The sequence below is a fragment of the Cellulomonas sp. genome, assembly GCF_015234515.1.
Taxonomy (GTDB): domain Bacteria; phylum Actinomycetota; class Actinomycetes; order Actinomycetales; family Cellulomonadaceae; genus Cellulomonas.
Window position 1 is genome coordinate 1 of sequence record NZ_JADGMY010000029.1, and the last position, 56,364, is coordinate 56,364.

Annotated in this window: 53 protein-coding genes and 1 tRNA gene; 27 read left to right on the forward strand and 27 right to left on the reverse strand. The window is 73.7% G+C overall.

Annotation, left to right across the window (positions count from 1 at the left end):
• Positions 1-336, forward strand: a 336-nt coding sequence (locus IR158_RS16015; RefSeq protein WP_291814573.1) for a sigma-70 family RNA polymerase sigma factor, incomplete at its 5' end; no start/stop codon positions are given.
• A 145-nt stretch (positions 337-481) separates the two neighbouring features.
• On the opposite strand, the gene IR158_RS16020 is transcribed toward IR158_RS16015, so the two are convergent.
• The gene (locus IR158_RS16020; RefSeq protein ID WP_291814576.1) at positions 482-700 is read right to left on the reverse strand and encodes a hypothetical protein; all 219 of its coding nucleotides are present in this window, start codon (positions 698-700) and stop codon (positions 482-484) included.
• 236 nt (positions 701-936) lie between these two features.
• Here IR158_RS16020 and IR158_RS16025 point away from each other — a divergent pair, with 236 nt between their 5' ends.
• From IR158_RS16025 to IR158_RS16080, 12 genes are all read left to right on the forward strand, one after another.
• Positions 937-3,078 carry a DNA topoisomerase IV subunit B gene (locus tag IR158_RS16025; RefSeq protein WP_291814578.1) on the forward strand — a complete coding sequence of 714 codons (2,142 nt, stop codon included), beginning with the start codon at positions 937-939 and terminating at the stop codon, positions 3,076-3,078.
• 78 nt (positions 3,079-3,156) lie between these two features.
• Complete coding sequence (locus IR158_RS16030; protein WP_291814580.1) at positions 3,157-4,182, forward strand: GNAT family N-acetyltransferase; 1,026 nt, start codon at positions 3,157-3,159, stop codon at positions 4,180-4,182.
• An 88-nt stretch (positions 4,183-4,270) separates the two neighbouring features.
• Complete coding sequence (locus IR158_RS16035) at positions 4,271-5,068, forward strand: ABC transporter ATP-binding protein (RefSeq protein ID WP_291814582.1); 798 nt, start codon at positions 4,271-4,273, stop codon at positions 5,066-5,068.
• Positions 5,069-5,160: 92 nt separating this feature from the next.
• Positions 5,161-5,634, forward strand: coding sequence for an NfeD family protein (locus tag IR158_RS16040; protein ID WP_291814584.1), 474 nt, complete (start codon positions 5,161-5,163; stop codon positions 5,632-5,634).
• 82 nt (positions 5,635-5,716) lie between these two features.
• Positions 5,717-6,940 (forward strand): SPFH domain-containing protein, encoded by a 1,224-nt coding sequence (locus IR158_RS16045; protein ID WP_291814586.1) that lies wholly within the window; start codon positions 5,717-5,719, stop codon positions 6,938-6,940.
• Between the two features lie 188 nt (positions 6,941-7,128).
• The gene (locus IR158_RS16050) at positions 7,129-8,874 is read left to right on the forward strand and encodes an ABC transporter ATP-binding protein (protein WP_291814587.1); all 1,746 of its coding nucleotides are present in this window, start codon (positions 7,129-7,131) and stop codon (positions 8,872-8,874) included.
• On the forward strand, positions 8,871-10,877 hold the full coding sequence (locus tag IR158_RS16055) for an ABC transporter ATP-binding protein (protein ID WP_291814589.1): 2,007 nt from the start codon (positions 8,871-8,873) through the stop codon (positions 10,875-10,877). Before IR158_RS16050 ends, IR158_RS16055 begins: the two co-directional genes overlap by 4 nt.
• A gap of 277 nt (positions 10,878-11,154) precedes the next feature.
• Positions 11,155-12,564, forward strand: a complete 1,410-nt coding sequence (locus IR158_RS16060; protein ID WP_291814591.1) for a DASS family sodium-coupled anion symporter — start codon at positions 11,155-11,157, stop codon at positions 12,562-12,564.
• Between the two features lie 85 nt (positions 12,565-12,649).
• Entirely contained in the window at positions 12,650-13,939 is a 1,290-nt protein-coding gene (locus IR158_RS16065; protein ID WP_291814593.1) for an endo-1,4-beta-xylanase, read from the forward strand.
• Entirely contained in the window at positions 13,936-15,228 is a 1,293-nt protein-coding gene (locus IR158_RS16070; protein WP_291814595.1) for a sugar MFS transporter, read from the forward strand. The genes IR158_RS16065 and IR158_RS16070 overlap by 4 nt, the downstream gene beginning before the upstream one ends.
• A 94-nt stretch (positions 15,229-15,322) precedes the next feature.
• Entirely contained in the window at positions 15,323-16,651 is a 1,329-nt protein-coding gene (locus IR158_RS16075; RefSeq protein WP_291814597.1) for a sugar MFS transporter, read from the forward strand.
• 7 nt (positions 16,652-16,658) lie between these two features.
• The gene (locus tag IR158_RS16080) at positions 16,659-17,498 is read left to right on the forward strand and encodes an RNA methyltransferase (protein ID WP_291814599.1); all 840 of its coding nucleotides are present in this window, start codon (positions 16,659-16,661) and stop codon (positions 17,496-17,498) included.
• A 25-nt stretch (positions 17,499-17,523) separates the two neighbouring features.
• Here IR158_RS16080 and IR158_RS16085 read toward each other — a convergent pair whose 3' ends face one another.
• The 7 genes from IR158_RS16085 to IR158_RS16115 all read right to left on the reverse strand — a co-directional run bounded on the left by IR158_RS16085 (position 17,524) and on the right by IR158_RS16115 (position 23,357).
• A complete protein-coding gene (locus tag IR158_RS16085) occupies positions 17,524-18,150 on the reverse strand; it encodes a DUF1349 domain-containing protein (protein WP_291814601.1) in 627 nt (208 codons plus the stop codon).
• 147 nt (positions 18,151-18,297) lie between these two features.
• On the reverse strand, positions 18,298-18,855 hold the full coding sequence (locus IR158_RS16090) for a DinB family protein (protein WP_291814603.1): 558 nt from the start codon (positions 18,853-18,855) through the stop codon (positions 18,298-18,300).
• Positions 18,856-18,949: 94 nt separating this feature from the next.
• A complete protein-coding gene (locus tag IR158_RS16095; protein WP_291814604.1) occupies positions 18,950-20,050 on the reverse strand; it encodes a crosslink repair DNA glycosylase YcaQ family protein in 1,101 nt (366 codons plus the stop codon).
• Positions 20,051-20,090: 40 nt separating this feature from the next.
• A complete protein-coding gene (locus IR158_RS16100; RefSeq protein ID WP_291814606.1) occupies positions 20,091-20,666 on the reverse strand; it encodes a YbaK/EbsC family protein in 576 nt (191 codons plus the stop codon).
• A 46-nt stretch (positions 20,667-20,712) separates the two neighbouring features.
• Entirely contained in the window at positions 20,713-21,255 is a 543-nt protein-coding gene (locus tag IR158_RS16105) for a YbhB/YbcL family Raf kinase inhibitor-like protein (RefSeq protein ID WP_291814608.1), read from the reverse strand.
• Positions 21,256-21,295: 40 nt separating this feature from the next.
• Positions 21,296-22,996, reverse strand: a complete 1,701-nt coding sequence (locus tag IR158_RS16110) for a SulP family inorganic anion transporter (protein ID WP_291814610.1) — start codon at positions 22,994-22,996, stop codon at positions 21,296-21,298.
• Position 22,997: 1 nt separating this feature from the next.
• A complete protein-coding gene (locus IR158_RS16115; protein ID WP_291814612.1) occupies positions 22,998-23,357 on the reverse strand; it encodes a metalloregulator ArsR/SmtB family transcription factor in 360 nt (119 codons plus the stop codon).
• 252 nt (positions 23,358-23,609) lie between these two features.
• Between IR158_RS16115 and IR158_RS16120 the strand changes: the two genes are divergently transcribed.
• Genes IR158_RS16120 through IR158_RS16130 form a run of 3 tightly spaced genes read left to right on the forward strand, consistent with a single transcriptional unit; the run spans position 23,610 to position 29,567 of the window.
• A complete protein-coding gene (locus IR158_RS16120) occupies positions 23,610-24,404 on the forward strand; it encodes a hypothetical protein (protein ID WP_291814614.1) in 795 nt (264 codons plus the stop codon).
• On the forward strand, positions 24,401-26,089 hold the full coding sequence (locus tag IR158_RS16125; protein ID WP_291814616.1) for a DNA polymerase Y family protein: 1,689 nt from the start codon (positions 24,401-24,403) through the stop codon (positions 26,087-26,089). Before IR158_RS16120 ends, IR158_RS16125 begins: the two co-directional genes overlap by 4 nt.
• On the forward strand, positions 26,082-29,567 hold the full coding sequence (locus tag IR158_RS16130; RefSeq protein WP_291814618.1) for an error-prone DNA polymerase: 3,486 nt from the start codon (positions 26,082-26,084) through the stop codon (positions 29,565-29,567). Before IR158_RS16125 ends, IR158_RS16130 begins: the two co-directional genes overlap by 8 nt.
• A gap of 20 nt (positions 29,568-29,587) precedes the next feature.
• On the opposite strand, the gene IR158_RS16135 is transcribed toward IR158_RS16130, so the two are convergent.
• Positions 29,588-29,914 carry a toxin-antitoxin system HicB family antitoxin gene (locus IR158_RS16135; RefSeq protein ID WP_291814619.1) on the reverse strand — a complete coding sequence of 109 codons (327 nt, stop codon included), beginning with the start codon at positions 29,912-29,914 and terminating at the stop codon, positions 29,588-29,590.
• Positions 29,911-30,162 carry a toxin HicA gene (locus IR158_RS16140; protein ID WP_291814621.1) on the reverse strand — a complete coding sequence of 84 codons (252 nt, stop codon included), beginning with the start codon at positions 30,160-30,162 and terminating at the stop codon, positions 29,911-29,913. The genes IR158_RS16135 and IR158_RS16140 overlap by 4 nt, the downstream gene beginning before the upstream one ends.
• Before the next feature lie 163 nt (positions 30,163-30,325).
• Between IR158_RS16140 and IR158_RS16145 the strand changes: the two genes are divergently transcribed.
• Together IR158_RS16145 and IR158_RS16150 are read left to right on the forward strand one after the other, a co-directional pair.
• Positions 30,326-30,622, forward strand: coding sequence for a nucleotidyltransferase family protein (locus tag IR158_RS16145; protein WP_291814623.1), 297 nt, complete (start codon positions 30,326-30,328; stop codon positions 30,620-30,622).
• Positions 30,612-30,950, forward strand: a complete 339-nt coding sequence (locus tag IR158_RS16150) for a HepT-like ribonuclease domain-containing protein (RefSeq protein WP_291814625.1) — start codon at positions 30,612-30,614, stop codon at positions 30,948-30,950. The genes IR158_RS16145 and IR158_RS16150 overlap by 11 nt, the downstream gene beginning before the upstream one ends.
• A gap of 77 nt (positions 30,951-31,027) precedes the next feature.
• Here the strand turns inward: IR158_RS16150 and IR158_RS16155 are convergent, their stop codons facing one another.
• The 3 genes from IR158_RS16155 to IR158_RS16165 form a co-directional block, all read right to left on the reverse strand.
• On the reverse strand, positions 31,028-31,435 hold the full coding sequence (locus tag IR158_RS16155; protein WP_291814627.1) for a Fic family protein: 408 nt from the start codon (positions 31,433-31,435) through the stop codon (positions 31,028-31,030).
• 220 nt (positions 31,436-31,655) lie between these two features.
• Positions 31,656-31,814 carry a hypothetical protein gene (locus IR158_RS16160; RefSeq protein WP_291814629.1) on the reverse strand — a complete coding sequence of 53 codons (159 nt, stop codon included), beginning with the start codon at positions 31,812-31,814 and terminating at the stop codon, positions 31,656-31,658.
• 361 nt (positions 31,815-32,175) lie between these two features.
• Positions 32,176-32,529 (reverse strand): hypothetical protein, encoded by a 354-nt coding sequence (locus tag IR158_RS16165; RefSeq protein ID WP_291814631.1) that lies wholly within the window; start codon positions 32,527-32,529, stop codon positions 32,176-32,178.
• A 138-nt stretch (positions 32,530-32,667) separates the two neighbouring features.
• Between IR158_RS16165 and IR158_RS16170 the strand changes: the two genes are divergently transcribed.
• Positions 32,668-33,036 carry a nuclear transport factor 2 family protein gene (locus IR158_RS16170; protein ID WP_291814633.1) on the forward strand — a complete coding sequence of 123 codons (369 nt, stop codon included), beginning with the start codon at positions 32,668-32,670 and terminating at the stop codon, positions 33,034-33,036.
• 73 nt (positions 33,037-33,109) lie between these two features.
• Here IR158_RS16170 and IR158_RS16175 read toward each other — a convergent pair whose 3' ends face one another.
• From IR158_RS16175 to IR158_RS16215, 9 genes are all read right to left on the reverse strand, one after another.
• Positions 33,110-34,180, reverse strand: coding sequence for a Fic family protein (locus IR158_RS16175; protein WP_291814635.1), 1,071 nt, complete (start codon positions 34,178-34,180; stop codon positions 33,110-33,112).
• A gap of 145 nt (positions 34,181-34,325) precedes the next feature.
• On the reverse strand, positions 34,326-35,807 hold the full coding sequence (locus IR158_RS16180; RefSeq protein ID WP_291814637.1) for a hypothetical protein: 1,482 nt from the start codon (positions 35,805-35,807) through the stop codon (positions 34,326-34,328).
• A complete protein-coding gene (locus IR158_RS16185; protein ID WP_291814638.1) occupies positions 35,804-36,655 on the reverse strand; it encodes a hypothetical protein in 852 nt (283 codons plus the stop codon). Before IR158_RS16185 ends, IR158_RS16180 begins: the two co-directional genes overlap by 4 nt.
• Positions 36,656-36,810: 155 nt before the next feature.
• Positions 36,811-37,110 (reverse strand): Wadjet anti-phage system protein JetD domain-containing protein, encoded by a 300-nt coding sequence (locus tag IR158_RS16190; RefSeq protein ID WP_366928457.1) that lies wholly within the window; start codon positions 37,108-37,110, stop codon positions 36,811-36,813.
• A gap of 298 nt (positions 37,111-37,408) precedes the next feature.
• Positions 37,409-37,780 (reverse strand): MazG nucleotide pyrophosphohydrolase domain-containing protein, encoded by a 372-nt coding sequence (locus tag IR158_RS16195; RefSeq protein ID WP_291814642.1) that lies wholly within the window; start codon positions 37,778-37,780, stop codon positions 37,409-37,411.
• On the reverse strand, positions 37,777-41,157 hold the full coding sequence (locus tag IR158_RS16200) for an ATP-binding protein (protein WP_291814644.1): 3,381 nt from the start codon (positions 41,155-41,157) through the stop codon (positions 37,777-37,779). The genes IR158_RS16195 and IR158_RS16200 overlap by 4 nt, the downstream gene beginning before the upstream one ends.
• A complete protein-coding gene (locus IR158_RS16205) occupies positions 41,154-41,801 on the reverse strand; it encodes a DUF4194 domain-containing protein (RefSeq protein WP_291814752.1) in 648 nt (215 codons plus the stop codon). The genes IR158_RS16200 and IR158_RS16205 overlap by 4 nt, the downstream gene beginning before the upstream one ends.
• Positions 41,802-41,889: 88 nt before the next feature.
• A complete protein-coding gene (locus IR158_RS16210; RefSeq protein WP_291814646.1) occupies positions 41,890-43,362 on the reverse strand; it encodes a DUF3375 domain-containing protein in 1,473 nt (490 codons plus the stop codon).
• A gap of 196 nt (positions 43,363-43,558) precedes the next feature.
• Positions 43,559-43,641, reverse strand: a tRNA-Leu gene (locus IR158_RS16215).
• A 176-nt stretch (positions 43,642-43,817) separates the two neighbouring features.
• Here IR158_RS16215 and IR158_RS16220 point away from each other — a divergent pair.
• The 5 genes from IR158_RS16220 to IR158_RS16240 all read left to right on the forward strand — a co-directional run bounded on the left by IR158_RS16220 (position 43,818) and on the right by IR158_RS16240 (position 49,455).
• Positions 43,818-45,053: an AI-2E family transporter gene (locus IR158_RS16220; RefSeq protein WP_291814648.1), complete on the forward strand. Its 1,236-nt coding sequence runs from the start codon at positions 43,818-43,820 to the stop codon at positions 45,051-45,053.
• Between the two features lie 46 nt (positions 45,054-45,099).
• Positions 45,100-46,044, forward strand: coding sequence for a PaaX family transcriptional regulator C-terminal domain-containing protein (locus IR158_RS16225; protein WP_291814650.1), 945 nt, complete (start codon positions 45,100-45,102; stop codon positions 46,042-46,044).
• A gap of 161 nt (positions 46,045-46,205) precedes the next feature.
• Positions 46,206-47,486 carry a cellulose binding domain-containing protein gene (locus IR158_RS16230; protein ID WP_291814652.1) on the forward strand — a complete coding sequence of 427 codons (1,281 nt, stop codon included), beginning with the start codon at positions 46,206-46,208 and terminating at the stop codon, positions 47,484-47,486.
• A 195-nt stretch (positions 47,487-47,681) separates the two neighbouring features.
• Positions 47,682-48,938, forward strand: a complete 1,257-nt coding sequence (gene dinB, locus IR158_RS16235; protein WP_291814655.1) for a DNA polymerase IV — start codon at positions 47,682-47,684, stop codon at positions 48,936-48,938.
• Positions 48,939-49,083: 145 nt separating this feature from the next.
• Positions 49,084-49,455 carry a helix-turn-helix transcriptional regulator gene (locus tag IR158_RS16240; protein WP_291814656.1) on the forward strand — a complete coding sequence of 124 codons (372 nt, stop codon included), beginning with the start codon at positions 49,084-49,086 and terminating at the stop codon, positions 49,453-49,455.
• Positions 49,456-49,471: 16 nt separating this feature from the next.
• Here the strand turns inward: IR158_RS16240 and IR158_RS16245 are convergent, their stop codons facing one another.
• Together IR158_RS16245 and IR158_RS16250 are read right to left on the reverse strand one after the other, a co-directional pair.
• Entirely contained in the window at positions 49,472-50,065 is a 594-nt protein-coding gene (locus tag IR158_RS16245; protein WP_291814658.1) for a ClpP family protease, read from the reverse strand.
• On the reverse strand, positions 50,062-50,691 hold the full coding sequence (locus IR158_RS16250) for a ClpP family protease (protein WP_291814660.1): 630 nt from the start codon (positions 50,689-50,691) through the stop codon (positions 50,062-50,064). The genes IR158_RS16245 and IR158_RS16250 overlap by 4 nt, the downstream gene beginning before the upstream one ends.
• A gap of 121 nt (positions 50,692-50,812) precedes the next feature.
• On the opposite strand from IR158_RS16250, the gene IR158_RS16255 reads away from it, so the two are divergent.
• Positions 50,813-51,619 carry an alpha/beta fold hydrolase gene (locus IR158_RS16255; RefSeq protein ID WP_291814662.1) on the forward strand — a complete coding sequence of 269 codons (807 nt, stop codon included), beginning with the start codon at positions 50,813-50,815 and terminating at the stop codon, positions 51,617-51,619.
• Between the two features lie 15 nt (positions 51,620-51,634).
• Here the strand turns inward: IR158_RS16255 and IR158_RS16260 are convergent, their stop codons facing one another.
• The 3 genes from IR158_RS16260 to IR158_RS16270 form a co-directional block, all read right to left on the reverse strand.
• Positions 51,635-52,399 (reverse strand): metallophosphoesterase family protein, encoded by a 765-nt coding sequence (locus tag IR158_RS16260; protein WP_291814664.1) that lies wholly within the window; start codon positions 52,397-52,399, stop codon positions 51,635-51,637.
• A 51-nt stretch (positions 52,400-52,450) separates the two neighbouring features.
• On the reverse strand, positions 52,451-53,095 hold the full coding sequence (locus IR158_RS16265) for an alpha/beta fold hydrolase (RefSeq protein WP_291814665.1): 645 nt from the start codon (positions 53,093-53,095) through the stop codon (positions 52,451-52,453).
• Between the two features lie 189 nt (positions 53,096-53,284).
• A complete protein-coding gene (locus IR158_RS16270) occupies positions 53,285-54,094 on the reverse strand; it encodes a fructosamine kinase family protein (RefSeq protein WP_291814667.1) in 810 nt (269 codons plus the stop codon).
• Between the two features lie 103 nt (positions 54,095-54,197).
• On the opposite strand from IR158_RS16270, the gene ald reads away from it, so the two are divergent.
• Complete coding sequence (gene ald, locus IR158_RS16275; RefSeq protein WP_291814669.1) at positions 54,198-55,316, forward strand: alanine dehydrogenase; 1,119 nt, start codon at positions 54,198-54,200, stop codon at positions 55,314-55,316.
• A 56-nt stretch (positions 55,317-55,372) separates the two neighbouring features.
• The gene (locus IR158_RS16280; RefSeq protein ID WP_291814671.1) at positions 55,373-56,305 is read left to right on the forward strand and encodes an aminoglycoside phosphotransferase family protein; all 933 of its coding nucleotides are present in this window, start codon (positions 55,373-55,375) and stop codon (positions 56,303-56,305) included.
• Positions 56,306-56,364 lie beyond the last annotated feature (59 nt).

The window sequence follows — 56,364 nt, forward strand, 5'->3', positions numbered from 1 at the left end:
CGCGAGCCCATCTCGCTGCACACGCCCCTCGGTGAGGACGGCGACAGCGAGTTCGGTGACCTCATCGAGGACTCCGAGGCCGTCGTCCCCGCGGACGCCGTGAGCTTCACCCTGCTGCAGGAGCAGCTGCACCAGGTCCTCGACACGCTCTCGGAGCGCGAGGCCGGCGTGGTCTCCATGCGGTTCGGCCTCACCGACGGCCAGCCCAAGACCCTCGACGAGATCGGCAAGGTCTACGGCGTGACGCGCGAGCGCATCCGCCAGATCGAGTCGAAGACGATGTCGAAGCTGCGTCACCCGTCGCGTTCGCAGGTGCTGCGGGACTACCTCGACTGACAGTCACCGTGCACGTCCACGAGAGCCCGGCCCCACCAGGGGCCGGGCTCTCGTCGTTGCTCACGCCGCCTGCTGTGAGCGCTGACGCACGGCGAAGGCCCCGGACCGTGGTCCGGGGCCTTCGGGGTTCGTGGTGGTTCGCTCGTCAGCCCGCAGCCGCGCCGGGGCCTGCCCCGTGCTCTGCGAGCAGGCGGTCCGTCTCGTCCTGCACGTGCGTCGCGACGCTCGCGAACTTGGGTGCGTGCTCCCGTGCGTGGTGCGCGCAGAACAGCAGCTCACCGACCGGGAGCACGACGCGGACGTAGGCCTGGGCGTTGCAGCGGTCGCAGCGGTCGGCAGCTGTCAGCGGGGTCCTGGATTCCATCGTCGTCCCTGTCACATCTCCATACAACCACCCGCTCAGCGGTTCCATGCCCTCAGGAACGGGTGGTTCGCTCTCTGCGTACAAGATCGTGACGCGCCGTCACGTGTTCGTGATCCCCGCGCAACGTGACGTGGCGCACGCATCACGGTCCCGACACGCGCGCTCGAGCACCGGCCGGGCGCCCGCGCGGCATGGCGAGGCGGGTCACGCGGACGCACGCGGTTACCATCGGCGCCGTGACGACGACCTCCGCCCAGGCGGGCTACACCGCGCGGCACCTCTCGGTCCTCGAGGGCCTCGAGGCGGTGCGCAAGCGGCCCGGCATGTACATCGGTACGACCGACAGCCGCGGCCTCATGCACTGCCTCTGGGAGATCATCGACAACTCCGTCGATGAGGCCCTGGGCGGGCACGGCGACCGGATCGAGATCGTGCTGCACGCGGACTCCTCGGTCGAGGTCCGCGACAACGGGCGTGGCATCCCCGTGGACGTCGAGCCGAAGACCGGCCTGACCGGTGTCGAGGTCGTCCTGACCAAGCTGCACGCCGGCGGCAAGTTCGGCGGCGGCTCGTACGCGGCGTCGGGTGGGCTGCACGGCGTCGGCGCCTCGGTGGTGAACGCGCTGTCCGCGCGCCTCGACGTGGAGGTCGACCGTGGTGGGCGCACCTACCGCATGACGTTCCACCGTGGTGAGCCCGGGGTGTTCGACGACCGGGCGGGCGTGAGTCCCGACTCGCCGTTCGAGCCCTTCGTGCAGGGTTCCGAGCTCGCGGTCGTGGGCAAGGTCGCCAAGGGCGTCAGCGGGACGCGTGTGCGCTACTGGGCCGACCGGCAGATCTTCCCCAAGAGCGCCGTCTTCTCGTACGACGAGCTCGTCACCCGCGCGCGGCAGACCAGCTTCCTCGTGCCGGGTCTGGCCATCACGCTGCGGGACGAGCGCCGTGTGCCCGGGACGCCCGGTGAGCACGGTCCGCACGAGGAGACGTTCCTGCACACGGGCGGCGTCGTCGACTTCGTCGACCACCTCTCGCCGGACCCCGCGGTCACCGACACGTGGACCCTGCGGGGCCAGGGGACGTTCACCGAGACCGTGCCCGTGCTCGACGACCGCGGTCACATGACCCCGCAGGAGGTCTCGCGCACGTGCGAGGTCGACGTCGCGGTGCGGTGGGGCACGGGGTACGCGACCGAGGTGCGCAGCTTCGTCAACATCATCGCGACGCCCAAGGGGGGCACGCACCTCGCCGGTTTCGAGGCGGCGCTGCTCAAGACCGTGCGGGCCCAGGTGGCCGCCAACGCGCGGCGCCTGAAGATCTCGGCGAAGGACTCGTCGTCGGAGCGGGTCGAGAAGGAGGACGTGCTGGCGGGGCTCACGGCCGTCGTCACGGTGCGGCTGGCCGAGCCCCAGTTCGAGGGTCAGACGAAGGAGGTCCTGGGCACCGGGCCCGTGCGCGGCATCGTCGCGCGCGTCGTCGAGCAGGAGCTCACGGCCGTCTTCACGTCCTCCAAGCGGGACCACAAGGCACACTCGGCGCTCCTGCTCGACAAGGTCGTGGGGGAGATGCGCGCGCGGGTGTCCGCGCGCAAGCAGAAGGAGATCTCGCGCCGCAAGAACGCGCTCGAGTCGTCCTCGCTGCCCGCCAAGCTCGCGGACTGCCGCATCGACGACGTCGCGCGCAGCGAGCTGTTCATCGTCGAGGGCGACAGCGCGCTCGGTACCGCCAAGCTCGCCCGCAGCTCGGACTTCCAGGCGCTCCTGCCGATCCGCGGCAAAATCCTCAACGTCCAGAAGGCGTCCGTCGGCGACATGCTGAAGAACGCCGAGTGCGCCGCGATCATCCAGGTGGTCGGCGCCGGGTCGGGCCGCACGTTCGACCTCGAGGCCGCGCGCTACGGCAAGATCGTCCTGATGACCGACGCCGACGTCGACGGCGCCCACATCCGCACGCTGCTGCTGACGCTCTTCTTCCGGTACATGCGCCCACTCGTGGAGGACGGGCGGGTGTACGCCGCGGTGCCGCCGCTGCACCGCGTCGAGGTCATCGGTGCCGGGTCGCGCAAGAACGAGTACGTCTACACCTACTCCGAGGCCGAGCTCACGAGCACGCTGAAGAAGCTCGACCGCGCCGGCAAGCGGTACAAGGACGACATCCAGCGCTACAAGGGCCTGGGGGAGATGGACGCCGACCAGCTGGCCGAGACGACCATGGACCCGCGGCACCGCACGCTGCGGCGGGTGCGCATCGGGGAGGCCGAGGCGGCGGCCGCGCACGTCGAGAAGGTGTTCGAGCTGCTGATGGGCTCCGACGTGGCACCCCGCAAGGACTTCATCGTCGCCAACGCCCACGCCCTGGACCAGTCGCGGATCGACGCCTGACCGGCACCGCCCTGCGGCCGTCGCGCGCCACGCATTTGCGGTGGACCGGCCTCCCGCCCTCACGTCACGCTGGGCGCCATGACCGACACGACCGTGCCCCTGGCCCAGCGAGCGGCAGCGCCCGACCAGCTCCCGTTGCCCGCCGTCGGGCTTGGCCTGACGTGGCGTGCCGCCGGCACCGACGACGCGGCCGCCCTCGCAGCGCTGCGGGGGCGGTGCCAGGAGGCCGACGGGCTCCCGTACCGGACGTCCGTCGAGGAGGTCGCCGAGGAGCTGGAGCCGACGTGGCGCGACCTGCGGCTCGACACCCTCACGGGGCTCGACGCCGACGGGACCGTGCGTGCGTGGGCCCAGGTCGACACCGCGCCGGGTGACGAGCGCGTCGTCCGCGCGTTCGTCGAGGGGGACGTCGACCCGGCCTGGCGCGGCCGAGGCATCGGGACCGCGCTGGTCGCCTGGTCGCAGGCCCGCGCGCGGCAGGTGCTCGCTGCCTCCGGCAAGGAGCTGCCCGCACGGATCGCCACGTTCTGCGACGACTCGACACCCGACGTGGCGCGTGTGTACGAGGCTGCCGGGTTCACGCCCGTCCGGTACTACACGCACATGCGGCGGCCGCTCGACGCGCCCCTTCCCGACGTGCCGCAGATCGACGGCCTCCGTGTCGTGCCGTGGTCCCCGGAGCTCGACGACCAGGTCCGCCTGACGCACAACGACGTGTTCGCGGACCACTGGGGCTCCGAGCCGCGCACCCCTGAGCAGTGGCGCGCCGCGCGCGCGATGTTCGCGCCGACGTGGTCGTTCGTCGCGCTCGACGACGCCGACCAGGTCGTCGGGTACGCGGTCTCGGCGCGCTTCGAGCACGACTGGCCCGCGGCCGGCTACCCGTCCGGGTACACCGAGCTCCTGGGCGTGCGGCGTGAGTGGCGCGGCAGGCGCGTCGCCGTCGCGCTGCTGGCGGACGTGATGCGTGCGTACGCGGCCGACGGGATGCGGTACGCGGAGCTCGAGGTCGACACCGACAACCCGTCGGGCGCCCACGGGATCTACGCGGGGCTGGGCTACGAGGTCGCCCACTCGTCGACCATGCTGACGATCGAGCTGTGAGCACCGGCGCGCGACGGGACTGTGAGATCGGGCGGGACGGGCTCGCTCCGGCACGTCGCGACGTCCGGGACGGTTAGGGTCTGTGGACATGACCGACGTGCTCGACCTGCAGGACGTGACGATCCGCCGGGGGGCGACGACGATCCTCGACTCCGTGACGTGGCGGGTCCAGGACTCCGAGCGGTGGGTGGTGCTGGGCCGCAACGGCGCCGGCAAGACCACCCTGCTGCAGGTGGCGTCCGGTCGGATGCACCCGACCTCGGGGACCGCGACGCTGCTCGGCGCGCGCATGGGCGCCACGGACGTGTTCGAGCTCCGGCCCCGGATCGGCTTCGCCAGCGCGGCTCTGGCCGACCGGATCCCGTCGGGCGAGACCGTGCGGGACGTCGTGCTGACCGCCGCCTACGGCGTGACGGGCCGCTGGCGCGAGGAGTACGAGACCGTCGACGAGGCACGGGCGACGGACCTGCTCACGGCGTTCGGCGTCGAGCACCTCGCGGAGCGCTGGTTTGGCACCCTGTCGGAGGGGGAGCGCAAGCGCGTGCAGATCGCCCGCTCGCTCATGAGCGACCCCGAGCTGCTGCTCCTCGACGAGCCGGCCGCGGGGCTCGACCTCGGGGGACGTGAGGAGCTCGTCGGCGCGCTGGCCGAGCTCGCGCGCGACCGGCGTTCTCCGGCGCTGGTGCTGGTGACGCACCACGTCGAGGAGATCCCCCCGGGGTTCACGCACCTGCTCCTGCTGCGAGCGGGGCGGGTGTTCGCCGCCGGGCCGATCCTCGAGACCCTGACCGCGGAGAACCTGTCCGGTGCGTTCGACATACCTCTGGGCCTCGACCACGTCGACGGCCGTTGGGCTGCGCACGCCACCGGGCGGGCCACGGTCTGATCGTGGCCGTACCGTGACGCGCCGACCACAGGTTCGCAAAGCGATCACATAGGATCGCTTGACGGACGACGACGACTGCGGAGGTGGCGGCCATGGGATGGCTCTGGTGGGTCGGGGGAGCCCTGACGCTCGGCATCCTGGAGATGCTGTCGCTGGACCTCGTGCTCGTCATGTTCGCGGGCGGAGCCCTCGCGGGAGCGCTGGCCTACGCGCTCGGCGCGCCCGTCGCCGTGCAGATCCTCGTCGCCGCGCTCACCTCGATCGTGCTGCTGGTGGCGTTGCGCCCCTGGCTGCTGCGTCACCTCAAGGGCCGGGTGGACCTGCCGGAGACGAACGCCGCGGCGCTCGTCGGGCGGCCGGCCACGGTGGTCTCCACCGTCGACGGCACGACCGGGCGGGTGAAGCTCGTCGGCGAGGTGTGGACCGCGCGGACCGCGGACGGCGGCTCGTTGCCGCCGGGTACGGCGGTGACGGTGACGAAGATCGACGGCGCGACCGCGGTGGTCAGTCCTGCGGCCGCCACAGCCCCGGGTGACACGGCGGCCCCCGGCGTCGCGCCCGCCTGACCGAGACCGACCGAGACACCGACCCGGGCCCCCGGGTCACCGTGGCCGTCCCGGTACGGGCGGCAGAACTTGCGGAGGTGCCATGAACGACGGCCCCGATGTCGGCCAGATCGCCCTGATCGCCGTCCTCGTCCTGGTCCTGATCTTCGTCGTCGTCGCCCTGGCCCGCGCGGTGCGGATCGTGCCGCAGGCCGTGGCGATCATCGTCGAGCGGCTGGGACGGTACAACAAGACGCTCGACGCAGGCCTGCACCTGCTGATCCCGTTCGTGGACCGTGTGCGTGCCAGCGTCGACCTGCGCGAGCAGGTCGTGTCATTCCCGCCGCAGCCGGTCATCACGTCCGACAACCTCGTGGTGAGCATCGACACCGTCATCTACTTCCAGGTGACGTCGCCGAAGGACGCGGTCTACGAGATCGCGAACTACATCACCGGCATCGAGCAGCTGACGGTGACGACGCTGCGCAACGTCATCGGGTCCATGGACCTCGAGCAGACGCTCACGAGCCGCGACCAGATCAACGGCCAGCTCCGCGGTGTGCTCGACGAGGCGACCGGCAAGTGGGGCATCCGCGTCAACCGGGTCGAGCTCAAGGCGATCGACCCGCCCGCCTCGGTGCAGGGCTCGATGGAGCAGCAGATGCGTGCCGAGCGTGACCGGCGCGCCGCGATCCTCACGGCCGAGGGCGTCAAGCAGTCCGCGATCCTCACGGCCGAGGGCGAGAAGCAGTCGGCGATCCTGCGGGCCGAGGGTGAGGCGCAGTCGGCGATCCTGCGGGCCGAGGGTGAGGCGCGCGCGATCCTGCAGGTCTTCGACGCGGTGCACCGCGGCGACGCCGACCCCAAGCTGCTCGCGTACCAGTACCTGCAGACCCTGCCGAAGATCGCCGCGAGCCCGTCGAACAAGATGTGGTTCCTCCCGGCCGAGCTCAGCGGCGCACTCGGGTGGCTCTCCAAGGGTTTCCAGGGCGGCTCGGGTGACGACGGCGACTACCCGACGCGTCCGGCGGGAAGCTCGCCCATCGCGGACGGTGACCTGCCGCCCGTGTCGCTGACGGACCCGGGCGAGGCGCTGGCCGAGGCCCGACGCGAGTCGGCCGCGGCCACGGCCGATGCGACGAGCGCCGGCACGCTCTCGGGTGTGCCGTTCGACCCGTCGGCCGAACGGGGTCAGCGACCCGGTGCGGGTCCGGCGGCGCCGCAGCAGCCGACGTACGGGTCGCCGACCGCAACCCCGCGGCCGGACCCGCAGCAGGACGCCCCGCCGCGCGACGACCCCCGTCCGCCGGCACAGCCGACGCCCTGACGCCCGTCCGCTCGCCCGCCGCCGGCGTCCCGTCCCCGGGGTGCCGGCGTCGGGCTGTCCGCCCTGCGCGGAATGGTGGTGCGCACCGCGGTCGGGGGCGGCATCGTGTACCTGCCGCGGTCCGGTTGCTGGGGGTCCGGGCACCTCGTCCACCGGCGCACCCCGCCGCCACGGAAGGGCTCTGACCCATGCTGGTAGGTCTGCTCCGGGAGCACCTGCGCCCGTACCGGGCTGCCGTCGTCGCCGTGCTCGCGCTGCAGCTCGTGCAGGTGATCGCGTCGCTGTGGCTGCCGAGCCTCAACGCCGACATCATCGACGACGGGGTGGCACAGGGTGACACGGCGACCATCTGGCGGCTGGGCGGCGTCATGCTGGCGATCAGCCTGGTGCAGGTCGCCGCGTCGGTCGCGGCGGTCTGGTACGGCGCTCGCGCCGCGATGGCGTTCGGGCGCGACGTGCGTGCCCGCCTGTTCGCGCAGGTCCAGTCCTACTCCCAGCAGGAGATGGGCCGGTTCGGTGCCCCGACGTTGATCACCCGCACGACGAACGACGTCCAGCAGGTGCAGATGGTCGTGTTCATGACGTTCGTGTTCCTCGTCATGGCCCCGCTCATGCTCATCGGCGGCGTCGTGATGTCGTTGCGCGAGGACGTCGGCCTCTCGGGGCTGCTGCTGGTGGTGGTGCCGGTGCTGGCGGTGGTCATCGGGCTGATCGTGTCCCGCATGGTGCCGTGGTTCCGGCAGATGCAGAAGCGCATCGACGCGGTCAACCGGGTCATGCGCGAGCAGCTGTCCGGGGTGCGCGTCATCCGGGCGTTCGTGCGCGAGCGCCAGGAGCAGGCGCGGTTCGAGGTCGCCAACACGGACCTCTACATCGCCTCGCTGCGAGCGGGCCTGCTGTTCGCCCTCATGTTCCCCGTCGTGATGCTGGTGATGAACCTCTCGAGCGTCTCGGTCGTGTGGTTCGGGGCGCAGCGGGTGGACGCCGGGGAGATGCAGATCGGGTCGCTGATCGCCTTCCTCAGCTACATCATGTTCGTCCTCATGGCCGTGATGATGAGCTCGATGATGGTCGTGATGGTGCCGCGGGCCATGGTGTCGGCCGACCGCATCGGTGAGGTGCTCGACACCTCCACCACGGTCCGGGCACCCGACCGGCCCGTCGCGTTCCCGACCGGCGCGGACGCACGTCCGGGGCTGCTCGAGCTGCGCGACGTGGAGTTCCGCTACCCGGGGGCCGAGGACGCGGTGCTGCGGGACGTGTCGTTCGTCGCCGAGCCCGGCCGGACGACCGCGATCATCGGCTCCACGGGCTCCGGGAAGACGACGCTGCTGCACCTCGTGCCGCGGCTCTACGACGTGACAGGGGGGCGCGTCCTCGTCGACGGCGTGGACGTGCGGGACGCCGACCCGGCCGCGCTCGGCGCCCGGATCGGGTTCGTGCCGCAGCGGCCGTACCTGTTCACCGGGACCGTGCGCAGCAACCTGCAGTTCGGCAGGCCCGACGCGGACGACGACGAGCTGTGGCACGCGCTCGAGGTCGCGCAGGCGCGCGACTTCGTCGAGGCACTGCCCGAGGGGCTGGACGCCCCGGTGGCGCAGGGCGGGACCAACCTGTCCGGCGGTCAGCGCCAGCGCCTCGCGATCGCGCGCGCGCTCGTCCGACGCCCGAGCATCTACCTCTTCGACGACTCCTTCTCCGCGCTCGACTACGCCACGGACGCGGCCCTGCGTGCCGCCCTGGCACCCGAGACGCGGGACGCCACCGTCCTCGTCGTGGCGCAACGCGTCGCGACCATCCGGTTCGCCGACCGGATCCTCGTCCTCGACGAGGGTCGCGTCGTCGGTGACGGCACCCACGACGAGCTCCTCGCGTCGAACGAGACGTACCAGGAGATCGTGTACTCCCAGCTGAGCGCGCAGGAGGCGGCATGAGCGCCACGGCGAAGGAACCGCGCGCCGGCAGTGCCGCACCCGCGGGTCCGCCCCCGGGCGGCCCGCGCGGCGGCCACATGGGGCCAGGGCTCGGTATGCCCGGGCAGAAGTCGATGGACTTCCGGGGTTCCCTGCGCCGCCTGCTCACCGTGCTGCGCCCCGAGCGCGCACGGCTCGTCGCGGTCCTGGTGCTGGGCACGTTGTCCGTCGCGGCGGCGGTCGCCGGACCCAAGCTGCTCGGCAACGCCACCGACGTGCTGTTCGAGGGCGTCGTCTCGCGCCAGCTCGGGCAGGTCGTCCCGGCGGGCGCGTCGCAGGCGCAGGCCGTCGAGGCGCTGCGGGCCGCCGGGCAGAACCAGCTCGCCGAGCTCGTCGGCGGCATGGCGCAGCTGACCGTCGGGGCCGGCGTCGACTTCGAGCGCCTCGGCTCGATCCTGCTCGTCGTGCTGGCCGTGTACGTCGCGGCGTTCCTCTTCGCCTGGCTCCAGGGCCGATTGACCGCACGCGCGGTGCAGAACACCGTCCGCCGGATGCGGTCGCAGGTCGAGGAGAAGCTCGCGCGCGTCCCGCTGTCGTACTTCGACCAGCAGCCGCGCGGCGAGCTGCTCTCCCGCGTGACCAACGACATCGACAACGTCGCCCAGACGGTGCAGCAGACCCTGTCGCAGCTCGTGACCTCGGTGCTCACCGTCGTGGGGGTCCTGGCGATGATGTTCTGGATCTCCCCGCTGCTGGCAGTCGTCGCCCTCGTCACCGTCCCGCTGTCCGTCGTCATCGCCGCGGCCATCGCCAAGCGCTCGCAGCCGCAGTTCGTCGAGCAGTGGGCCTGGACCGGCAAGCTCAACGCGCACATCGAGGAGATGTTCACCGGGCACGCGCTCGTGACCGTCTTCGGGCGTCAGGAGGAGGCCGCCGCGACGTTCGCCGAGCGCAACGAGCGGCTCTACGAGTCGTCGTTCCGGGCGCAGTTCATCTCCGGGATCATCCAGCCGGCCCTCGGGTTCGTCGCGAACCTCAACTACCTCGTGGTGGCGGTGGTCGGCGGCCTGCGCGTCGCGTCGGGCACGATGACGCTCGGTGACGTCCAGGCGTTCATCCAGTACTCGCGGCAGTTCACGCAGCCGATCACGCAGATCGCGTCCATGGCGAACCTGCTGCAGTCGGGTGTCGCGTCGGCCGAGCGCGTCTTCGAGCTCCTGGACGCGGACGAGCAGTCGCCGGACCCCGCGCAGCCGGTCGCCCTCCCGGCCCGCGTGCGGGGGCGGGTCGCGTTCGAGGACGTGTCGTTCCGTTACGAGCCCGACACCCCCCTGATCGAGCACCTGTCGGTCGTCGCGGAGCCCGGCCAGACCGTCGCGATCGTCGGGCCGACCGGCGCGGGCAAGACCACGCTGGTCAACCTCGTGATGCGGTTCTACGAGGTCGACGACGGGCGGATCACGCTCGACGGCGTGGACACCCGGGACCTCACGCGCGACGCGCTGCGCTCCCAGATGGGCATGGTCCTGCAGGACACGTGGCTGTACAAGGGGACCATCGCGGAGAACATCGCCTACGGCGTCGACGACGCGACGCACGTGCAGATCGTCGAGGCCGCCGTCGCGACGCACGTCGACCGCTTCGTGCGGACGCTGCCCGAGGGGTACGAGACCGTCCTGGACGACGAGGGCGGGGCGGTGTCCGCAGGCGAGAAGCAGCTGCTGACGATCGCGCGCGCGTTCCTCGCCGACCCGGCCATCCTCATCCTCGACGAGGCGACGTCGTCCGTCGACACGCGCACCGAGGTGCTCGTGCAGCACGCGATGAACGCCCTGCGCGTGGGGCGCACGTCGTTCGTCATCGCGCACCGCCTGTCGACGATCCGCGACGCGGACGTCATCCTCGTGATGGAGCACGGGCAGATCGTCGAGAAGGGCAGCCACGGCGAGCTCCTCGCGGCGGGCGGGGCCTACGCGCGGCTCTACGAGAGCCAGTTCGCCGCCGCGGTGGCCCCTGTCGACTGACGCGGCACGCGTGGCTGGTGGTCGACGGTCGGTCACGTCGACGGTCGATGAGGGGCGTCGCCCCTGACCCGAAGGTCCCACGGGGGCCTGCCGGCTGCGACGTAACGTCGAGTGGGACGACGTACCCGCCACGCGACGAGAGGGTCGACCCATCAGCTCCACCGCAGCCGCCGCACCCACGCACCGGACGCCGGGACCGAACCGTGGGAGCGGGCTCCCGCGTGCGGAGCGGCTACGCCGCCCGAGCCGACAGACCATCGGTCTGGTCGTCGGTCCGGTGCTCGCGGCGATCGTCGCCTGGGTGATGCCGGACATGCCGCCCGAGGCCGCGGGTGCGCCCGCGTACGCCGGGGCGGTGACCGCAGCGACGCTCGTCCTCATGGGCGTGTGGTGGATGACCGAGGCGCTGCCGCTGGCCGTGACCGCCCTGCTGCCGCTGGTCGTGATGCCGGTCGCCGGCGTCGCGCCCGTCGCGGACGTCGCGGCGCCCTACGCCAACAAGGTCATCTTCCTGTTCCTCGGCGGGTTCGTCCTCGCCATCGCGCTGCAGCGGTGGGACGTGCACCTGCGCATCGCCCTGGGGGTGGTGCGCCTGGTGGGCACCGCGCCGCGCCGCCTGGTGCTGGGGATGATGGTGGCGACCGCGCTGCTGAGCATGTGGGTGTCGAACACCGCGACGGCCGTGATGATGCTGCCCATCGGTGTGTCGGTGCTCGCGCTGCTGGGGCGTGAGCGCGGCGGCGTCGACGCTCGCCTATCCGCCGCACTGATGCTCGGCATCGCGTACGCCGCCACGATCGGGTCGTTCGGCACGATCATCGCCAGCCCGCCCAACGCGCTGCTCGTCGGCTACATGTCCGAGACGTACGGCATCGAGATCTCCTTCGGCGAGTGGATGGCGGTGGGGTTGCCGCTGTCGGTGGTGTTCCTGCTGATCGCGTGGCTGGTGCTGACCCGTGTGGTCTTCCGGATCGACCCGGAGCCCTTGTGCGACGACGACTCGGTGGTGAGGGCGGAGCTCGCCAGGCTCGGGCCGATGGGACACCCGCAGCGTCGCGTCGTGGTGGTCTTCGCACTGGCGGCGCTCTCGTGGATCGCGCTGCCCCTGGTCTGGCGCGGTACCCCGGTGACGGACGAGGTGGTCGCGATCCTCGTCGCCGTCCTGCTGTTCCTGCTGCCGTCGGGCGACGACTGTGGCGGCCGGCTGCTCGACTGGTCGGACACGCGCGAGCTGCCGTGGGGCATCCTGCTGCTGTTCGGCGGCGGGCTGGCGCTCGCGTCGCAGATCACGTCGTCGGGCCTGTCGCAGTGGATCGGTGAGCGGGCGAACGGCCTGGACGGCCTGCCGACCGTGCTGGTCGTCGCGGTGGTCTGCCTGCTGACGGTGGCGATGACGGAGTTCATGTCGAACACCGCGACCGCCGCGACCCTCCTGCCCATCATGAGCACGGTCGGGGTGGCCCTCGGCTACGGGCCGCTGCTGCTCGCGGTCCCGGTCGCCCTGGCGGCCGGGTGCACGTTCATGATGCCGGCGGCCACGCCGCCCAACGCCATCGCGTACTCCTCGGGATACGTGCGGGTTCCCGACATGATCCGGGCGGGGGCGCCGCTGAGCGTGGCGTCCGTGCTGCTGGTGACGCTCACGGTCACGACCCTCGCGTCGTGGGTGCTGGGGATCCCTGCCTGAGAATGAGAGTCTGTGCACCGGTGCGACGACGCCCGTCCTGTGGCGTGGTCGCCGACCGCTTCGTCCCCATGTCCTGAGGAGCCGTATGACCGCCCAGCCGAACCCGTCCGCCGCCGTGGCCAGTGCGGCCGCCGCCGATCCCGCGGTCGCGCACCGCACCCGGACGCGCACGGTGCAGCTGCTCGACGCCGCCGGCACGCCGCTGGCCGGGGCGTCCGTCACGGTGGAGCAGACGGGTCACGGGCTCGGCTTCGGGTGCATCGGGTTCGACGAGGTGCACCGTGCGGCCCGTCGGCTCGCCGGCAAGCCGTTCACGGCGGCGGAGGAGGAGCTGCACGAGCGGCTCGACGCGCTGTGGTTCGACCTGTTCGACACCGCGACCCTGCCGTTCTACTGGGGCACGTTCGAGCCCGAGGAGGGCAAGCCGCGCACGGCTGCGCTGCGTGCCGCGGCCGAGCACTTCGTCTCACGCGGGGCCCGCGTGAAGGGCCACCCGCTGGTGTGGCACACGGTCGCCCCGCAGTGGCTGGTGCCCAAGCCTGACGACGAGGTGCTGCGGCTCCTGCGCGCCCGCGTCCAGCGGGACGCGTCGGAGTTCGCCGGGCTCGTCGACACGTGGGACGCGATCAACGAGGTCGTGATCATGCCCGTCTTCACCAAGGACGACAACGCCGTGACGCGCGTCGCCAAGACCGTGGGCCGCGTCGGGATGGTGCGCCTGGCGTTCGAGGAGGCGCGGGCGGCCAACCCGTCGGCGACGCTGCTGCTCAACGACTTCGACATGTCCGCGGACTACGAGCACCTCATCGAGGAGTGCCTGGCCGCCGGCATCCGCATCGACGCGCTCGGTCTGCAGAGCCACATGCACCAGGGCACGTGGGGCAAGGAGAAGACGCTCGACGTGCTCGAGCGCTTCGGCCGGTTCGGTCTGCCGCTGCACTTCACGGAGATCACCCTGATGTCCGGGGAGCTCATGCCCAAGCACCTGGACGACCTGAACGACCACCAGGTCGAGCAGTGGCCCAGCACGCCCGACGGCCTCGAGCGCCAGGCGCAGGACGCCGTCGAGCTCTACTCCACGCTCGTCGCGGACCCGCGCGTGCAGGTCATCACGTACTGGGGGCTCTCGGACCACGGCATGTGGCTCAACGCACCCGGCGGTCTCGTGTTCGCCGACGGGACGCCCAAGCCGTCGTACGACGCGCTGCGCGGCCTGATCCGCGGGCAGTGGTGGCTCGCGCCGACGACCGTCACCACCGGCGACGACGGGCGTGTCGCGATCAGCGGGATGCCCGGACGGTACGTCGTCGAGGTCGACGGCGTCCGCCACGAGGTGGCGCTCGGCGACGACGGGACGGACGTCGTCGTGCGATGAGCACGCCGGACGTGCCGCCGTCGGGTCCCGGGCCCGCGGCCGCCCGGCCCCGTCTGGTGCGCGACCGCACCACCGTCGGGCTCTACACCCCGTACGTCGCGTGGGGGTGGGTCCTCTACTCCTTCAACCCGTCGGTCCCGCTGCTCGCCGACGAGCTGCGCATCAGCGGCGCGCAGGCCGGGCTGCACGGCACGGCGATGGCCGCGGGGTCCCTGCTGGCCTCCGGGGTCGTGCCGAGGTCGGTGCGCAGGGTGGGGCGCCGCGGCACGATCGTCGTGCTGGCGCTCCTCGTGGCGGTCGGCGTGGCCGGCCTGGTGCTGGCGCAGTCGCTGCCGTGGACGCTCGGATCGATCCTCGTGGCGGCGCTCGGCGGGTCGGGCGCCATCGCCGCCGTGCAGGTCGGGCTCGCCGACCACACCGGTGCGGCCGCGTCGGCGGCCATCACGGAGGCCAACGGCGTCGGCTCGTCCGTGGGACTCGTCGGGCCGCTGGCCGTCGGGGCGTGCGTCGCCGCCGGCTGGGGGTGGCGTCCGGGTGTCGCGGTGGCGATCGTGCTCGGCGTCGTCGCGGCCGTCGTCGTCGCCCGGTTGCCGGACTCCACGGCCCTGCCCGCGCGGCGCCGCCGTGGAAGGCCCCCGGTGCCCGAGCCCGCGGCTCACGACCAGGTGGCCACCGCGCCGCAGGACGCCGACACCCCGCACCGCCGCGGGCTGCGCCCGTCGACGCTGTTCCTCGCCGCGCTCGTCGCCGCGGTCGCGCTCGAGAACGCCACCACCTACTGGGCGGCCGACCTCGTCGTCACCCGCACCGACGCGGGTCCCGGCATCGCGACGGCCACCACCGCCGGCTTGGTGGCCGGCATGTCCGCCATCCGCTTCGTCACCGGGCCGCTGTCGTTGCGGGTCGCACCGGTGCACGTGCTCGCCGCGTCGTTCGTGGTCGCGATCGGCGGGTGGGCCGTGCTGTGGACCGCGACCGACGCGCGGGTCGCGCTGGCCGGGCTCGTGCTCGCCGGCATCGGCTACGGCGCGCAGTACCCGCTGTCGATCGCCCTGCTGCTCGCCGTGACCCCGGGCCGTCGTGACCGCGCGCAGGCGCACGCGACGCTCGCCGGGGCGCTCGCGCTGGGCGTGGCGCCGTTCCTCCTCGGGGCGCTGGGCGACGCGGTCGGCGCGCACCTCGCGTTCCTCGTCGTCCCGGTGCTCGCCCTCGCGGGTGCCGTGGCGGCCGCGGCGGGTGGACGGCTCGCCCGACGCGACGGATCCGCGAGCGTCCTGACCCGTGCCTGAGCACGCGGCTGCGGGCCCCGCACGTGCGGCGGTGCGACGAACGTCACCGGCGTCGGTCGTCCAGCCGGCACGGTCTGGCGACGATGCTTCTGCTATGCCCTCCGCGTCGACCACCGTGTCGTCCCCTGCGCGCGCCCGGTTCGTGCGCGACCGCCTGACGCTCGGCCTGTACACCCCGTACGTCGTGTGGGGCTGGTTGCTGTACAGCTTCAACCCCTCGGTGCCGCTCCTGGCCGACGAGCTGGGCGTCACCGCCGCTCAGGCAGGCCTGCACGGGACCGCGATGGCCGTCGGCGGGCTGGCGACCGCGCCGCTGACGCCGCGCGCAGTGCGGCACTTCGGTCGGCGCGCGACGATCGTCGCCGCCCTGGTGCTGGTCGCCGTGGGCGTCACGGGCCTGCTGCTCGGCCCCACCCTGCCGTGGACGCTGACGGGCATGTTCGTCACCGCGGTGGGTGGGAACGTGATGATCGCCTCCACGCAGGTCGGGGTCGCGCAGCACACGGGTCCCGCCGCGTCGGCCGCGATCACGGAGGCGAACGGCGTGGGCTCGTCTCTCGGTCTGATCGGGCCGATCGCCGTCGGCGCGTGCGTCGCGGCCGGGTGGGGCTGGCGCCCCGGCGTGGCGGTGACGGCAGGCCTTGCCGTGGTGACGGCGCTGCTCGTCAGCCGGCTGCCCGCGACGCCCGCGCTGCCGCGGTGGCCGGGCAGAGCCGGACGTGCGGCCGCGGCGGACGGCGCCGTCACAGGACGTGCGGACACGGCGGACGGCGTGCCCGGGCCGAGCGCGCGGGACAGCGCTGACGTCGACGCGACCCTCGACAGGTCGGCACCGGACGCGCCCCGCGTCTCACGTCACGCCGCCCCGCTGTTCCTCGCAGCTCTCGTCGCCGCGACCGCGCTCGAGAACGCGACGACGTACTGGGCGACGGACCTCGTGCTCGCGCGCACCGACGCCGGGCCGGGCATCGCGACGGCGACGACGGCCGGACTCGTCGCGGGCATGTCGGTCATGCGGTTCATCGTCGGACCGCTGTCGCTGCGGGTGCACCCGGCGCACCTGCTCGCGGCCTCCTTCGCCATCGCGATCGCCGGGTGGGCGCTGCTGTGGACGGCGACGGACGTCGGGGTGGCCCTGACGGGCCTGGTCGTCGCGGGGTTCGGCTACGGCGCGCAGTACCCGCTGGGTGTCTCGCTGCTCCTGGCGGTGTCGCGCGGGCATGCCGACCGCGCGCAGTCGCACGCGACGCTCGCCGGCGCGCTCGCGATCGGTGTCGCGCCGTTCCTGCTGGGCGCCCTCGCCGACGCGTTCGGCACGCACCAGGCGTTCCTGCTCGTGCCGGTCGTGGCCGCGGTGGGTGTGGTCGTCGCGGTCCTCGGTGCCCGGGTCGTGCGTCACCCGGCGCGGGCCGACCTGGGATGATGGCGCGGTGCTGCGCCCCGACGTCCAGTCCGTCACCGACCGCGACGACCCTCGGCTGACCGACTACGTCGGGCTGACCGACGTCGCCCTGCGCACCCGGGTCGAGTCCGCGAACGGCCTGTACATCGCCGAGAGCTCGACGGTGCTGGGGCGTGCGCTGCGCGCGGGACACCGCCCGCGGTCCGTGCTGCTCGCACCGCGCTGGCTGCCCGACCTCGAGCGGATGCTCGCGGACACCCCCGGCGACGAGTCCGTGACCGTGTACGTCGCGGCCGAGCCGGTGCTGGAGGCCATCACCGGCTTCCACGTGCACCGCGGCGCTCTCGCGGCGATGCACCGGCCCACGCTGCCGGCCGTCGCGGACGTGCTGGCGTCGGCGCGCCAGGGCGCCGGGGCCAGGCGCGTCGCGGTGCTCGAGGACCTCGTCGACCACACGAACGTCGGGGCCGCCTTCCGGTCCGCCGCGGCGCTGGGGGTCGATGCCGTCCTCGTCACGCCGCGCTGCGCCGACCCGCTGTACCGGCGGTCGGTGCGGGTGTCGATGGGCACGGTGTTCCAGGTGCCGTGGACGCGGATCGACCCGTGGCCCGAGGGGATCGTGACGTTGCGCGAGGCGGGGTTCGTCACGGCGTCGCTCGCGCTGTCCGACGACGCGGTGACGCTCGACGACCTGGTCGCGGACCCGCCCGAGCGTCTGGCGCTGGTGCTCGGCACCGAGGGGGACGGGCTCAAGCCCGCGACGGTCGCGGCGGGGGACCTGACGGTGCGGATCCCGATGGCCGGGGGAGTGGACTCCCTCAACGTCGCGGCGGCCGCGGCCGTGGCGTTCTGGGCGACCCGGGTCTGAGAGGAGCCCCCGGGCCGCCCGACGCTCAGGACCCGTCGCGCAGGTCGCCCAGGCGGGTCGGCGTGAAGCTGATCCGGTCGAACGTCACCGCGCACCCCTCGCCAGTGGGCGACTGGCCCTCGAAGCCGACCGTCACCGCACCCTGCGGGTCGTCCAGCGCGAAGTGCCGGACCAGCGACCAGCGCGTGCCGTCGAGCGACGCGTGGTACGCGTACGCGGCGCCGATGCGCGACACGCGCAGCCACACCTGGTTGCCGTCGACCGCGAACCCGTTGGCGTCGTCCGACACGCCGCGCGTGACGACGGAGACGATGAGCGGGACACCGTCGGGCGAGTACTCGAAGCAGAGCTTGCCCCAGTGCCGGTCGTCGACGTGCAGCAGCAGCACGCCGGCGTCGAACGTCGCGGCGAAGTCGACCGTGACGCGAGCGGTCAGCTGGAAGTCGCCCGCCGGCGGGGTGCCCAGCAGCGTGGGGGCGTTGAGGACGCCCTCGGAGTCGGACGAGATGCCGTCGCGCGGGTCGAGGAAGACGTCGGTGCGCGGCGGTGCGGTCACCCGCACGGTGCCCGGCACGTCGTCCACCACCCACGCGGAGCCGGCCGAGGGCACCAGCGCGAAGGGGACGGCGGGCACGTGCAGGGGGGTCGTCATCGTGGATCTCCTGGGTGTGGTGGGCGGGCCGGTCGCGGGGCCCGTCGAGGGGGCCGCGCCCGGCGCAGGCGTCAGCATCGCACCGGGCGTCGCGATCCCGTCGGCGGCGCGCACCTGGCAGGCCGGGCGTCCCCCGGACGGCCGCGCTCACTGGCCGATGCGTCCGTCGATCCGCTCGCGCAGCAGGTCGGCGTGCCCCAGGTGGCGCGCGTACTCCTCGATCATGTGCACGAGCACCTCGCGCAGCTCGGGCTGCTCGGGGCCCCGGCCGCGGGTGCCCAGGTCCGGCGTGGCCAGGACGACGAGCTCGGCGTACGCGACCTCGTCGCGCCAGCGCTGCCACGCGTCGGCGACGTGCTCGTCGTCGCCCACGGCCTCGTGGAACGCGACCGCGGCGGACCCGCGGTAGTGCCGCTCGGGGCGCTCGTCGAGCATGACGATGCGGAACCAGTACTGCTCGACCTCCGCGAGGTGCCGGACCAGGCCCAGGAGCGAGAGGTCCGACGGCGGGACCGAGCGGAGCGCGAGCTGCTGGGGCGTCAGGTCCTGGCACTTGAGCTCGAGGGTCAGCCGCCGGTCACGCAGGTACCGCACGAGCGTGGCGCGCTCCCCGAACACCCTGTCGCCCGCCTCACGGGGGTCGTCCTCGGGTGACACCCACATGTCCTCCCAGCCGAACGTGCGCTCGGGCTGTCGATCGGTCATGCCGCACCTCCGCGTGGATCGACTCCCTCGCACGCTAGCGGTGCCGTGCCGGCGGAGCACCCCTGAGCTCGTGCCGACCTGCCCGGGGAGCACGTCACGAGAAGGTCGCCAGGCGGAGGGGGCGCCCCACCAGACGGGCGAGCCGCTCGACCTCGGTGGCGACGTCGCCGTGCCGAGGGCGCACGCCGTGGTGCCACGTGATCGCGATGGACTCCTCGGCGATCGTCCAGGTGCCGGCGACGACGCCGCCGACGACCACGACGCGCGCACCGCGGCTCACGGCGCCTCGCAGGTCCGCGGGGACGACGTGGACGTCCGCGGTGCCGGGGCCGAGGACCCACTGGTCGTACTGCGGGAGCAGGCGCACGACGTCCGTGGGGCTCGAGGCTGCCAGGGCCGGGACGTCGTCGCGCAGCACGAGCACGGGCTCGCCGTCGACCTCCAACCGGCTCACGCGTGGACCGAGCGCGTCGAGCCAGCCGCGGACGGCCGTGAACCGCACACCGAGGCCCTCGGTGAGCCAGTAGCGCAGGTGCTCGGGTGTCGCTGGTCCGTAGGCGTGCAGGTAGGCCTCGACCGCCTGCGGCCCGGCCTCGTCGACGTCCGGCAGGCCGGTCCAGCGCGGGTTCGTGGCGAGCGCCTGCAGCATCAGCGGGCCGCCACCCGGCCCGAGGCTCAGGACCCCCTGCCACGCGAGCGCCTTGAGGAAGGTCGCCTGGGGGTCGGTGAACGCGGTCGTCAGGTGGCGGAACGGACGGTGCGCGGTCACGGCCGTCGCCAGGTCCGCGCGCGACAGCGGGCCCGATGCGAGCGCCTCGTGCACCGCCGCCCCGAGCGCCGGCCAGTCGCCCGGTGCGAGTCCGTAGTACTCCTGCCACGACGACCGCTCCCACATCCGCGTCGACGCCCGCAGCGCCAGGTGCACGGCCGCCCGCTCCGGTGTCATGAGGTGGGTGGCGCCCCGGAACGCGAACGTCCGCACCAGGGAGCCGTCCGCCAGCGCGCGGTCGACGTCGCCCGGTCGCGAGTCACGCAGCCGGGTACGGACGCCCAGCTCGGCGGCCGACGGGTCCAGCTGGGCCGCGACGGCGCCGAGGTCCGCGACGACGTCGACCACGGACGTCGCCGTCGAGGGCTCCAGGTGGTGGCGACCCAGGCGCCACGCGAGCACCCCGGGCCACCGGGCAGCGGTCATGCTCGAGGCTACTGCGGGGCTCCGACACGGCCCGTGGTCCTCAGCCGAGCGCGAGCCCCTCGACCACCTCGACGCCCGGGGCGCGCACCAGCAGCGCGCCGGGCAGCGAGATCTTGGAGCGGCGCACGCCGCTGCCGATGATGACGGTGCCGCCCGCGTGGGGGTCGTCGGCGGCCACGCCGGCGTCGGCCAGCACCCGGTACCCGGCGGGCAGGCCGAGCGGCGTGATGCCGCCGTACTCCATGTGCGACTCCGCCGTCGCGCGGTCCATCGGCAGGAACGACGCCTTGCGGACGTCGAGCAGGCGCTTGACCGCGCTGTTGACGTCCGCGCGCGTCGTGGCACGCACGAGGCACGCGGCGGTCCGCTCCTCGCCTGCCCGCCTGCCGGCGACGAGGACGCAGTTGACCGACGCCGACAGCGGCAGCGCGTAGGCGTCGGTCATGGCCGCCGTGTCGGCGAGGTCGGGGTCGATGGCGGCGACGAGGACGGCGTCGGCGACCGTCGGCTCGACGTCGGCCCACCCGCTGATCGCGGCGTGCGTGCTGGTGGCCAGCAGGTCCGGGCGGTCGACGGCCCGCTCCCAGGCGAGCGTCCCCCGTGCGGTGGTGGTCATGCGCGGCAGGCTACCGGCGTCGCGGGACGACTGCGGGGCAGCCCGCTCAGCGCTGGTACGTCCCCATGAGCACGGCACGTGCGACGGTGTGGAACACCAGCGCGCAGCTCGCCGCTCCCGGGGTCGTGTCGGGCGTCAGGCCCAGGTCGTCCGTGTCGAGCGCGTGGATCGCGACGTAGTACCGGTGCACCTGGTCGCCGGGCGGGGGAGCGGCCCCGACGTACCCGGCGACCCCGTCGTCACCGCGCAGGTGGAACGCGCCGGCCGGCAGGCCCGAGCCGTCCGGACGTCCCGCGTCCCGGTCGAGCGACGTGACGTCGGGCCGCAGGCCCAGCACCGTCCAGTGCCACCACCCGGCGACGCCGGGCGCGTCCGGGTCGAAGACGTTCACCGCGAACCCGGCGGTCTGCTCGGGGAAGCCGGACCAGGTCAGCTGCGGCGAGACGTTCCGCCCGGCGTCGGTGTTGGTGTGCACGTCGGGGATCGGCGCACCGTGCACCCAGTCCGTGCTCGTCACGGCGAAGGTGGGGACGGGCGGCAGCAGCGGGTACGGCTCGTGGGCGACGGGGCGGGTCAGGGACGTGGGCACGACGACCTCCGGTCCGTCCCGACGCCGGTCGCCGGGGCGGTCACCCCATCCTGGTGGTCGCCTGCGCGCGGCGCACGTGCGAGCGGGCGTGCGCGAGCGCCTCCTCGAGGTTGTCGAACAGGTGCCGTTCGTCGCTCAGGGCGCTGATCACGCCCACCCCCTCGGCGAGGCGGTGGTGCTCGGGGCGCAGCCCCTTGAGGAGCACGACGATGCCGCGTCGACGCATGTCGGTGATGATCTCGACCAGCGCGTTGGCGCCGCTGGCGTCCAGCACCCGCACGTTGCCCAGGCGCAGCACGACGACACGCACGTCGCTGACCAGCGCGATCTCGTCCAGGAACCGGCGCACGTCGGCGAAGAAGAGCGCGCCGTCGATGCGGTACACCGCGATGTGCTCGTGCAGCAGCGTGTGCTCGGTGTCCGCCGTCAGGTGCTCCTCCGACTCGTCCACCGGCTCGCGGTGCAGCCCGCTGCTGCGCGCGACGGCGCGCAGCGCGAGGACGGCGGCGACCGCGACGCCCACCTCGACGGCCATGACGAGGTCGAAGACGACCGTCACGGCCAGGGTCACGCAGAACACCAGCGCGCCGGAACGGCTCGAGCGGCAGATGGCGCGCATCGTCGGCACGTCGACCATGCGTGCGGCGGTCACGAGCAGCACGCCGGCGAGGACGGACAGGGGGATGCGGCCCACGAGCGGGGCGGCGAGGTAGACGATCGCGGCGAGCACGAGGGCGTGCGTGAGCGAGGCGACCCTGGTGCGGCCGCCCGAGCGCACGTTGACGGCGGTGCGGGCGATCGCGCCCGTCGCGGGCAGGCCACCGAACAGGCCCGACGCGACGTTGGCGAGACCCTGGCCGAAGAGCTCGCGGTTGGGCCGCGTGCGGCCGATGTCGTCGGCCATCCCGTCCGCGACGCGCGCCGACAGCAGCGACTCCAGCGCCGCGAGCGCCGCCACGGCCAGCGCCGAGGAGAACAGGGCGCTGGTGGTCTCCAGGTCGACGACCGGCAGGTGCGGGCCGGGCAGCCCGGCGGGCAGGGCGCCGATGCGGTCGACGTCCAGGCCTGCCAGCTCGGCGACGAGGGTGGCCACCACGACGGCGATGAGCGAGGCGGGCAGCCCCTTGCGCAGCCGGGGCAGGACGATCATGACGGCGACGACCAGGGCGACCAGGCCGAGCGGTGCGACGGCCTGCGTCCAGTCGACGGCGCCGATCGTACGCAGTGCGACGAGGCCCGCGTTCTCACCGTCCGCGCGTGGCGTGTCGAGGGCGAGCGGCACCTGCTGCAGCGCGATGACGACGCCGATGCCGCACGTGAAGCCCTCCACGACGGGCCAGGGGATGTAGGCGACGAGCCTGCCGATGCCGAGCACGCCGGCCAGCACGACGATGCCGCCGGCCATGATCGCGACCACCGGGACGGCCTCGGTGCCGTGCCGCGCGACGACGGGCAGCAGGACGACCGCCATGGCCCCCGTGGGCCCGCTGACCTGCAGGTGGGAGCCGCCGAAGATGGCGGCGACGGCGCCCGCGACGATGGCGGTGACCAGCCCGGCGGCGGCGCCCAGACCGGACGCGACGCCGAAGCCGAGGGCCAGCGGCAGGGCGACGACGGCGACCGTGACACCGGCGAGCAGGTCGTGACGCCAGGAGCGGGGCAGGTCGGCGTAGTCGGAGCGTGCGGGGGACAGTGCGCGCACGCGTCGCGTGAGGGAGGACGCGAGCGACTGGACGGTCATCTCATGCCTCGGGTGCGGTCGGGGCGGTGCCGTCGAGCAGGCCCTGGTGGCGTGCGGCGGCGTCGACGAGCACGGTCCGGGCGGCCGCGAGCATGTCGGCGACCGCGGGCAGGGCGAGCGCGTAGTGCACGGCGTTACCGGTGCGTCGCGCGGTGACGACTCCCGCACGGCGCAGCACGGCGAGGTGCTGCGACAGGTGGGACGCCTCGAGACCGAGCTCGGTCAGCAGCTCGCTGACCTGCCGGTCGCGGTCGGCCAGGAGCTCGAGGGTGCGCACGCGCACGGGGTGGGAGAGGGCTTTGAACAGCTCGGCCTTGACCTCCGCGAGGGGACGGTCGTCACCGAGGGCGTGCAGGGGCACGAGAACTCCGGATGATGAGTTGATGGAATCGTCAAATCATAGCCCCGGGGGGAGGGGGCCTCGGTGCACAGGGTGGTTCACCCGCCCGGGGCGGATTGACACCTCCCGGCTGTCGGCGTGTACTGGCATGATCGAACACATGTTCGATCCACTGAGGGATCGGGCGGGCGAACGCCGCCGCGTTCGCTGCTCATGACGCGAGCCCTGGAGCGGGGCCGGCGTGGTGCCAGGACGCGAGGACGAGGAGCAGACGTGACCGGGACGAGCACCGTCGACCGCGCAGCGCGCGCACGTGCCGCGCTCGCGGCCGCGGAGCTGCGCACCGGTGCGCGCACGGTGCTGTCCGAGGTGCCCTCTCTCGACGCGGTGCCGCCGGACGACGCGTCGGCGCTCACGGTCGAGCTGCCGCGGACGTCGCTGCTCACCAGCGAACGGCCGCCGCTGCCCGTGCCGCCACCGCTGGCCGAGCTGATGCCCGACGGGCTGCGGCGCGGCGCGACCACGTCGGTCCTCGGGTCCACGTCACTGGTCCTGGGGGTGCTCGCGCACGCGTGCGCGTCGGGCGCGTGGGCGGTGGCGGTGGGGCACCCGCGCCTGGGGCTGCTGGCCGCCGCGCAGGCGGGCGTCGACCTCGCGCGGTTCGCGCTCGTCCCCGACCCCGGTGCGGACGCGGCGCTCGTGCTGGCGGCGCTGGTCGACGGGATCGACGTCGTCCTGGTCGGGCCGGGTGCCCCGCTCGCGGACGCCGACCGCCGCCGCCTGTCCGCCCGCGCACGCGAGCGCGGCGCCGCGCTGCTGACGACCACGACGTGGCCGGGCGCCGCCGTCGTGCTCGACGCCGGACCGGCGCGGTGGTCGGGCGTCGGGGCGGGGGACGGCCGCCTGCGCACGAGCGAGGTGCAGGTGCGTCGCACGGGTCGGGGCAGCGCCGCCGTCCCCTCGTCGGTCGACGTCGTGCTGCCGTTCGCGCCGCCGGGCGAGCACGTGCCCCGGGGTCCGGTGCGTCGGCGCCCGCGGGCGGCCGGCGGTCTGCGGCTGGTCGGATGAGCACGCGGACGACGGTCGTGTGGGTGCCGGACTGGCCCGTGGTCGCGGCGATGGCGGCCGACGAGGTCCCGGTCGACGCCCCCGCCGCGGTGCACGACGGGCGACGGGTCACCGCCGTGTCGGCGCTCGCGCGCGCCGACGGGGTGCGGCGGGGGATGCGTCGGCGCCAGGCGCAGGGCGTGTGCCCCGAGCTGGTGCTCCTGCCCGCCGACGACGCCCGCGACGTGCGGCTGTTCGAGCCTGTGGCCGCGGCGACCGAGACCGTCGTCGCGGGCGTCGAGGTCACCCGGCCGGGTCTGCTGCTGCTCCCCGCAGGTGGTGCGGCGCGCTACCACGGCTCGGAGGAGGCCCTCGCGGAACGGATCGTCGACGCGGTCGCCCGGGCCACGGGGCACGAGTGCGGCGTGGGGACGGCCGACGGGCTGCTCGCCGCGGTGCTGGCCGCCCGCTCCGGTGCTGTCGTCGAGCCCGGCGTGTCGGGCGTGTTCCTCGCGCCGCACGGGGTCACCGAGCTCGTGCACGCGACGACCACCCCCGAGCAGGCTGCGGAGGTCGCCCGCCTGGTCGACCTGCTGCACCGGCTGGGGCTGCGCACGCTCGGCGCGTTCGCCGCGCTGCCGGCGCCCGACGTGCACGCGCGGTTCGGCCGGCTCGGCACGTGGGCGCGCACGCTCGCGCGCGGGCTCGACGAGCGTCCGCCCGCACGGCGCCGTCCCGAGGCCGACCTGGAGGTGAGCACCGACCTCGACCCGCCCGTCGACCGTGTCGACACGGCGACCTTCGCGGGCCGGCGCCTGGCCGAGCAGCTGCACGCCGACCTCGTCGCCCGGTCCGTGACGTGCGGGCGCCTCCAGGTGTCCGCCCGCACGGACGACGGCACCGAGCTGGTGCGCACGTGGCGGACCGACCTGGGCGGGTGGGGTGCGATGGCCGCCGCCCGCATCACCGACCGGATCCGCTGGCAGCTCGACGGCTGGCTCACCGCGTCGGCCGTCGCGACCGCCCGGGACCGGCGGCGCGAGGCGTGGGAGCGGGACCGGGGCGTCGGGTCCGGTGACCGGCGGGTCGACGTGCGGGCTCCCGGCGACGAGGACGATCTCGCCCCGGTCGCGCTGGTCCGGCTGACGCTCACGGCGCTCGACGTCGCCCCCGCAGGTGCGGAGGCGACGCAGCTGTGGGGCGGCCCGTCGGGTGGTGACCTGCGCGCGCACCGGGCGCTCGAGCGTGCGCAGAGCATCGTCGGCGGCCCCGGGGTGCTGACCGCGACGTTGCAGGGTGGCCGTGACGTGCGCGACCAGGTGCACGTGCGGCCGTGGGGCGAGCAGAGCGACCCGCCGCGTCCGGTGGACCGGCCGTGGCCAGGGCGCCTGCCGGACCCGGCGCCCGCGACCGTGCTGGTCGACCCCGTGCGTGTCGAGGTGCGGGACGTCGACGGTGCGCCCGTGCGCATCGACCGACGGGGCCGGCTGAGCGGGTCGCCCGGCACCGTGCGTGTGCCGCCCGACGGTGACGACCGGGCCGTCGCCGGGTGGGCCGGGCCCTGGCTGCTGTCAGACCGCTGGTGGGCGCACCCGGGTGCGGCGCCGCAGGTCCGGGGCCACCTGCAGGTCGCGTTCGACGACGGCGGGGCGGTGCTGCTCACGCACACCGACGGGGTGTGGACCTGCGAGGCCGACTATGACTGAGCACCGGCTCCCGGGGCGCGTCGTGCACGAGGCCCGCGCGGACTGGCCACCGCGGTACGCCGAGCTGCACGCGCACTCGGCCTTCAGCTTCCTCGACGGGGCCAGCCAGCCCGAGGAGCTCGCCGCCGAGGCCGCCCGGCTGGGGCAGAGCGCGCTCGCGCTGACCGACCACGACGGGCTGTACGGGGTCGTGCGGTTCGCGCAGGCCGCACGCGCCGTCGGGCTGCCCACCGTGTTCGGCGCCGAGCTGCACCTGCCGGCACCCGACCCGCGCCGCCACCCGCGCGAGCAGCGGCCGACACCCGGACCGCCGGTCCTCGACGCGCCCACGGGCGTGCCGGACCCGCGCGCGAGCCACCTGCTGGTGCTCGCGCGTGGGCCGGACGGGTACCGGGCGCTGTCGCGGGCGATCGCCGAGGGGCACCTGCGGACCGGGCGCAAGGGCGCCGCGGAGTACCACCTGGAGGAGCTGGCGGAGGCCGCCGCAGGGCAGTGGCTGGTGCTGACCGGGTGCCGCAAGGGTGCCGTGCGGCGGGCCCTGGCCGGGGGCGACCCGTCGGGGGTCCTCGGTGTCGCGCGCGGCGGGCTCGAGGCGGCGCGCACCGAGCTGGACCGGCTCGTCGCGCTGTTCGGCCGCGACAACGTCGCCGTCGAGACCACGATGCACGGTGACGCGTACGACACCGACCGCGCCGACGCGCTGGCCACGCTCGCCGCCGAGGCCCGCCTGCCGCTGGTGGCGACCGGCAACGTGCACTACGCCACCGAGCGGGACGCGGACCTCGCCCAGGCGCTCGCGGCCGTGCGCTCGCGGTCCTCGCTCGACGACCTCGACGGGTGGCTGCCCGGAGCGCCCGTGGCGCACCTGCGCTCGGCCACCGAGATGCTCTACCTGCACCGCCGTCACCCGAGCGCGGTGACCACGGCGGCGGACCTGGCCGCCGAGTGCGCGTTCGACCTGTCGCTCGTCGCCCCGAGCCTGCCGCCGTACCCGGTGCCGGACGGGCACACCGAGGCGACGTGGCTGCGTGAGCTGGTGCGCCGCGGCGCGCTCGAGCTGTACGGGCCGCCGGAGGTCGAGCGTGTGCCCGGTGCGTACGCACAGCTCGCTCACGAGCTGCGCGTCATCGAGGACCTGGGCTTCTGCGGGTACTTCCTCGTGGTCTACGAGCTGGTCGACTTCTGCCGCCGCAACGGGATCATGGCGCAGGGGCGCGGGTCGGCGGCCAACTCGGCGGTCTGCTTCGTGCTGCGTGTCACTGCCGTCGACCCCGTGAAGCACGGGCTGCTGTTCGAGCGGTTCCTCGCCCCGGAGCGCGACGGCCCCCCTGACATCGACGTCGACATCGAGTCCGCGCGCCGCGAGGAGGTCATCCAGCACGTCTACGCCATGCACGGGCGCACGCACGCCGCGCAGGTCGCCAACGTCATCTCGTACCGGCCGCGCTCGGCGGTGCGCGACGCGGCCCGGGCGCTGGGGTACGACGCGGGGCAGCAGGACGCGTGGAGCTCGTCGATCGAGCGGTGGGGGAGCCTGCGCGGGCAGGAGAAGCCGAGCCCGTGGTGGACGCTGACGCGGTCGGGGCCGGTGGCGCCGGAGACGCCGGGCCGTCCGACGGCCGACAACCACGACGTCGTCCCGGCACACCTGCCGCCGTCCGCGGTGGACACCGAGGACATCCCCGAGCACGTCATCGACCTGGCCGAGCGGTTCCTGCGCCTGCCGCGGCACCTGGGCATCCACTCCGGCGGCATGGTGATGTGCGACCGGCCCGTCATCGAGGTGTGCCCCGTGGAGTGGGCGCGCATGGAGGGGCGCACGGTCCTGCAGTGGGACAAGGAGGACTGCGCCGACGCCGGGCTCGTGAAGTTCGACCTGCTCGGCCTGGGCATGCTCACGGCGCTGCGGCTCGCGTTCACCGAGGTGCAGAAGCACGAGGGCGTGACGCTGGACCTGCACGGGCTGCCGCACGAGGACCCGGCGGTCTACGAGCTGCTGTCGGCCGCTGACACCGTGGGCGTGTTCCAGGTGGAGTCCCGCGCGCAGATGGGGACGCTGCCGCGGCTGCGGCCGCAGAAGTTTTACGACATCGTCGTCGAGGTCGCGCTGATCCGGCCCGGGCCCATCCAGGGCGGGTCCGTGCACCCGTACATCGAGCGTGCTCAGGGCAGGCAGCCGGTCACGTACCTGCACCCGACGCTGGAGAAGTCGCTGAGCAAGACCCTCGGCGTGCCGCTGTTCCAGGAGCAGCTCATGCAGATGGCCATCGACGTCGCGGACTTCACTCCCGCCGAGGCCGACCAGCTGCGCCGGGCGATGGGCTCGAAGCGGTCGATGGAGCGCATGGAGGCGATCCGCGCGCGGCTCATGGACGGCATGGCCGCCAAGGGCATCGGGCCGAAGGTGCGCGAGGAGATCTTCGACAAGCTCAAGGCGTTCGCGGACTTCGGCTTCCCCGAGTCGCACGCGTACTCGTTCGCGTTCCTCGTGTACGCGAGCTCGTGGCTCAAGGTGCACCACCCCGCCGCGTTCTACGCCGGCCTGCTCGCCGCGCAGCCGATGGGTTTCTACTCGCCGCAGTCCCTGGCCGCGGATGCCCGCCGGCACGGCATCGAGGTGCTGCGTCCCGACGTGCAGGCGTCCGACGTGCTGGCCGTCGTCGAGCGCGTCGGTCCCACCCCACCCGGCGGCGAGCCGCGCCTGGTGCCGCAGCCCAGCGGCACCGGGCCGACCCGACCCGTGGGGGTGCGCACCGGGGAGGGGTCGGTGCGCTCCCTCGCGGTGCGGCAGGGGCTGACGCAGGTGCGGGCCGTCGGGGAGGACGTGGCGCGTGCCCTCGTCGACGAGCGCACCGCGCACGGTCCGTTCACCGACCTGCAGGACATGGTGCGCCGGGTGCGCCTGACGACCCCGCAGCTCGAGGCCCTCGCGACCGCCGGTGCCCTGGACTCGCTGGGCGTCGACCGGCGCGCCGGGCTGTGGGCGGCCGGTGCCCTCGCGCAGGAGGGGCCGGACACCCTGCCGGGCGTCGCCGTCGGGGTGAAGGCGCCGACGCTGCCGGGGCTGTCGGACGTCGAGGTCGCGACCGCCGACGTGTGGGCCACCGGGGTGTCCGTCGACTCCTACCCGACGCAGTTCGTCCGTGAGGGCCTCGACGCCGCCGGGGTGCTGCGCGTCGAGCAGGCGTTCCGCACCGAGGAGGGCCGCCGCATCGCCGTCGCGGGCGTCGTCACCCACCGCCAGCGCCCGGGCACGGCCGGGGGAGTGACCTTCCTGTCGCTGGAGGACGAGACGGGCCTGCTCAACATCGTGTGCTCGGCCGGGCTGTGGCAGAGGTTCCGGCGGACGGCCCGGACGGCGAAGGCGATGGTCGTGCGCGGGCGGCTGGAGAAGGCAGACGGGGCGACCAACCTCGTCGCGGAGCACCTGAGCCCGTTGTCGCTGAAGATCCGCAGCACGTCGCGGGACTTCCAGTAGGTGTGCCTGTCGGTATCGCGTCAGCCAGCCAGCCGGGACGACACCAGACGGTTGAGCGAGACGCCCTGCTCGGCCGCCTCCGTCGCGAGCCGACGGTGGACCTCGGGCGGGATGCGCACCTGGAACCGTCCGGAGTACACGCGGTCCGCCAGCGGCAACGGTGGGGCCTCCCCGTTCTCGGCCATGTCGTCGAGGACGTCCCGGAGGAGTGCCTCGATGCCCGACAGCGCCGCGGCGCGGTCGGTGTCGATCCACGAGAGTGAGGGGAACTCGGCGACGGTCGACACGTAGGCCTCGTCCTCGGCGGACCACGTGATCCGGTACGTGTAGTGGTCGGCGCTCGTCATCGTTCCTCCTGCTCCACCTTCTCGATCGCGGCCAGCACCTGCCGGACCTGGTACGGCTTCGCCGAGCCGTGGTCGTCCTGGATGTTCACCCGAGGGTCGCCCGGCCACGGAGTCCTGAAGACCTGGTGCGACGACCCACGCTGACGCGGTTCGCCGAAGTAGTGCCGACAGACCCGCTCGAGGTCCGAGAAGCGCACACCCTTGGGCGAGCGACGCATCTCCGCGACGAGTCGTTCGATCGACGGCATGGCTCATGGTGTCATTATTGGCACTGGAAGTCACATGGCCGACGGCCCTCGCATGCCGCGCGTGGTGTGGACGAAGAGGTAACACCGCATTGGCCTTGGCGGGAGCGGTGTGGCTGAGCGTCTGCGCCTCCCGCCGCGGCGGGGTGACGGCTAGCCTGTCTCCATGATCCACGTCGACGAGCGTCAGTACCGCGCGCTGGTCGAGCTGTGCGCGCGATACGGGTTCGCCAGGCTCGAGGTCTTTGGGTCGGTCGCGCGTGGCGAGGAGCGTACGGACTCCGACATCGACGTGCTCTACGACCTGCTCCCCGGGCGGCACATGACCTGGGAGGTCATCGACGCCGCCGAGGAGATGTCCCAGATCCTCGGGCGTCCGGTGGACCTCGTCTCCCGCAGAGCGGTACATCCGCTGCTGCGTGAGCGCATCGAGACGGAGGCCCGGGCGCTCTATGCGGCCTGACCTGCTGTTCGTCGTCGAGATGATCGATGCGGCCACGCGGATCGCCGAGCTCACCGCGGGTCTCGACGCGGAGGCCGTCGACCGGGACACCACCGTGCGCGAGGCTCTGCTCTGGAACTTCACCGTTCTCGGGGAGGCAGCGAACCAGGTGTCGCAGGAGACGCGGTCGCAGCACCCGGAGCTTCCGTGGCGTCGAGCCGCCGGACTGCGCAACAGGATCGTCCACGGCTACTGGTCAGCCGACATCGACGTCCTCGTGACCACGGCGCACGACGTGGTGCCTGGGCTTCTCGTCCAGCTGCGCCAGGTCCGCGACGCTCTCTCCTAGCGTCACCGACGCGCCCCACCCCACTGGGTGGATCAACAACTGGTCGCCTTGCCCGGGCAGGTGGAGGGTGAGGAGGGCTACCCGCCGATGGGTCGGCTCAGGACGATGGTCGCCAGTTCGGTCGGATCGCGATGCTGGTCGTAGCGCCGCAACGCCTCGATGTACCGCTCCTTGTCGACGTCCCAGTCGTAGACTGCCGGTGGTTCATCGGCACCTTGGGCGGCGAGAAGTGTGAGGTCCGCCAGCAGGCGGGTCGAGCGACCGTTTCCGTCCGCGAAGGGGTGGATCCGGACCGTCTCCGCGTGGACAGCGATCCCTAGGTGATGGGCGATCCAGTCCGAGGTGTGCTGCCACCGGTACAGGATCCCGTCGAGCGAACCTCGCAGGTCCATGGCGATCTGTTCCGGGGCGACACCAAGGTTGAGCTCGTGTCGCCGAAGCCTGCCGCCCCACGTCCAGATGTCTCCGTAGAGCCGGGCGTGCACGTCCCGAAGGAATGATCAGTGACCACGTCCGCCACACCGACCGTCCCGGCGAGGACAGTGCCGACAAGGTCCTCGGCGACGGATGTCTGGACCGCTTGTTCGAGGTCGTAGACGTCGGCCTTGGTCGGGGGGTCGGGCAGCGCGTCACGAGCGTCCGGGAGGAGGGCCGCAAGCTCGTCCCAGTCGAGAGGCGTCTCGCCGTAGCCGGGTTCGAGCGGTGTCACGAAGAGCGGCGGGTGCGCGCGGCGACGAACTTCTCGACCTTCGGGGAGCGCACGAACTCCTTCGGGACGACTCGGCCTTCGAGCTTGGCGGAGACTCGGGTGGAACGCTCGGCGGAACGCTTGACCGCGTTCTTGTCGACGACTCGACGCTCCATGTCCGCCTCCTCCGTGTGCCAGGGATGCCATGTTAGGCAGCCATCGCCGATGCCGGCCCGGCACGGCGCGATGAGCGAGCGCGTCGAGAGGCTGGACCGGCAACCAGTGGCATTGGCCGCACCAGTCGCTCCCGGCCTGTGGGTCAGCGCGGGCGTGGCGCGGAAGTGGTCGCATCGGTGCGGTGCGGAGCCCGTATCCGGCCGGTCTGTGACCACTTGCTCGCTCGAAGGGTCGGGTGCACCTGGGCCCGGGCGGGTCGGCGGCCGGTCGTCGGCGACAGGGTTCGGCGCAGCGCGCCGGCACAGATGGCTACGCGGCCCGGAACCTCACAGCACGCGCAGCGCGTCCACGTCGTCACGTTCACGCCGCGCCAGCGTGCATGACCGCGACGTCCCCGTGCCGGCGTCGCGCGGCGGCCAGCAGCACGTTCACTGCGACCGCGAGGGTCGCGGCGGGTGCGCGTACGTCGCTGTCGAGGTTGAGTGCGAGGTCCTCGGTGTGCACGGCCAGCTCGACGCACCGCGTCCGCAGGTACTCGTCGAGCAGCAGTGTGCGGCCCTGGTGGCGCACGGTCATGCGGCGGTCGGCGGGCTCCTGCGGGATCCGGGCGCGCACACCGGTGTTGAGAGTCGACCTCGGGTCGGTCGTGCCCGACAGGTCCGCGTAGTACCCCGGCGCGTCGACGAGGTCGGCGTGTATGCCCGGGTGCGACACGCACGGGGAACCGTCCATCCGGCGAGGACGTGGCACCGCCCGTGGACCACGCGACGACGTGGGCTCGGACCTCGCCGAGACGCTCCCGCGTCTCCTCGGTAGGGTCGGGCGCCCTGACGAGCGAAGGAGGCAGGCATCATGCTCGACGAGCTGCTCGACCTCGAGCACCGCGGATGGGCGTCCCTCTGCGACAGCACCGGCGCCGACTACTACGGGCGCATCATGACCACCGACGGGGTCATGGTCCTGGCGCACGGCCAGGTGCTCGACCGGCAGGAGGTCATCGTGTCCCTGGACGCGGCACCTCCGTGGCGGACCTACGACATCAGCGACGAGCGGCTCGTCGTCCTCGGGGACGACGACGCGGTCCTGGTCTACACCGGCCGCGGGTACCGTGACGGGGACGAGCCCGAGTTCACCGCGCTCATGTCCAGCGTCTACACCCGGCGCGACGGCGCCTGGCGGCTCGCGCTCTACCAGCAGACGCCGGTGCCCGGACGGCCGTGAGGTACTGACGGTCGACCCGCACCGCCTCGCCTGACCGGGTCCCCGGCGATGCCCCGACGTCGGTGCTCTCGCCTCACCTGTCCCCGCGGCGCCCTACGCTGCGCACCGGGCTCCACGTCGCGCTGCGACCGACGCCGTCCACCTGGACCAGCCCTTCGGCCTTGAGCTCGCCGAGGACGAGCCGGATGGTCTGGTCGGAGACGCCGGGCAGTGCCGCGCGCGCGTCGCGCATCCGGAAGGCCGGTCCGGCGTGCCGCAGCACGTACGTCCGGACGCGCTCCTGCTTGGTCCTCCCGCTGCGCGCGGTCGCGACGAGCGTCGCGAGCTGCGTCGAGCAGTCGGCCAGCGCGCCGACGAAGCAGCCGAGCCACGGCCAGGGGTCGTGCCGGCCGTCGTGCCAGTCCGAGGTCGAGTCGAGCAGGGCCGCGGAGTAGGCCTCGGCGGACCGCGCGAGGGTCTCGTCGAGCGACACGTACCGCGCGACGTCGTACCCCGCGTCGTGCAGCAGCGCGGGCGTCAGGGCACGAGCCACCCGGCCGTTGGCGACGGTGAAGGGGTGGATCGCCAGGAGGTCGAGCACGAACAGGCCGGTGAGCAGGACGGGGTGATGGCGTCCCGCGTCGAGCGCCCCGCGGTACCGGGCGATGAGCTCGTCGAGGTGCTCCGCGACGTCCGCGACGGGCACCGGGGTGAACCGCTTGACCCGGGTGGTGCGCGGGTCGCCCGCCATGACGACGCCCTCGACCCGTCGCAGCCGCCCGCCGGGCGTCGGGGTGCGCGCGTGCAGCAGGCGGTGCACGTCGAGCACGAGGTCGACGTCCAGTGTCCGCTCCCGGTCGCGGGCCAGGAGGTCGAACGCGTCGCGGCAGCCGGCCAGCGCCTGCTCGTCCCGGCCGTGCAGTCGTCCGGCGTCGTCGGCGACGACCTTCGCCGCCCGCCGACGCTCGACGACGATCCCGTCGAGCGCGGCCGACGCCTCGGCGCTCGCGGTGCGTGCGCGCTCGGCCAGGCTCGACAGCAGGGCGGGGAGCAGGTCGGGGACGAGCTCGGTGGTGCCGCGGACGGCGTCGACGGTCCGCAGGTCCATCACCACCGTCGACGGGACGGCGCCGACGAGCCCGTCGAGATCCTCGAACGACTTCACGCTGTCACCGCTGCTCCGCCAATCATCATCAGATACGCCCTGGATTGGGGAGTTTAACGCGCAGATAGCAAGTTCGCGTCGTGGAGCGGCCACACGTGGTCGCCGGGCGCGACCCGCCCCACCGCGGGGCGCGCCCGGCCGTACGTCACACGACCTGCACGGTCGCGTGGGCCTGCAGCGGGCAGGGAAGCGTCGGGTCGAACGTCAGCGTCAGCGCGCTGGCGACGAACATCCCGCCTATCTCCTGTGCCGCGATCTCGGGCTTCGTCCCCGGTCGGGTCTGGTCGACGTCCTGGGCGAAGAAGAAGACGTCCCAGCGGCCGCGCGGGTCCTGCCCGGCCCGGAGCAGGATCTTGTGGGCGCGCTCAAGGCTGAGCGCCCCGGCGTACACCCCGTCGTCCGGCTTGGGGTCGAACCCCAGCCCGTCGTCCGTCAGGTCGATGACGAAGTACATGCCCCCGGGCGCGCGCAGCGCGGCGAACGTGTACAGGTCCGGACCGGTGAACCGGCTGCCGTCCGGCTTGTCGACGGTCGCACGCACCCACAGGTCGTCGGACACCCCGATGGTCGGCGGCGCCTCGACGGTGACCGGGCCCGCGACGTGGATGTTCGTCTGCGTCTCGGTGATCGAGTGGGTGGCCGTGCCTGCGGTGGTCGTGCGGGTGTACGTCCACTCGACGTCCGCCGTGTACGCCACGCCGGCGTTGGGCGCGGCGGGCAGCGTCCAGCTCGCGACGACCTTCTCGCCCGTCGTCAGCACGCCGGGATCGGGTGCGGTGGCCTCCTGGCCACGCCACCACGGGTCGGCGTCGTCCGAGCAGGCGACGATCAGCGCGCCGGTCGCGATGCCGCTCGCGACGCCCGCGACCGTGGCCGACACGCTCGAGCCGTGCGGGTCGGGGGTGCAGCAGCTGACGGACGGGTCGGTCTCGTCGAACGTCCCGGCGACGCCCACGGACGCGGTCCCGCCCCCGGTGGCCGCAGCAACGGCCGCGACGATCGCCGCGATGATCGCGACGATGACCGCGAGCACCTTCCACCACGGGTCGGAGAACGGCAGGTCGCCGTGGGCGCCCTCGTACGCGGGGTTCGGGTGCCACTCGCTGGTGAACCCCGTGGGGACGTACGGACCGTCCGGGGTCCGGCACTTGCCGTCGGGCCCCCACTCCTGGCGCGGTCCGATCGCGCGGAACGACGACACGACGAGCGTGCCCTCCTCGATCTCGCACGTGTACTGCTCGGCGACCGGGTCGTAGCGGGTCTGCGACACGAAGATCTGCTGGATGACGCGGTGCGGGTCGAACCCGGCGGCGCGCGCGACGAAGCTGACCAGCCGCTTGCCGGGTGTCGCGTGCTCGAAGTCCGCGTCCCAGGCCACCATGACGGTCGCCCCGGCGAGCACCGTCGCGAAGGTGTGCGTGCGGGCGACGGGCACGATGCCCGGGTCGCCGACGCTCTCCAGGTAGATCGTCACGTCCGTCAGGTCGGACCCCGACGTGTTGGTGAAGTGGGCCGCGATCCGCAGGTGGTGCAGCGCGTTGTCGAAGACGCCGTCGGGCAGCATCATCCGCGTCACCGGCTCGATGGCGAACGGCCGGAACGGGACGTCGATCGGTGTGGTGCTCATCGGTCCGTCTCCTTCTCGCTGGTGCCGACGACGACGAACGCGATGCCGCCGACGACGGTGTCGCCGTCCACGTCGTCGTGCCGCTGCTCGAGGCGCACGAGCTGGTACTCGCCGGCCGCCGGCGGCTCGCCGGTCAGGGCCAGGTGCACGGCCCGCTGCCGTGCGGCGGGGACGTCGACCCGCAGCTTGCCGGGCGCGTCCTCGTCGGGGCCGGGGCAGCCTCCGCGCAGGCGCAGCCCCGCGCGGACGGTGGCCTCCTTCGCCGGCCGCGCCCCACGCACGCCCAGGTCGCGCAGCACCCGCTCGTCGAGCTCCCCGCCGACCTCGACGGTGAGCACGAACCTCGCGTCGGTGCGCGGCAGGCCCGCCACGGTGAGCGTGCGGACCATCGCCCCGCTCATCGACAGGACCGTGAGGTTCTTCTGGGCCACCTCGACGTACGTCGGCGGGTCGAACACGTCGGGCAGCGGCCGAGGGATCGAGTCGCCCGGGTAGGTCGCGACGGCGACGAGGCACTCGTGCCCCCCGTTGACGACGGCCGGCAGCCACGGCACCAGGCACAGGACGTCCTGCGGCCCGCCGCCGACGAGCGCGTCGCCGAACGCCGTGCCGATCGGGTGCGCATTCGTGCGGGAGACCTGGAAGGTCGGGTCGGCCCACCACAGGTCGACGCGGACGCCGGGCGCGTCCTGGTCGCCGTGGTTCTCGATGCGCGCCCACACGTACGCGGGCTCACCGGCCACCGGCACGCCGGGCGGCCCCGCCGGGTCGCTGCCCGGCACCACCCAGATGTCCGGGCTCAGGTACCAGTACGGGTCTCCGTCACGGATCTCGACCTGTGCGCTCACGTCCGCCCCCCTGCGTGACCGTCGGGTGAGCGCGGTGCTCGCCTCGGGTGGAGGAGGCCCGGCACGGCGGTGCGCGTACGTGCCGGCGGCGATTCACCCCGGGTGGATCCGTGAGTGTCCCGCGGCAAGGCTCGTCGCCCCGGCGCCGCTGGTCGTCAGGCGCGCGGTTGAGGTCCTCGACCGGTGAGCGCGCAGGCGTGCGCGACCGCGTCGGTCAGGGGGATGCGCTCTTGCTCGACGCGCCGGACAGCGACCTCACCGGCTGTGGTCAGCGCGTAGTACGCGGCCCGTTCCGGTTCCGTCAGGGACGTCAGATCGGTCGCCCGCCGACGCAGGGGCTCACCGGTCGTGTCGCGTCCGACCCCCAGGGCCGCGTAGCGATCCAGGGTCTGCCCGTCCATGAGCATCGAGACGACCGCCCGTGCTGGGGACCCGTCGGGGGCCGGTTGTGCCATGCGGGTGCGGAGGTGGGCCAGCTACGTCTCAGAGCGACGGCCACCGCGTCCGCGGCGTCCTTCGGGCCGAGGACGTCGGGCGTCACGACGGGCTCACTCTCCACGCGGGCAACTCCGGTGGCCACTCCGGTGTCAGCCGCGTCGGGGAGTCAGGACCCGTGACCTGCACCGGCGACCTCGGCCGGTCTGCGGTACCACGTGGTGCTCATCAGATCTCCCGGACGGTGGAGCGACTGCGGCGGCCAGTCCCTGCGAGAGTAGACGCACGCTTCCGGCACCCTGGGCACCGGGCCGAGCGTCAGTCGACGGCAGCCCCGCCGGAGGGCGGTCCGGCCGGCGTGCCGAGGTGGGCCGTGAGCTCGTCCATGGTCCGCGCGAACGCCGCGGGCAGGTCGACGTCGTAGGCGTCGGCGAGGACCAGCAGCGACCACAGGCAGTCGGCGAGCTCATGCGCGAGCGCGTCGTCGAGGTCGGGGCGGGGTCGCACCCCCGCCTTGCCCTGGACGAGCTTGGCGAGGTCGCCGACGTCGCCGACGAACCCGAGCATCGTCTCCTCGACCGTCCACGTGCGGCCGTGGCGCTCGGCCTCGACGTGTGCGTAGAGCTCGCGCACCGCCATGGCCCGCGCCTGCAGGTCCCGCAGGTCGGCGCCGCCCGGCACGTCCGTCATGCGACGGTGGTCCCGTCGGGCACGCCTGCCACGGGCTTGGTGCGCGACCGGCCGGCCGCGTCCTTCAGCACGATGTACTTCAGGTCCACGTGCGGCTCCAGCGCGCTGAACTTGTCGTTCGGTGCGCCGATGACCAGCTGGAACCCCAGCCCGCGCCAGGCTCCGATCGCGCGTCCCGTGAACCGGGCGTCGGCCTTGATGAGCGCCTCGTCGAGGAACACTGGTGCGTACCGGGGGCGCTCGGCACCCGCGTCGCCGAGCTGGTAGCGCAACGCCGCGCCGACGATGAACGCCACCAGCTCCTGCGACTCGCCGCCCGACTTCTCCCCGATGTGGTCGTACAGCGCGACGTGGTTGCCGTCGAGGTCGACCTTCTCGGCCGACAGGCGCACGTGGCGGCGGACGTCCACGAGGTCCGCGTAGTCCGGAGCGGTGCGTCGGATGCGGTCGATGACCTTCGCCATGCGGTGGTACCGCTTCTCGCGCTCGGCGTCGGTCGCCTCGGTCGACAGGACCTCGCGCAGCTCCCGCAGCTCCTTGCGGAACCGGGCGACCACGGTGGACTGCGTGTCGCGCGCGTCGATCCGCAGCCGGTGGTCGTCGTCCGCGAACGGCAGGTCCGCGAGGATGTCGTTGACCGGCCGGATCCGTTCCTTGATCTCGCGCACCGAGCGGGCCAGTGCGCTGTGCAGGTCGGCCAGGTCGTTGCCGGACAGCCGCAGCAGGCTCTTGCGCCACTCGGCCTCCAGCTCGTGCAGCCCGTTGGTCTCCAGCTCGACCAGCACGCGCTCGAAGTCGCCGTACGACGCCTCCGGGTCGGTCCCCAGGTTCGGGTCGGGCCAGCGCTCCACGAACGTCTCGAACGTGCGGCGCAGCGCGTCACGCGCGGCGGCGACGGTCTGCTGCGCCGCCTGCCGGTCGGCGCGCAGCAGGTCCGCGGCCCGGGCCACGACCCCGTCGAACGCCGCGAGGGCCGCGCCGGGCTCGGTGCGGTCGTCCACGCGGGGCAGGTCCGCCTCGGTGCCCCGCAGCACGGTCTCGAGGTACGCACGCTGGTCGGCGTCCAGCACGGTGCCGGCGTCCTGCGCCTCGTCGAGCGCCGCCTGGGCGACGTCGACCTCGTCCGTCGTTGCCGACCAGGCCTTCTCCAGATCAGCCGCCGACCCCTTGGTGCGGCCGAGCTGCTCGCTGAGGTCCTGGATCGACACCTCGAGCTCGACGGCGCGCTGCTGCAGCCGCACGACCTCGGGGTTGCCGGACGTGACGTCGGTGACGACCTTGTCCCACCGGGCGCGTTCGGCCTCGACGGCCGCGACGTCGACCTGGTCCCACGACGTCTCGGTGACGACCGCCCAGGCGCGCTGCCGCGCGTCGTGCTGGTCGAGCACGGCCTCCGCCTCCCGGACGTGACGCTCCGCGTCGGCCATGCGCCGCTCGGCGCGCGCGACCTGCGTGTCGAGGTGCGCCAGGCGCCGGGTGTTGGTGAACCCCAGGACGTTGCCGCGGCCCTGGCCGCCGTGCGCCCCACGCCGGCCCTCCGAGACCTGCCCGGAGCGCGTCAGCGCCTTCTCGTGCTGCGAGAGCTCACCGGGGGTGTCCACGCAGACGTACGCGAACCTGGTGGCCAGCTCGCTGCGCAGCCACCCGGTGAACGGGCCGTCGCGGTAGTCGAGGCGCCCGGGCAGCGTGCGCCCGTCGGGTGCGACGTCGTCGCGCAGCCCCGTGGGGACGCCCTCGAACCGGATGCGGCGCGCGGTGGGGACCGCGTCGATCGCCTTGCGGAACGCACCCAGGTGCGCGACGTCGATGAGCAGGAGCGTCGCGAACCCGCCGAGCGCGAGGTTGAACGCCTCGCGCCACGGCTCGTGCTCGGTGCGGACCTCGACCAGCTCGGCGACGAACGGCAGGTCGTCGGTCGTCAGGCCCGCGGCCGCGGCGAGCGCGGCGCGCGCCGCGTGCAGGTCGCCGGGGATGTTGTCGTGCCGGCGTGCCACGGCGGCGCGCTCCGCACGCAGCGACGCCAGGTCGGCCGTCGCCTCCTTCTTCTCCGACATCGCGTCGAACAGCGCCTGCCGGGCGGTCGCCTTGGCGTCGCCGTCGGCCAGCTCGTGCTCCGCGCGGGCGACGAGGTCGGCGTACTCGTCGGCGGTCGTGGCACGGATGTCGAGCGCGGCCGTCAGGACCTCGTCCAGACGGGTGCGGGCGCGCCCCACCTCGGCGAGCCGGGCATCGACGCCCCGCAGCTCGCGCTGCGCGGTGGCGAGCTGGTCGCCCCCCGACGCCCACAGCGTCTGCTTGACGCCCTCGTGCTCGGCGCGTGCCGCCGCGACGCGCGCCGCGGTCTCGGCCGCCAGGCGCTGCGCGTGCTGGTGGCGTCGCTGCAGGTCGGACTCCACGTCCCGCAGCAGGCCCAACCGGCGCTCGTGCCGCCACAGCGCCGCGGGGGACGTGCGGTCGTCGAACGACCCCACGGCCTCGACGACGCGCAACCGCTGACCGGCCGCCTCGATCGCCGCGCGGTGCTCCCGGATGGGCTCCAGCGTCCGCACCTGCTGCCGGGCGGTGATCATCTGGTCGCGCGTGCCGGTGAGCTTGTCGAACTGCTCGACCACCGCGTCTGCGGTCGCGAACGTGTCGGGCTCCTCGAGCACCATCGCCTTGTACAGCGCGTCCACCGTGGTGATCTGCTGACCCGCCTGGATGCGGCCCAGCAGCGCGACCGCCTTGGCACCGTCGCCGGACGCACCGATGCCCAGCGTCGAGTGCAGCCGTGCCGTGAACTCGCGGTCGGTGTCGAAGCACGTCAGGCCCGTGGCCGTCACGGCCGGGCGTGCCAGGCGCTGACCGGCCGCAGCCTCGAGGTCGCGCAGGTCGAACGGTCCGTCGCACGTCGCGCGCACGGCCGTCACCTCGTCGAGCGTCCGCGCGGCCGACGGGACGTACCAGGCGCGTACGCCGGTCAGCGTCGTGCCGGACTGGTCGACCCACGTCATGGCGATCGCCGACCACGTGTCGCGCCCGTCACCGCGCAGCACGCGCTGGCGCGTGCCCTCCGCCGTGCGCGACTCGTCGAGCTTGCCGCGCGCGTAGGACAGGATGTTGCGCTGGTCCTTGCCGCGCGGCCGGCCCACGACGCCGCCGTTGGACGCACCGTTGAACGGCGTCGTGTGCGGCATGAGCAGCGCGATGTAGGCGTCCATGAGGGTGGACTTCCCGGACCCCGAGCCGCCGGACAGCAGCGTCGCGGTCGAGGCCAGCCGCACGCGGTGGTGCCCGTCGTACCCGCCCCAGTTGACCAGCTGCAGGTCGAGGGCGACCCACTGCTGGCCCGTCGACGCCGCGGGGATCAGCCCGAACAGCGAGTCGACCATCGTCATCGCTCGTCCACCTCGTCCGTGTCGTCGTCGCCACCGTCGACGGGGGAGTCCGCCACACCGCCGCGCGTGCGCAGCCAGTCGCGCAGCTCGGTCAGCCGCTCGTTGCTCAGCACGATCTCGACCAGCGACCTCACCCGGAACCGGCCCTCCGACTCCTCCTCGATGACGCCCTCCTTCACCAGGCGCGCGATGGCCGTGCGGATCTCGCGCTGGTGGGCGGCCACGTTCGTGTCGTCGGGGTCGAAGTACGTCAGCGCGGTCTGCTCGAGCTCCTCGACGTCCACCCGGACCGACGTCTCACCGGCTCCGCGTGAGCGCTGGAAGACCGTGCGCAGGTGCACCAGGACCAGCGTCTCGGCACGCGAGTACGGGTCGTCGCGCAGCAGCACCGGCACGTCGAGCTCCGCCGACCTCACCTGCCGCTTGTACGCGATGCCGCGGTCGTGGTCGACGACGAGGTGCACGAACAGGTCGTGCAGCCGCGACTCGACCACCTGCTGGTTCTCCAGCAGCGTGCGCCACTGCGCGGGGTTGCGCTCCGCGAGCAGGTACCGGCGCTGCAGCAGCCGCACCAGCACGCGCCGCACGTCCGCGTCGAGCGTGCCGGAGTCCCCGGCGAACAGCTCGGCCGGGTCGTCCTCCATGGCGACGGGCGCGATGAACCCACCGTCGCCGGGCAGCTCGTCGGCCGGTGCTCCGGCCGCCACCGCGCCGTCCGTCACGACGTCCGTCTCACTCATCGCTCTCGTCCCTCGTCCGTGTCGTCACCGCGCCGAACGCGAACCGGCGGCGTGAGCCGTCCGGCCGCACGGCGTCGACGAACGCGATCTCGTCCGTCTCCGTCATGCCGCGCTGGTGCGCGATCTCCAGCAGCCCCAGCAGATCCACCGGGCGCCGCAACGCGTCGGGTGCCGCAGCGAACGCCGCCGCGACCGCCACCTCCGGCGCGTCACCGCCGAACAGCGCCAGGTGCACGTCGAGGTCCGCGTAGTGCGGGCCGCCCCAGGCGCGCGCGTCGCCGTCCGGGACGTCCGTGCCGTCGTCCCAGTCCGTGAGGGCGTCCGGTGCCTGCGGGGGTCGCAGGTCGCCGGGCGTCTGACGCAGGTGGTCGACCTCGGCCACCGGCAGCCGGCGCAGCGGCTCGACGGCCTGCCCGCGGCGCGCACCCGGCACCCACGCCTGCAGCCCCGTCATCACGTCGCGCAGCAGGTCGTCGACCTGCCGGTCGCGCAGCGGGTCGTGGTGGCGCACCTGCGCGGTGATGACGTACGACGCCTCGCGCTGAGCGGTGAACACCTGGTCCAGGCCCTGCTCGACGCGCCGCACGATCTCGCGCAGCTCGGTGCGCTGCTGCTGGCCGAGGCGCCGTGTGAACCGGTGCCGCAGGACGGTGTCGAGCTGCTCGGACAGCTCGTCGAGCCGCTGCGGGTCACCGATGAGCCGCAGCGCGCCAGCGAACGCGCGCCCTTCCGAGGTCGACTCCATGACCTGCTCGCCGCGCTGCAGGTACTCGCGCAGCACGTCGCCGGTCGGCCGCTGGTCCTGGCGCAGCGCCGTGACGACGTCGCGCTGCATCGCCTTGATCGACTCGGCGACGCGCGCGAAGTCCGCCGGGAGCTCCCGCACGAGGTGCAGGACGTTCTCCGCCTCCTCGAGCAGCTCCTCCTCGTCGACCTCCTCGACGGTGCCCGTGCGCTCGAGCCGTGCGATCTCCGCCTGCAGCCGCTTCACCTCGGTGTCGAGGCGTGCGATGCGCACCATGACGTCGGGGTCGGCGTCGAGCGCGAGCCGCTCGACGGCCTCCAGCAGCGTCCGCACCCGCGACTGCGACACGCGCGCTCGCGCGCCGCCCGCGCGCCCGGCGACCTCGAGCGCCCCGACCGCGTGCGCCGACAGCCGGTACACCTCGACGTCGTCGTCGAGCACCTGGCGCACGAGCCAGCCCGCGTCGGCCCACTGCCGGCACAGGTCACGCGCCGAGCCCGTCGGCAGGTCGTCGCCGTGTCCCGCGGCGCGCAGCTGGTCGAGCGCGTCACCGACCTCGGTGTGCGCGTCCGCGACGGGCACCGCCGGCCGCTCGGCGGTGAACACCGACGAGAGCAGCGAGACGACGAGGGGCGCGTGCCGCTTGTGCAGCAGGTCGAGCATGGGGTTCTGGAACGCCCGGACGGCTCCCAGGTACGCCCCTTCGGCACGAGTGATCATCGCCGGACAGCGTAGGTGCTGCGCGGGCTCCGGCTGGTCAGCGGCGGGCGGCAGCGCGTCGGTCCTGGGCGCCTCGGCCCCGCGCGACCACAGGCGGGGTGTGGTGCTGGTCACGCCGGCGTCCACGTGGAGCCCACGAAAAAGCCCCCGACTGCGTCTCCGCACGTCAGGGGCTCTTCGTCGCTGTCTCAACGAGTGTCCGGAGGGGGACTTGAACCCCCACGCCCTTTCGGGCACTAGCACCTCAAGCTAGCGCGTCTGCCATTCCGCCACCCGGACAGGTGGGCGTCCGCGGAACCGTTTCCGGCCCCTCGGCGCGGCAGAGAACATACCACGGGGCCGGCGCCGATCCTGCATCGAGGTGCTGCCGCGCACGCCCACGGAGGGTCGGCGGGCATCGGCCCGACCTGGGGGGCAGACTGCTCCTGACGGTTCCCCTGGGTGGAGGTCATCGCATGGTCGACGTGTCGGACACCCGGTCGTCGCCCGGTGTCCTGAGCGCCTCCGCGCGTAAGGTCGCCGGGGGTCGGCGCAACCCCGCCGTCATCGGCCGGGACGACACGGCGCCCCGGTGGCTGCGGAGGTCGGCCGGGGTCTCGTGGCGGCTGCTCGTCGTGCTCGCCGCGGTGGTCGTCGTGTTCTACGCGACCTCGCGCGTCACGCTGCTGTTCATCGCGGTCTTCCTGGCCCTGGTCTTCACCGCCGTGCTGCGCCCGCTGGTCGAGCTGCTGGCGCGGGTCATGCCGCGTGGGCTGGCGACCGCACTGTCCCTGCTCGGCGGCATCCTGTTCTTCCTCGGGATGCTCACCTACGTCGGCTACTCGATCGCCACGCAGTGGAACGACCTGAGCAAGCAGTTCGAGTCCGGCATCAAGCAGATCACCGACTTCCTCGAGAGCGGCACGCTGCCGTTCACGATCACCAACGAGCAGATCGCGGAGTGGATCGAGAACGGGGTCAGGTGGATCCAGGACCACGCAGGCGACCTGGCAGGTCAGGTGGCGGCGAGTGCCGGCTCGGTCGTCGAGGGGTTCACGGCCGTTGCGCTGGCCGTCTTCTGCACCGTGTTCTTCCTGGCGCGCGGCGCCGCCATGTGGACCTGGTTCCTCAACCAGCTGCCGATGCGGACCCGGCCGACGTGGATCACGGCCGGGGAAGCGGGCTGGTACACGTTCTCCGGCTACACCCGCGGCACCGTGATCATCGCCCTGACGGACGGCATCATCGCGTTCCTGCTGCTGACGCTCCTGCGGGTGCCGCTCGCCGCGCCACTGGCGGTCCTGGTCCTCATCGGTGCGTTCATCCCGCTCATCGGTGCGCCCGCCGCGATGATCGTCGCGATGATCGTGGCGCTCGCGGCCAACGGGCTGTGGTCGGCAGTGTTCGTCGGGGTGGGCATCGCGCTCATCGGCCAGCTCGAGGGGCACATCCTGCAGCCGCTCATCATGGGCAAGCAGGTATCGCTCCATCCCGTGGTGGTGGCGCTCGCGGTCACGGCCGGCACGCTGACCGCGGGCATCCTCGGTGCGGTGATCTCGGTGCCGCTGGTCGCCGTCGCCTGGGCCGTCTTCTCGCGGCTGCGGACGCTCGACCCGCCGATGGAGGACGACCACGAGCATGACGATGACGGCGACGAGGACGAGGACGAGGCGACCGACGAGGAGTCCGGCGCACCGGAGCTCGTCCGGTAGTCGTCACGGCGGCGTCCGCGCCCGGGCGCTTCGCTAGGTTTGCGCCGTGACATGGCACACGCCCGGCGCCGTCGACACGCCCCGGGCGCAGGCGGGCCCGAACCCGCAGCACCTGCTGGCGACGCTCCTCGGGGACTACGTCGACTCGTCCGACGCCCTGCTGCCCGCGGCCGCGGTGGCGGCGGCGCTGGGGGAGTTCGGCATCAGTCCCGGCAGCGCGCGGGCCGCGCTCGCACGGCTCGTGCGGCGAGGGCTCCTGGCGACGCGGGGCAGCGGCCGTTCGGCGACCTACCACGTGAGGCCGGACGTGATCGTGCACCACCGTGCGGTGATGCACGCCCTGCTGTCGTTCGGCGCGGTGCCGCGGCAGGGGGACGGGCAGTGGCTCGTCGTGTCGTACTCGTTGCCCGAGTCCCGGCAGCCGCAGCGGCACGCCGTCCGCAAGGCGCTGGTCGGGCTCGGGTTCGCGCGGCTGTACGACAGCGTGTGGGTCAGTCCGGCGCCCGACGGCTCCGCCGTCCGGGAAGCGCTGCGCGGGCTGCTGGTCGACGTCCCCGGTGCCCGGTGGTCGCTCATGCGCGCGCGTTTCGACGACGACGACGCGGCGCAGGGGCCCGCCGCCGCGTATGACGTCGCCGGGCTGGCCGTGGCGTACCGGGCGTTCGTCGCTGAGCACGCCTCGCTTCGCTCGGAGGTGCGTGCCGGGCGGGTCCGGCCGGCACAGGCGCTGGTGGCGCGGGCGACCGTGATGGACGCGTGGCGGACGTTCGTGCACATGGACCCCGACCTGCCCGCAGACCTGCTGCCCGCCGACTGGCCGCGCCCCGAGGCGCGCGACCTCTTCCTCGAGGTGCACACCGAGCTCGGGCCGCTGGCCCAGGAGCGTCTGGTCGAGCTCGTGACCCCGTCATGGCCCGAGGCGGCCGACTGGGTCACGCACTACGTGGCGGCCGAGGACCCGCTCGCGCCGCCGCGCCGCGGCGGGCGCTGACCCGCGCGACGAGCCCTCCGGGACGCCGGCGTGACCTGGCGGCGTCGCCCTCCCGCGCGCGGAAACGATTTGGTGCGGCTCTCCTCCGCGGGACTTCTCGACATTTGTTGTGACTGCAGCAACGGTATGGGTCATAACCGCGCATACCTGGAGGTAGACCTGTGAGACGAACCCTCGGAAGGGCGGCGCTCGCCGCCACGGTGTCCATCGGGGCCCTGGTCGGCGCCGCGGTCCTCACGCCCGCCGCTGCCTGGGTCGGCGGGTCCGGCCCCTACCCGGCCGACTACTGGACGACGAGCGCGCTGCCCAACCACACGATCTACCAGCCGCAGACCCTCCCGCAGGAGAAGATGCCGATCGTCGTCTGGAGCAACGGCGCCTGCTCGGCCGACGGCACGTCGGCGCAGAACTTCCTCAAGGAGATCGCGTCGCACGGCTTCCTCGTGGTCTCCAACGGCCGGCCCGGAGGTGGGGGCAGCTCCAACTCGACCTGGCTGACGCAGGCCATCGACTGGGCGGTCGCCCAGAACACCAGCACGATCAGCAACCTGCGTGGTCGGCTCGACACGACCAAGATCGGCGTGGCCGGGTTCTCCTGCGGAGGCGTCGAGGCCTACGCCGTGTCCGGCGACCCGCGGGTCACCACGACCGGCATCTTCAGCAGCGGGCTGCTCAACGACGCGGACGACTACCAGCTGCGGCGCCTCGACCACCCGATCGCCTACTTCATCGGTGGCCCGAGCGACATCGCCTACCCGAACGCCATGGACGACTGGGGCAAGCTGCCGGCCGGTCTGCCCGCGTTCATGGGCAACCTCGACGTCGGCCACGGCGGGACCTACCACGAGACCAACGGCGGCGAGTTCGGTCGCGCGGCGCAGCTGTGGTTCCGGTGGCAGCTCAAAGGCGACACGCAGGCCGGGCGCGCGTTCGTCGGGCCGAACTGCGGGCTCTGCAACACGGCGTGGAACGTCCAGCAGAAGAACCTGACGCTCGCGGAGCCCACGCCGACCCCGACGCCCACGCCGACCCCGACGCCCACGCCGACCCCGACGCCGACTCCCACCCCGACGCCGACGCCGACGCCGAGCGTGACGCCCACGCCGAGCGTGACGCCCACGCCGAGCCTGACCCCCACCCCGGGCTCGGGTGCCTGCACCGCGTCGTACAAGGTCGCGAACCAGTGGGGCGAGGGCTTCGTCGCCGACGTGACCGTCACCGCGGGCGCCTCCCTCAACGGCTGGGTCGTGCGGTTGGAGCTGCCCGGCGGTGCCGGGGTGGCCCACACGTGGAACGGTGTGCGCGGCAGTGCGAGCAGCGGTGCCGTCACGGTGACGAACGCCGACTGGAACGGCCGGCTCGGGGCGGGTCAGAGCACCGCCTTCGGCTTCCAGGGCACCGGTAACGGGTCGGGCGCCACCGTCACGTGCGAGGCGGCCTGACGGCCACGCGCCCTGGCGCGACGCGGTGGGCCCAGGGGGCGCACGCCGCGTCGCGCCGGCGGGGGGCACGGTGCGCCAGGGGTGGCCGCCCGTGTCGGACCCGGGGTGACGCGGTGGGTCACGGGGGTGGCCCACCGCGTCGTGCGCGCACCGGCACGCTAGATGATCGAACAGGTGTTCGAGTACGCTGGTGCGATGACGGGCGCGACGATCCTGCACGCCGACCTGGACGCGTTCTACGCGTCGGTCGAGCAGATGCTGGACCCGCGACTGCGCGGCCGGCCCATCGCGGTCGGGGGCAGCGCCCGCGGTGGCGTCGTGCTGGCGGCGTCGTACGAGGCGAAGGCCTACGGCGTCGCCGGCGGCATGCCGGGCTGGCGCGCCGCGCGGCTGTGCCCGTCGCTGCAGTTCGTCGCCGGGCGGTTCCGCGAGTACCAACCGCTTGCGGACCGTGTCATGGACGTCCTGGGCGACGTCACGCCCGTCGTGGAGCGGATCTCCATCGACGAGGCGTTCCTCGACGTGTCGGGGTCCACGCACCTGTTCGGGACGCCGGCGCAGATCGGTGCGCTGCTGCGGCAGCGGGTGCGGGACGAGGTGGGGCTGCCCATCTCGGTGGGTGTGGCCCGCACCAAGCACCTCGCGAAGATCGCCTCGCAGGTCGCCAAGCCCGACGGCCTGGTCGTCGTGGAGCCGGACCGGGAGCGCGAGTTCCTCGAACCGCTGCCGGTCGGGCTGATGTGGGGCGTGGGTCCCGTGGCCCGCGCCCGGCTCGCCGAGCGCGGCATCACGACGATCGGCGAGCTGGCGCGCACGCCGTCCGGGGCGGTCGAGCACATCCTCGGCCGGGCGGTCGGCGCGCGGATGTCGGCGCTGTCGCACAACGAGGACCCGCGGCAGGTCTCCGGCGCGGGGCACGCGCGGTCGGTCGGCGCGCAGTCCGCGCTGGGACGTCAGGGGGTCACCCCGGAGCTGGTGCGCGAGGTGCTCAGCCACCTCGCGGACCGTGTCGCAGGGCGGCTGCGCGCCAAGGACCGCGCCGGACGGACGGTGACGGTGCGCGTGCGGTTCCCCGGCATGCGGTCGGTCACACGGTCGCTCACGCTGCCGGGCCCGGTCGCGACGACCCTGACGCTCGCCGAGGTGGCCGAGCAGCTCGTCTGGCAGGCGATCCGCGAGCAGGCGCAGCCCGAGCCGGAGGTGACCCTGCTCGCCGTCTCGGTGTCCGGGCTCGTCCCGCAGTCCGCGCTGCAGCTCGAGCTGCCCCTGCTGGTCGACGACCCGCGACGGCCGGGGTCGGCGCCCGGGGCCGCGCGCTGGGCGGTGGACCGGTCGGTCGACGCCGTCCGCGCGCGGTTCGGCAACGGCGCGATCGGCTACCTGCCGACCGCGATGCCCCGGCTGCGGACCGTGCCCGACGAGTTCCGCGAGCTCGCGGAGCACGAGCTGTGAGTTGTTCGCGAGCCCGGGTCCCGCCGAGCCCGTCCGGTCGAGCCTGCACGGTCGCGCCCGCACGGTCGGCGACGTGACCGTCCACCGTTCTGCCCTCAGCGGATGGGGGTGACGCCGGGCGCCGGGAGGTCGCTACGTTCGGCATATGGAGCCCGACGCCCGCCGGTCAGCCCCGGTCCGTCACCCGTCCGCGTGGCGACGCACGATCGGCGCCCTCCTGCGCACCGCCCGTGAGGCGCGCGGGCTGCGGCTCGTCGACGTCGCCGCGCGCGCACGGCTGTCCGCCCAGTACCTCTCCGAGGTCGAGCGTGGTCGCAAGGAGCCGTCGTCGGAGGTGCTCGCGGCGATCACTGCTGCCCTCGACCTGACGCTGGTGGACCTCGCCCAGGGCATCGTGGACGTGCTCGCGGCGCCCGTGCCGACGCGCACCGTCGTCTCCCTGACGTCACGCAGCGTTGCGTCACGGACCGCCCTGCCCGCGCCGCCGTCACGCGCGACCACGCTGCTCGCGGCCTGAGGCGACCCGGCCGACGTCACCGCGGCCGGGCCGAGACCACGTGGTCCGCGATGCCGTAGGCGACCGCCTCCTGGGCCGTGAGGACGAGGTCGCGGTCCGTGTCGTGCCGCAGGGTCTCGACCGTCTTGCCCGTGTGCCGCGCCAGGACCTCCTCGAGCTGGGCGCGGACCCGGACCACCTCGTCCGCCGCGAGGATGAGGTCAGGGATCGTGCCCTGGCCGCGCGTCGACGGCTGGTGCAGGACCACCCGGCCGTGCGCGAGGATCGACCGCCGCCCCGCGGCGCCGCCCGCGAGGAGCACCGCCGCGTCCGAGGCCGCCTGCCCGACGCACGTCGTCTCGACGTCGGGACGCACGTACTGCATCGCGTCGTACACCGCGAGCATCGCGGACGTGGAGCCGCCGGGGGAGTTCACGTACAGCTGGATCGGCAGGTCCGGGTTCTCCGACTCGAGGTGCAGCAGCTGCGCGACCATCACGTTCGCCACCCCGTCGTCGATCGGCGTGCCCAGGTAGACGATCCGCTCGGACAGCAGCCGGCTGAACACGTCCACCGTCCGCTCGACGTTGCCTCTGCGCTCGACGACGTTGGGGACCAGGTAGCCGCTCATGCCTGCACCGCGTGGATCCCGATGCCGACGACCCCGCGCCGGGGGTCCGCCGGGCGCACGTCCGCCATGTCGCGCACGACCGCGTCGACGAACCCGTACGCCAGGGCCTCCTGCGCCGTGAACCACCGGTCCCGCAGCGAGTCCTCCCGCACGCGCTCGACGCTCTGGCCGGTGTGCTGCGCGATCAGCCCCAGCACGGTGTCCCGTGTGTGCCGCAGGTCGTCGGCCTGCAGCTCGACGTCGACCGCGGTCCCGCCGATGCCGGCCGAGCCCTGGTGCAGCAGGACGCGCGCGTGCGGCATCGCGAAGCGCTTGCCGGGCGTGCCGGCCGACAGCAGGAACTGACCCGCGCTCGCCGCCATGCCGACCGCGACGGTCCGCACGTCGTTCGGGATCAGCCGCATGACGTCGTGGACCGCCAGCATCGCGGGCACCGACCCGCCGGGCGAGCTGATCCACAGCGTCACGTCGGTGTGCGCGTCCTCCGCGGACAGCAGGAAGAGCTGCGCCGCCAGGCGCTGGCCGGTGTCCTCGTCGAGCGCGGTGCTCAGCACCACGATGCGCTCGTGCGCGAGCCGGGCCAGCAGGTCGTCGTCGTAGGGCCGGGTGGGTGTCTGCGTGCTCATGCACCCACCCTGCGGCCACGGCGGCACGACGGGCGGGCCGCGCTGCCCAGGGCGGATCCGCCGTCGGCAGCGCAGGGCACCGGTGCGTGTCCGGCCGCCCCACGACCTAGGCTCGGTGCCCGTGAGCAGCAGCGCGTCCAGCACCCTGAGCGGCACGACCGTGGGCGAGGCCGGTGCACCGGTCGTCTTCCTGCACGGCCTGTTCGGGCAGGGCCGCAACTTCACGCAGATCGCCAAGGCGCTCGTGCCCGAGTACCGGTCGCTGCTGCTGGACCTGCCGAACCACGGCAGGTCGGCGTGGACCGACGGGTTCGACTACGCCGCGACCGCCGACCTGGTGGCGCAGCACCTGCGGGCCGGGTTCGCCGCCGACGGTCCGGTCCACGTCGTCGGGCACTCGATGGGCGGCAAGGTCGCGATGCTCCTCGCGCTGCGCCACCCCGAGGTCGTCGACCGGCTCGTCGTCGCGGACATCGCACCCGCGTCGGGCGGGTCGCTGGGGGAGTTCGCGCACCTCCTCGACAGCCTCGCGGCGATCGACCTGACGACGCTGACCCGCCGGGCCGACGCCGACGACCGCCTGGCCGAGCGCGTGCACGACGCACGGGTGCGCGGCTTCCTGCTGCAGAACCTGCGCGCCGACGGCGACGGGTTCCGGTGGCAGGCCAACCTCGACCTGCTGCGGCGCGACCTGCCCGTCATCGGCGGCTTCCCCGACGTGGGTGACGCCACGTCCGACGGCCCGGTGCTCTGGGTCGCGGGTGACCGGTCCGACTACGTGCGGCCCGAGCACGCACCGGCGATGCGTCGGCTGTTCCCCCGCACGACGCTCGTGACCCTCAAGGGGGCCGGCCACTGGGTGCACTCGGAGCAGCCCGAGGCGTTCGTCTCGGTGCTGCGCACGTTCCTGGGGACCGCCGAGAGCTGACGGCGCGACCGCGCGTCACGCGTCGGGCGTGCTCAGCCCCCGCTCCGCGTGTAGGCCGCGGTACACGGCGGTGCGCAGCTCGATCGCGTACGCCTCGAGCTGCGGCATCCGCAGGTCGCGGGCGACGGCGATCTCCGCCTCGATGTCGTACGGCACGCGGACGATCTGGAGCGAGAACGGCGCCGCGGTGCCGGCACCCGGTTCGCCCTCCAGCACGACGTACGACGCGGTCGGCTCGTCGAGCGGGTTGCCGACGCTGCCGACGTTGAACAGCGTGCGTGCCTGAAAGGTCTCGACGTACGCGTCGTGCACGTCGCCGTACCCGACCGCCGTCGGGGCGGGACCGTCGCCGGTCAGCTCCGTCGTGGCGAACATGCCGTCGAACTCCTCGACGGTGTGGTGGAAGTGCACGCGCACGTGCACGCTGCGCGCCGACGCGTGGAACAGGCGGATGCGCCGGCCGCTGAGCTCGACGTGGTGCACGAGGGGCAGCGACCTCAACCACGCGTGGTCGTCGGCGGTCAGCTCCTCGTACCACCAGGTCAGCGCCTCGTCGCGCACCGTGGCCGGGTCGGGCAGGAAGTCGTCCCAGTTGCCGCGGACCGTGACGGCGCAGCGCTCGCGGCTGCGGGCGACGGCAGCCGAGCCGCGGGGACCTTTGCCGACCACGTCGCCCAGGTTGAGGACCGTGCCGATGCCCCGGGCGTCGATGTCCCGCAGCACGGCGTCGAACGCCGTCATGTTGCCGTGCACGTCCGACAGCACCGCGATGCGTTCCACGCCGCCGCTCCTTCCGTCGTCGGCGAGCGTACGGGGCGAGGACCGGCCGCGTCAGGCCGTGCGGGGGCCGACGTGCGTGTGCGCGGCGAGCTCGTGCAGGGCGTCGAGCAGGACACGGTTGAACGCGGCCGGCGCGTGCGAGTTCACGTCGTGCCCCGCACGCGGCACGACGGTGAGACGCGCACCCGGCAGCGCACGCAGGTAGCGCCGCTCGTCCAGACGCAGCGGGTCCCGCCGGCCGTTGACCACCCAGACCGGCAGCAGCAGCCGACTCAGGTCCCGCAGCGGGGAGTAGCCCGCGAGCGCGCTCAGCATGTCGGTGACGACGTGCCACGTCCCCTGCCCGCGTCCCAGCCACCGCGTCACCCGCGTCGACGCGCGCCGGTACAGGTGCAGCGGCTTGCCCTTGATCTCGGTCGAGCAGCCCGCCAGCACGACGCCCGCGAGGCGGTCCTCGTGCCGGCTGGCGTAGGCCAGCGACACGTACCCGCCGAGCGAGAGGCCCACGAGCAGCGGCGGCGCGGGGCACGCCTGGACGGCCTCGTCGATGGCTGCGAGTGCGCCGTCGAGCGTGAAGCGCTCGTCGCTGCGGGTGCCGTGCCCGGGCAGGTCGATCGCGAACGTCGGGTGGCCACCGTGACGCAGCGCGGCCACCTGCGCGTGCCAGATCTCGGACGAGGTCCGGGTGCCGTGCACGAGCACGATGGGCCTGGTGATGGTCGGCCTCCTCTGCGGTGTCGCGTGCCCGGTGATGTCGGCAGCGTGCGCGCCGTCCTCGAGCGCGGCGAGAGGTTAACTCGCGCACCTGGGAACAGGCGTGGAGGAGGCGGACCCTCACCAAGCCCTCACAAACCCTGTGCCCGCGCGGCCGTGCCCCGGCGCCGCTCAGGGCGGGGCGGCGGCGTGCAGCAGGCGTCGGGTCTGCTCGACGTAGCCGCCACCGAACAGCAGGGCGTGCACCGCGACCGGGTACAGCTGGTGCAGCCCGACCCGGTGCCGCCAGCCGCGCCGCAGCGGGTGCACCTCCTGGTAGGCGCCGAGCACGTCGTCCAGGTGCGGCAGCCCGAACAGCGCGAGCATCGCCAGGTCCGTCTCACGGTGCCCGCCGTGCGCCGCGGGGTCGATGAGCGTCGCCCCCTGGGCGGTCCACACCACGTTGCCCTGCCACAGGTCACCGTGCAGCCGCGACGGGGCGTCGCCGTCGTCCCACCGTCCGTCGTGCAGCAGCGCGACGAGCCGGTCGAACGCCGCGTCGTCGTCGCGGGTCGTCAGCCCTGCGTCGCGCAGGGCGGCGGCGACGGGGGAGACGCGGCAGTCGGCGAGGAACGGACCCCAGGTGGCGTACCGGCCCGCGCGCATCGGCAGCGGCGCGTCGAGCGGGCCGAACCAGCCGTCGCCCGGCCACCCGTCGGGCGGGACGCCGAACGCGTCGGCGCCCGCGTCGTGCGTGCGCGCCAGCGCGACGCCGAACGCGCGCGCCGCCTCCCGGTCGGGCGGCACCTGCCGCAGCCGCACCAGATCGAGGTGGTCGTGCGCGACGTCGATCACGTCGACCACGCGAGCCCCGCCCGCGGCGGCGAGCCACCGCAGCCCGGCGGCCTCGCACGCGAAGAACCCCGGCGGCGCGCCGGGACGCGACTTGCGGTGCACCGGCGTCCCGCCCGTCGGACCCGGCCCCGGACGGCTCGCAGGCATGGCCGCACGCTACCGAAGAGCCGCCCCGCGTCATACGGTCGAAGCACACGTACGCCGCACCGGGGGCCCACCACCGCCCTCGCCTTCCGACAGGAGCACCACCATGCAGGTCGGCATCCCGCGCGAGACCAAGAGCGGTGAGCACCGCGTCGCCCTGACCCCGGCGGGCGCGCAGCACCTGGTCGCGGCGGGCCACGAGGTCCTCGTCGAGGCGGGCGCCGGCGCCGGGTCGGCGATCGACGACGCCGACTACGCGGCCGCCGGAGCACGCATCGTCCCCAGCGCGGCCGACGCCTGGTCGGCGTCCCTCGTGTGCAAGGTCAAGGAACCCGAGCCGACCGAGCACGGGTACCTGCGCGACGACCTCACGCTGTTCACGTACCTGCACCTCGCCGCCGATCCCGCCGCGACCGACGCCCTGCTCGCCTCCGGGACCACCGCCATCGCCTACGAGACCGTGCAGCTCCCCGACGGGTCGCTGCCGCTGCTGGCGCCCATGAGCGAGGTCGCCGGCCGGCTGGCCACCCAGGTCGGCGCCTACCACCTCATGCGGGGCCCCGGCGGTCGCGGGGTGCTGCTCGGCGGCGTCCCCGGTGTCGACGGGGCCAAGGTCGTCGTGCTCGGCGCCGGGGTCGTCGGCAGGCACGCCGCCCAGATCGCCGTCGGCATGCGCGCCGACGTCACGGTGCTCGACCTGTCGCTGCCACGCCTGCGCGAGATCGACGACCTGTTCGGCGGACGCGTGCGCGCCCTCGCGTCGTCGACGTGGACGATCGAGCACGAGCTGCTCGACGCCGACCTCGTGATCGGGGCGGTCCTGCTGCCCGGTGCGCGAGCGCCACGCCTCGTGGGCGACGAGCTGGTCTCCCGCATGCGGCACGGGTCCGTCCTGGTCGACGTCGCCGTCGACCAGGGGGGCTGCTTCGAGGGCACCCGCCCCACCACGCACGACGACCCGACCTTCCGCGTGCACGGCTCGCTCTTCTACTGCGTCGCCAACATGCCCGGCGCCGTACCGGTGACCTCGACCCAGGCGCTGACCAGTGCCACGCTGCCGTACCTCGCCGAGCTCGCGGACCGCGGCTGGCGTGCGGCGGCGTCGGACGACCCTGCGCTCGCGGGCGGTCTGACGACGCACGGCGGCCGGCTGCTCAACGAAGCCGTCGCACAGGCGCACGGGCGGGCGTGGACCCCGGTGGCCGACGCGCTCGCGCACGGCTGACGGATCCCCCCCGTGCCCGGGGCACCTGGTCCATGACGAGAGACGGAGGTTCCCCGGTGCGCCGTGCCGATGTGACGGTCCCCGCGCAGGTGGCCCGCTGGCTGGACGCGCGGCACGGTCCGTGGCACGTCGTCGCCGCCGCGTCCTGGCCCAGGGCCGGCTCGCAGGTCTGGCGGCTGCAGGTGCGCGGCTCGGGCGCCTACCTGAAGGTCAGCCCGAACGAGGAGTCGTTCCACCGCGAGCGCTCGGCGCTCACCGAGATGCTCCCGCGCACGTCCGTCCCCACCCAGACCCTGCTCGATGCCGACAGCGCGCTGCGCGTGCTCCTGACCGCTGCGCTCGACGGCGACGTCGTGCGGACGCTCGACCCGCCGCCGCCGGCGCACACCGAGCAGACGATCCACGCGCAGGCGGGTGCGGCCCTGCGGGCCGTCCACGGGCTCGTCCGGTGCGACGACCAGGACGCGGCCGAGCGGGTGCGCGCCGAGCGGGCGTCGTTCCTGGTGTCCCGGGCGCAGGACGACCTGGCGGTGTGCCGGGCACTCCTGTCTCCCGACGAGGTCGGTGCGGTCGCGCTCGCGGAACGCTCGTTCCTCGACGCGTCGCGCGACGGCGAGCTCGGCTACGTCCACGGCGACTTCCAGCCGCGCAACTGGCTCTGGGACGCGGCGGCCGGGCGCACGGCGCTCATCGACTTCGAGGAGGCGACGGCCGGGTTCGTCGTCGAGGACCTCGGATGGCTGTTCGCGACGACCTGGCCGAGTCGCCGTGACCTGGCCGGGGCCTTCCTGGGCGGGTACGGCCGGCCGCTGACGGCGTCCGAGCAGGTCTGCCTCGCCGCGGGCACGGTCCTGGGCAGCCTGGGGCACGTCGCGGACGGCGAGCGGCTCGGCGTCGCGAAGAAGGTGGCCGACGGTCTCGGTGGTCTGCGGGCGGGCTCGGCGGCACTCGCCCGGATGCTCGCCGCGGCCGCGAGCGACGTGACCTGACGGCCAGGGGTGTGCCACGGCGGGCCGACGCGCGGGCCGGGTCCTCCGGGATGTGACGA

Excerpts from the sequence above, each read along its gene's own strand:
- IR158_RS16020 (WP_291814576.1), bottom strand. The coding sequence starts at position 700 with ATGGAATCCAGGACCCCGCTGACAGCTGCCGACCGCTGCGACCGCTGC.
- IR158_RS16030 (WP_291814580.1), top strand. The coding sequence starts at position 3,157 with ATGACCGACACGACCGTGCCCCTGGCCCAGCGAGCGGCAGCGCCCGAC.
- IR158_RS16035 (WP_291814582.1), top strand. The coding sequence starts at position 4,271 with ATGACCGACGTGCTCGACCTGCAGGACGTGACGATCCGCCGGGGGGCG.
- IR158_RS16040 (WP_291814584.1), top strand. The coding sequence starts at position 5,161 with ATGGGATGGCTCTGGTGGGTCGGGGGAGCCCTGACGCTCGGCATCCTG.
- IR158_RS16045 (WP_291814586.1), top strand. The coding sequence starts at position 5,717 with ATGAACGACGGCCCCGATGTCGGCCAGATCGCCCTGATCGCCGTCCTC.
- IR158_RS16050 (WP_291814587.1), top strand. The coding sequence starts at position 7,129 with ATGCTGGTAGGTCTGCTCCGGGAGCACCTGCGCCCGTACCGGGCTGCC.
- IR158_RS16055 (WP_291814589.1), top strand. The coding sequence starts at position 8,871 with ATGAGCGCCACGGCGAAGGAACCGCGCGCCGGCAGTGCCGCACCCGCG.
- IR158_RS16065 (WP_291814593.1), top strand. The coding sequence starts at position 12,650 with ATGACCGCCCAGCCGAACCCGTCCGCCGCCGTGGCCAGTGCGGCCGCC.
- IR158_RS16070 (WP_291814595.1), top strand. The coding sequence starts at position 13,936 with ATGAGCACGCCGGACGTGCCGCCGTCGGGTCCCGGGCCCGCGGCCGCC.
- IR158_RS16075 (WP_291814597.1), top strand. The coding sequence starts at position 15,323 with ATGCCCTCCGCGTCGACCACCGTGTCGTCCCCTGCGCGCGCCCGGTTC.
- IR158_RS16085 (WP_291814601.1), bottom strand. The coding sequence starts at position 18,150 with ATGACGACCCCCCTGCACGTGCCCGCCGTCCCCTTCGCGCTGGTGCCC.
- IR158_RS16090 (WP_291814603.1), bottom strand. The coding sequence starts at position 18,855 with ATGACCGATCGACAGCCCGAGCGCACGTTCGGCTGGGAGGACATGTGG.
- IR158_RS16095 (WP_291814604.1), bottom strand. The coding sequence starts at position 20,050 with ATGACCGCTGCCCGGTGGCCCGGGGTGCTCGCGTGGCGCCTGGGTCGC.
- IR158_RS16100 (WP_291814606.1), bottom strand. The coding sequence starts at position 20,666 with ATGACCACCACCGCACGGGGGACGCTCGCCTGGGAGCGGGCCGTCGAC.
- IR158_RS16110 (WP_291814610.1), bottom strand. The coding sequence starts at position 22,996 with ATGACCGTCCAGTCGCTCGCGTCCTCCCTCACGCGACGCGTGCGCGCA.
- IR158_RS16125 (WP_291814616.1), top strand. The coding sequence starts at position 24,401 with ATGAGCACGCGGACGACGGTCGTGTGGGTGCCGGACTGGCCCGTGGTC.
- IR158_RS16130 (WP_291814618.1), top strand. The coding sequence starts at position 26,082 with ATGACTGAGCACCGGCTCCCGGGGCGCGTCGTGCACGAGGCCCGCGCG.
- IR158_RS16135 (WP_291814619.1), bottom strand. The coding sequence starts at position 29,914 with ATGACGAGCGCCGACCACTACACGTACCGGATCACGTGGTCCGCCGAG.
- IR158_RS16140 (WP_291814621.1), bottom strand. The coding sequence starts at position 30,162 with ATGCCGTCGATCGAACGACTCGTCGCGGAGATGCGTCGCTCGCCCAAG.
- IR158_RS16145 (WP_291814623.1), top strand. The coding sequence starts at position 30,326 with ATGATCCACGTCGACGAGCGTCAGTACCGCGCGCTGGTCGAGCTGTGC.
- IR158_RS16150 (WP_291814625.1), top strand. The coding sequence starts at position 30,612 with ATGCGGCCTGACCTGCTGTTCGTCGTCGAGATGATCGATGCGGCCACG.
- IR158_RS16160 (WP_291814629.1), bottom strand. The coding sequence starts at position 31,814 with ATGGAGCGTCGAGTCGTCGACAAGAACGCGGTCAAGCGTTCCGCCGAG.
- IR158_RS16170 (WP_291814633.1), top strand. The coding sequence starts at position 32,668 with ATGCTCGACGAGCTGCTCGACCTCGAGCACCGCGGATGGGCGTCCCTC.
- IR158_RS16180 (WP_291814637.1), bottom strand. The coding sequence starts at position 35,807 with ATGAGCACCACACCGATCGACGTCCCGTTCCGGCCGTTCGCCATCGAG.
- IR158_RS16190 (WP_366928457.1), bottom strand. The coding sequence starts at position 37,110 with ATGGCACAACCGGCCCCCGACGGGTCCCCAGCACGGGCGGTCGTCTCG.
- IR158_RS16195 (WP_291814642.1), bottom strand. The coding sequence starts at position 37,780 with ATGACGGACGTGCCGGGCGGCGCCGACCTGCGGGACCTGCAGGCGCGG.
- IR158_RS16200 (WP_291814644.1), bottom strand. The coding sequence starts at position 41,157 with ATGACGATGGTCGACTCGCTGTTCGGGCTGATCCCCGCGGCGTCGACG.
- IR158_RS16205 (WP_291814752.1), bottom strand. The coding sequence starts at position 41,801 with ATGGAGGACGACCCGGCCGAGCTGTTCGCCGGGGACTCCGGCACGCTC.
- IR158_RS16210 (WP_291814646.1), bottom strand. The coding sequence starts at position 43,362 with ATGATCACTCGTGCCGAAGGGGCGTACCTGGGAGCCGTCCGGGCGTTC.
- IR158_RS16220 (WP_291814648.1), top strand. The coding sequence starts at position 43,818 with ATGGTCGACGTGTCGGACACCCGGTCGTCGCCCGGTGTCCTGAGCGCC.
- dinB (WP_291814655.1), top strand. The coding sequence starts at position 47,682 with ATGACGGGCGCGACGATCCTGCACGCCGACCTGGACGCGTTCTACGCG.
- IR158_RS16240 (WP_291814656.1), top strand. The coding sequence starts at position 49,084 with ATGGAGCCCGACGCCCGCCGGTCAGCCCCGGTCCGTCACCCGTCCGCG.
- IR158_RS16245 (WP_291814658.1), bottom strand. The coding sequence starts at position 50,065 with ATGAGCGGCTACCTGGTCCCCAACGTCGTCGAGCGCAGAGGCAACGTC.
- IR158_RS16250 (WP_291814660.1), bottom strand. The coding sequence starts at position 50,691 with ATGAGCACGCAGACACCCACCCGGCCCTACGACGACGACCTGCTGGCC.
- IR158_RS16270 (WP_291814667.1), bottom strand. The coding sequence starts at position 54,094 with ATGCCTGCGAGCCGTCCGGGGCCGGGTCCGACGGGCGGGACGCCGGTG.
- ald (WP_291814669.1), top strand. The coding sequence starts at position 54,198 with ATGCAGGTCGGCATCCCGCGCGAGACCAAGAGCGGTGAGCACCGCGTC.